Origin of the sequence: Streptomyces sp. NPDC051214, from assembly GCF_040682375.1 — a bacterium.
Taxonomy (GTDB): domain Bacteria; phylum Actinomycetota; class Actinomycetes; order Streptomycetales; family Streptomycetaceae; genus Streptomyces.
The window spans coordinates 508088-565758 of sequence record NZ_JBFBAT010000005.1 but is presented as its reverse complement, the minus strand read 5'-3'; the positions used below and the strand labels follow the sequence as shown (position 1 = coordinate 565758).

Genomic DNA, 57671 nt, shown 5'->3' with positions numbered 1-57671 from the left:
CACCGGCGTCGACTTCGTCACGATCATGGACCCGGACGGCATCCGCTGGACGCACCCCGACGAGGACCAGATCGGCGCGCGCTTCCTCGGCCACCGGGCCCAGGCGCTGAAGGGCAGAACTTTCACCGAGACGTACACGGGGACGCTCGGCCCCTCGGTGCGCGTGGTCACCCCGATCCTGGCCGACGACGGCAGCGGCCGGATCACCGGCCTGGTCAGCGCGGGCATCACCATCGAGGAGATCAGCCAGAAGGCGCGCGGCCAGCTGCTCACCCTGCTCGGCGTCGCGGCCGGCGCGCTCGCGCTCGGCGGCCTCGGCACCTACGTCATCAACGCCCGCCTGCGCCGCCACACCCACGGCATGAACGCCACCGAGCTGAGCCGCATGCACGACTACCACGAGGCCGCGCTGCACGCCGTGCGCGAGGGCCTCGTGATGCTGGACGGACAGCGGCGCATCGCCCTCATCAACGACGGGGGGCGCGAGCTGCTCGGCGTGTCGGGCGACCTGGTCGGCCGGAACGTCGCCGAGCTCGGCCTGCCCGCGCCGCTGACGGGCGCGCTGCTCGCGGCCGAGCCGCGGGTCGACGAGCTGCACCTGACGGCGGACCGCGTGGTCGTGGTGAACACCTCGCCCGTGTCGAGCGGCGAGCGCCGGGGCACGGTGGTGACGTTGCGCGACCACACCGAGCTGCAGGCGCTGACCGGCGAGCTCGACTCCGAACGCGGCTTCACGCGGGCGCTGCGCTCGCAGGCCCACGAGGCCGCCAACCGCCTCCACACAGTGGTCTCGCTCATCGAGCTGGGCCGCGCGGACGAAGCCGTCGACTTCGCCACGGCCGAGCTCGAACTGGCCCAGACGCTGACGGACCAGGTGGTCGCCGCCGTGAGCGAGCCGGTGCTCGCGGCCCTGCTCCTGGGCAAGGCGGCACAGGCGAACGAACACGGCGTGGAGCTCGTCGTGTCTCCCGACAGCAGCATCGACGACGGGATGCTGCCCGCCGGGCTGCCCGCGCGCGATCTGGTGACGGTCCTCGGCAACCTGATCGACAACGCGGTGGACGCGGCCCAGGGCTCGCCCGCGGCCCGCGTCACCGTGACGGCGCGCGCGGACGAGGCGGGCCTGACGCTGCGGGTGTCCGACACCGGCCCCGGCGTCGACCCGGCCCACACGGAGGCGGTCTTCCGGCGCGGCTGGTCCACGAAGGCCACGGCGGGCCGCGGCCTCGGCCTCGCTTTGGTCCACCAGACGGTGACCAAGCACGAGGGGACGCTTAGGGTGCGGGAGGCGCCCGGTGGCGGGGCGGAGTTCGAGGTGCACCTGCGGACGGCGGCCACCGCCCTCGTGCCCACGACGCCCGGGGCCGATGACGAGCAGGGTGCCGGTGAAGAGGCGTCCGTTCCGCCGGACGCAGCAGACGGAGGCACCAAGTGACAGAGCCGATCCGGGTCCTGGTCGTCGAGGACGACGAGGTGGCCGCCGACGCCCACGTCCTCTACGTGAACCGCATCCCCGGCTTCCACGCCGTGGGCAAGGCGCACAGCGCGGCCGAGGCGAGACGCGCCCTGGACCGTACGGAGGTCGATCTCCTCCTCCTGGACCTGCACCTCCCCGACGGCCACGGCCTCCAGCTGGCCCGCACCCTGCGCGCCGCGGGTCACCGCACGGACGTCATCGCGGTCACGTCGGCCCGCGATCTCGCGGTCGTACGCGAGGGCGTCTCCCTCGGCGTGATCCAGTACGTCCTCAAGCCCTTCACCTTCGCCACCCTCCGCGACCGCCTCACCCGTTACGCCGAGTTCCGCACCGCCGCGGGCGAGGCCACCGGCCAGGACGAGGTGGACCGCGCCCTGGCCACCCTGCGCGCGCCCGGACCGGCGGCGCTGCCCAAAGGGCTCAGTGGCCCCACCCTCGAAAGGGTGACGCGCACACTCCGCGACGCGCCCCCTGAGGGCGTCACCGCCGCAGCCGCCGCCGAGACCGTGGGGATCTCCCGCATCACCGCGCGCCGCTACCTGGAGCACCTGGTCACCACGGGCCGCGCCGCCCGCACCCCGCAGTACGGCCACGTCGGCCGCCCGGAGTACGCCTACCGCTGGCTGACGTCGAACACCTGACGCAGCAAATCCCCGCGCGTGTACGCCGGTTGCCACCCCTCCGAAACCCCGGAAGCGTCCGCGTACCGCCTCCAATAACAACGTTGTCACGTTGATGACAAGGGGCGACGCAGGGGCATTGACCTTGCTCCGAACCCGCCCTTACGTTCACCGGGCAGCCCCGCGTTGCGTCCCGCGTGGTAATCCGGCCGCGTCGGCCAGTAGGAGGTCGTGCCCGTGCGTCCCACCACCCCTCTGCTCCTCGCCACCGCCCTGGTCGCCGCCGGCACCCTGACCGCGTGCGGCGGGGACTCCGGCGACGACCCGGACACCGTGAAGGTCTCCTTCAAGCAGTCCACGGACAACCAGGTCAAGGTCATGGACACCTTCCTGGCGGACATCAAGAAGCAGTTCGAGAAGGAGAACCCCGGCAAGAAGGTGAAGCTGGTGCCGATCAAGGCGCCGGACTCCGAGTACTACACCAAGCTCCAGCAGATGATGCGCTCCCCGAAGACCGCGCCCGACCTGGTCTACGAGGACACCTTCCTCATCAACTCGGACATCACCAGCGGGTATCTGAAGCCGCTCGACACGTACCTGAACAAGTGGAAGGACTGGGACCAGTTCATCGACACGTCCAAGTCGGCGGCGAAGGCGGCGGACGGAAAGACGTACGGCGTGCCGGACGGCACCGACACCCGCGGCCTCTGGTTCAGCAAGAGCATCTTCAAGAAGGCCGGGCTGCCGGCCGACTGGCAGCCCAAGTCGTGGGACGAGATCCTGCAGGCGGCGCGCACCATCAAGAAGAAGGTCCCCGGCGTCACGCCCATGAACGTCTACACGGGCAAGCCCGCGGGCGAGGCGGCCACCATGCAGGGCATGGAGATGCTCCTGTACGGCACGGGCGAGGACCCCATGTACGACCCGAAGGCGAAGAAGTGGGTCACCGGCAGCCAGGGTTTCAAGGACTCCCTGGAGTTCGTCGAGACGGTCTACAAGGAGAAGCTCGGCCCTGACGTCTCCGACGCCCTCGACCCGAACTTCGCCACCCGGGTGCGCGGTGAGCTGCTCCCCGAGGACAAGCTCGGCATCAACCTCGACGGCTCCTGGCTGCCGCAGGACTGGGGCAAGGGCGCGGGTCACGAGTGGCCGGAGTGGTCCCAGAAGCTGGGCCTGGCCCATATGCCGACGCAGAACGGCGAGGCCCCCGGCAAGGTGAGCATGTCCGGCGGCTGGACCTGGGCGATCCCGGCCAAGGCGGGCAACCCGGACCTGGCGTTCAAGTTCATCGAGCAGATGCAGACCAAGGCCAACGCCCAGAAGTGGTACGTGGCGAACTCGGGCATCGCGGTCCGCAAGGACGTCGCCGCCGACCCCGCCTACCTCAAGGCGCAGCCCGGCCTGAAGTTCTTCACCGACCTGGTGGAGACGACGCACTACCGGCCCGCGTACCCGGCGTACCCGAAGGTCTCCACCGCGGTGCAGGAGGCCATGGAGAAGGTCACGACGGGCGACGGGTCCGTGGCCGACGCGGCGAGCGGCTACGACGACGAGGTCAAGGCGGCGACCGACGGCGAGGTCATCGAGAAGTAGCGGCCGCCTGCCCGCGATCCGGTAGCCAAGCTAGGGAAGCGAGAGCCCTGAGGTGACCACCGCACCCCCCGCCGGGCCCGGCGACATCACGAAGACCGCGCCGGGCCCGAGCGCCCCGCGCCCTTCGTGGCCCCCGTCCCGCAGCAAGCTGACGGCCCGCGCGCTCACCCGCGCGCTGCCCGTCTCCCCCGCCGTGATCCTCCTGCTGCTGTTCCTGGCGGGACCGATCGGCTACTGCGCCTACATCGCCTTCACCGACCTCCAGCTCACCGGCCAGGCCGAGTCGAGCTTCGTCGGGTTCGACAACTTCCGTAAGGCCTTCGGGGACGAGTCGTTCCTCAACGCGGTCTGGCTGACCCTGGTCTTCACGCTGGTCTCGTCGATCCTCGGGCAGAACACCATCGGCCTCGCGCTCGCGTCCCTGATGCAGCGGGCGTCCAAGCCGGCCCGCACGGTCACCGGCGCCATCGTGATCACGGCGTGGGTGCTGCCCGAGGTGGTGGCGGCCTTCCTCCTGTACGCGTTCTTCCGCCGCGAAGGCACCTTGAACGCGGTCCTGGACTTCCTCCACCTCCCGTCCCAGAACTGGATGTACACGCTGCCGATCCTTGCGGTGTCGTTCGCCAACGTGTGGCGCGGGACGGCGTTCTCGATGCTGGTCTACTCGGCGGCCCTGAACGAGATCCCCAAGGAGATCACCGAGGCGGCCCAGGTGGACGGCGCGGGCGGCTGGCGCCGCATGTGGCACATCACGCTCCCGATGATCCGCCGCTCCATCGGCACGAACCTGATGCTGAACACCCTCCAGACCCTCTCCGTCTTCGGCCTGATCTGGGTGATGACGCGCGGCGGCCCGGGAAACCGCAGCCAGACCCTCCCCCTGTTCATGTACGAACAGGCCTTCCAGAAGAGCATGATCGGCTACGGCACGGCGGTGGCGCTTCTGCTCCTGGTCGTCGGCTCACTCTTCTCCCTCGTCTACATGCGTCTGCTCCGCACGGAGGTCTGAGTGTCCGCGAACACCGTCAAGTCGCCCTCGCGCAGCGTCAAGTCGCCTGCCCGCAGCATGGGTTCACGCCGCACGACACGACGTCTCGCGGCGGACGCCGGCCTGCTCGTGGTCGCGTTGGCATTCGTCCTGCCGCTGATCTGGGTGATCCTGTCCTCGCTCGACACCAAGGCCGACCTCCGGGTGAAGGTCCCCGACGGCATCACCCTGGACAACTACGACGCGGTCCTCACCCCCGAGATCACCTTCACGCCCCTCCTCAACAGCCTGCTGCTGTGCGGCGGCGGCACACTCCTGACGGTGGCCTGCGCGGCACTCGCCGCCTACCCGCTCTCCCGCTTCAGGTCCCGCCTGAACCGCCCCTTCATGCTGACGATCCTCTTCGCGACCAGCCTGCCGATCACGGCGATCATGGTCCCGGTGTACGCGCTGTTCGTGCAGGTCGACCTGATCGACACGATGCAGGGCACGATCTTCTTCTTCGCCGCGTCCCAACTCCCCTTCGCCATCTGGCTGATGAAGAACTTCATGGACGGCGTACCGAAGGAGCTGGAGGAGGCGGCATGGACGGACGGCGCGTCGTCGTTCCAGTCCCTGCTGCGCATCGTGCTCCCCCTGATGGGCCCGGGGGTGGCGGTGGTGACGGTGTTCTCCTTCGTCATGATGTGGGGCAACTTCTTCGTCCCGTTCATGCTGCTGCTCACCCCGGAACAGATGCCGGCGTCGGTGAGCATCAACGACTTCTTCGGCAACAAGGGGACAGTGATCTACGGCCAGTTGGCAGCCTTCTCGATCATCTACTCGACGCCGGTGATCCTCCTGTACGTACTGATCTCACGGCGGTTGGGCGGAGGGTTCGCGTTGGGGGGTGCGGTGAAGGGGTGAAGCGGCTGGCAGTCGGTGCTGCGCGTCGCTGACAGTCAGCACGGCGTGGATCCTGGCAATGCTCTTCACGATTCAACACGGCAAATGCTGGCGCTTCACCCGACGGAACGGGACTTGTTCGAGGGACGCCTGTGTGCGCCAGACACCTCAGCCCCCCTTTCGCCCTGCGAGTCCCGGATAGTAGCTTCGCGTGTGCGTACGGGTACTTGGGGGGCGGAAGCGACAGGGGTTGCGGGATGGCGGGGAATCGGCCGACGGATTGGCATGTCCTTGACCTGGACAAGGACCCAACGCCCGGTGATCCGGACCGGGTCCGCAACCTGGCGAAGAACTTGCACGACTTCGCCGACGACGTATCCAAGGTGCTGCGGGACATCAAGGGGATGGCGGGCGAGGACGCGATCCTCACCTGGGCGGGCAAGACCGCGGAGTCCTTCACGGCGGAGTTCGAGGACGCGCCGGGCAAGCTGAAGAAGCTCAAGAAGAGCTACGAGATGGCCGGCGACGCCCTCTCGGCCTACTGGCCGGAATTGGAACGCTCCCAGGCCTTGGCCGACAAGGCCCTGGCCCAGGGCCGTGAAGCGCAGACCAGCCTCTCCGCCGCCCAGTCCCGCCTGACCTCGGCCGACTCCTGGATGGAGCGGGCGGGCAAGGAAGCCGACAAGTACAAGGACGACGACGGCGGTTCCAAGGCCGGCAAGGACGTCCCCAAACCCGACCCGGACAAGGTCAAGGCCGCCACCCGCAACGCCGACTCCGCCGAGAAAGCCCAGACGGCCGCCAAGTCCGACGTCTCCGCCGCCAAGAGCCACCTCGACGCCGCGAAGAAGATGGCGGAAGACGCGCGCAAGATGCGCGAGGGCGCGGCCGGGACGGCGAAGAAGAAGCTGGAAGACGCCTCGGACGCGGGCATCCAGAACCGCAAGTGGTGGGAGGAAGTCGGGGACTGGGTCACCGACAACTGGGACACCATCGTCGCCGTCTGCAAGGTCGTCGTCGCCGTCCTCGGCGTCATCGCGATGATCATCGGCGGGCCGATCCTCGGCGCGATCGTCCTGATCGCCGCCCTGGTGGTGCTTGCCGACACCCTGCATAAATACGCCAACGGAGAAGCAGGCCTCCTCGACGTCGCCTTCGCCGCACTGGACTGCATCCCCGGTATGAAGGGCCTCACCAGCCTCCGCGGCCTCGCCAAGGGTATGAAGGGTCTCAAGGCCATGCGCCTCAAAGGTATGGCCGCCGGAGTGCGGGGCCTTGGAAAGAACGCACGTGGCATGCTCGGTCGGGGCGCGGACAACTTCGCGCGTACGGCGAAGGCCGTGTGGAAAAAGTTGACCGACCCGGTAGACCTGGCCACAGGCCAGATGTTTCTGCCGCAGACGGACATCGAGCTGCCTGGCATCTTGCCACTGGCTTTTACCCGCAGGGTCGCCTCCGACTATCGCACCGGGTGGTGGTTCGGTCCTACCTGGACCTCCACCATCGACCAGCGTCTTGAAGTCGACGAGCAGGGGGTCGTCCTTGTTACTGAGGACGGCCTGCTCCTGTCCTACCCACATCCCCGCGGGCCGATGGCAGAAGTGCTCCCGGAGGCGGGCCCGCGCTGGCCCCTGACCCACCTGGACGACGGCGGCTACCGCGTCGACGATCCCGCCACAGGGCAACGTCGCCTCTTCGGGGCTCCCGGCGGCGAGGGCTTGGCGCTTCTGGAGCGTATAGCCGACCGCAACAACAACACCATCGACTTCGAATACGACCGGCACGGTACGCCGCTGGCGATCCGGCACTCCGCCGGCTACCACCTCGAGCTGGATGTCGACGAGGGGCGGGTGGCCGCTCTGCGCCTTGTGGGGGCCGCTGACGACGGTACGGACATCGTCGTCAAAAAGTACGGCTACGCCGACGGCAATCTCACCTCAGTCACCAACTCCTCCGGACTGCCACTGCGATTCACCTACGATGAGCGTCTGCGCATTACGTCGTGGACCGATACCAACCACAGTCGTTACGACTACGCCTACGACGAGTTGGATCGCTGCATTGCAGAGGGCGGCGAGGCCGGACACATCGCGGTGCGCCTGGATTACGGCGGCGCCGACCCGGCCTGGCCCGGCTGCCACATCACCACCCTCACCCCCACAGACGGCGCGGTGAGTCGATTCGTCATCAACGACAACTGCCTTGTCGTCGGCGAGATTGACGCCTGCGGCGGCATCACACGGTTTGAGTACGGCTCTCGTCACGAGGTTCTTTCCTGCACTGACGCTGTTGGTTCCAGGACAGAGTTCCGCAACGACAGGCAGGGACGGCCGCTTGTCGTGACCCGCCCTGATGGCAGCACTACGACCTTCGCCTACAACGATTTGGGGCAACCGGTCACCCTTACTTTGCCCGACAACTCAACGTGGTCGATCGAGTACGACGACCGCGGTAATCGGATCAGCATCACCGACCCAACGGGTGCTACCACTCGCAACGCATTCGACGCACAGGGCCGTCTCACGTCCGTTATCGACGCTCATGCATCGACCACGCAGGTGCGCTGTAATTCAGCAGGCCTCCCCGTCGAGGTATCAGATCAGCTCTCGGCCGTAACGCGTTACGAGTACGACGGCTTTGGTCGTGTCACGAAATTCGTCGACCCATTGTCTAATGCCACATGCATGAAGTGGACAGTTGAGGGGAAACTCGCATACAGGGTTGCCCCAGAGGGAATATCAGAGTCGTGGGCGTACGACGGCGAAGGTAATTGCATCCGCCACATCGCCGCTTCCGGGGAGATAACTTCCTACGAGTACACGCACTTTGATCTCCTGGCTGCTCGAACGTACGCGGATGGCGCTCGGTATATTTTCAAACACGATGCCGCCCTGCGACTGACCCAAGTGGTGAACCCACGGGGTGAAACTTGGGACTACCTCTACGATGCGGCAGGTCGTCTGGTTTCCGAAGTTGACTTCGATAACCGCGCCCTCGGCTATGAGCATGACGCGGCAGGTAGGGTAACTGCGCGAGTCAACCCTCTGGGCCAAGTCATTGAGTTCAAGTACGACGTGATGGGGAAGATCGTCGAAAAGAACGCGGCCGGAATACGCACTCAATACGAGTACGATTCCATGGGCAGACGGACCCGCACCGTTGGTCCGGATGCGGAAGTGACTTGGACATACGATAGGGCAGGCCGCGTGCTCAGCGAGACTGTCGACGACAGGACGCTGGCTCTCACGTATGACGCCGTGGGTCGACGGACCAGCCGGACCACACCTACCGGCGCACACTCCACCTATCGACACGACGCAGCCGGACGCCAGGTATCCATTTCCTCATCGGGCCACACCCTGGGTTTCTCCTACGATGAATCCGGACGCGAGATCGAGCGTTTGGTGGATAACACCCTTTCCCTGTGGCAAGGATGGGACACAGCCGGACGCTTGACTGATCAGAGAGTGTTTGGCGTATCGCAGCAGCAGATTCAGCGGAGGACATACTCCTATTCACCTGATGGCCGACTGACCACCATCAACGATCCGCTGCAAGGCGAAACCGCCATCAGGATGGATGCCGTCGGCCGAGTGACGGAGGTCGAGGCCCGCAATTGGACGGAGACATACGCCTACGATCAGTTGGGGAATCAAGCCCGCGCCGCCTGGCCGACCGGGCCTCAGAGCGACGAGGTTCAAGGAAGACGCCGCTATGACGGCAGCCGTCTCGTTGGCGCCGGTTCGGTGCGTTACGAGAATGATGCCGCAGGACGCGTAGTCGTCCGTCGCAAGACGCGGGTATCCCGCAAACCAGACGTATGGCAATACGTCTGGGATCCGGAAGACCGGCTCGTGTCCGCGACCATGCCGGATGGGACGGTGTGGCGCTATCGATACGATCCGTATGGACGCCGCATTTCGAAGCAGCGCTTCCTCGCCCACAGCAATAAGGCGAGCGAAGAGATCGTATTCACCTGGGAAGGGCACACCCTTGCCGAGCAGACCACTGTTTCATCCGACGCACCGCATCCCGTCGTGCTCACTTGGGAACACATCGGCCTGAAGGCTATAGCACAGACTGAACGTCTCCTTGACTCCTCGACCCAAGAAGAAGTTGACTCTCGATTCTTCGCCATCGTCACAGATCTGATTGGCGCCCCCACGGAGCTGGTGGATCAAACGGGCGCCATCGCATGGCGTGCACGCAAATCAGCATGGGGCGTCACGACATGGCCCAGGAATAGTAGCGCCTACACACCATTGCGTTTCCCGGGACAGTACTACGATCCCGAGACCGGCCTGCACTACAATTGTTTTCGCTATTACGACCCGGAGGTCGGGCGCTACACGACCCCTGACCCGTTGGGCCTGGCGCCTGCCCCGAACCCGTCCACGTATGTCGACAATCCACATGTGCAGGCAGATCCGAGCGGATTGAGTCCGTACCAAACAGGTGGGCCTGACAGCCACATTCCGTTGGACGCGGCACGCGGGGACGTACATCTGGGAAGCCATGACGAAGCATTCAATGAGGTACTTAGGCGCTTCGATGTATCCGACCCCTCATTGGTATCGAGAGAGCCCATGTGGGGAAGAAACCCGAATTTGACAGGACCGCGGGGGGAGCCCTGGGAAGAAGTGACAGCGATCGACTCGCATGGAAATCTAGTAAATATTCACCATCACGCAAACGGCCACCATTTCACTGATGGCGCCGCACCACAGTGGTCCCTGCCTCACTATCATGGCCCCGGCGGTGAACACGTATACTACGGCGACATGAATTCGGCATATGGTTTGCAGGGGAGGCCAAGGGGTGCAGGTTGACGGATCCATCCGTGGTGTGACGGTGGTTGATCAGCCGGTCTGGGGTGAGATCGGAGTGGGCTCCCGGCTCGACGCCCTGGACGCACTCCCCGATTCGGTCGCCTCGGCGTGGGTTCTCGCCGAGCCTCAAGACGAGGTTCTGTGCTGGAGCCGGCTTCTCCCGCTGCTCGGTGACCGCTCGGTCTTCACGTGGACCACGCGTCTGCTGGAGGCGTCGGCCGAACCGGAGGAGGAAGACGGAACAAATTCCTCCTCTCTTCGCAGAGTTACGCGCAGGCCCAGCCTCCGTTCATTCCCGAGCAGGCCCTACCTGGAATCTCGACTCGACAGGCACGATGACGTCGTGAACGTCGTGGACGACCTCTACGAGCGGGTCCGGCCGCTACTGCGCCGAAGCTCTGGCTTCGCCATCGGCATTGCCTCAGCCGAGAAGCCAGTCGGGGAATGGTCAACCGTGACTAAAGTTCTGGAGTCCCACTTTGTTCTGGCTTCCGAGTCAGCGAACTCGCCCCAGATGGAAGGATTCCGACGACGCCTCGTTTCGCTCTATGTCGAGGTTGCTCTTGAGCTGGGGTTCATGCCCGTGCTTCCGCTCGACAGGAATGTGCGCAGCGGGTTCGTCATCTTCTGCGACCGGTCCGATCTTCCAGATGTTCTGGACAGCGTCGCCCAGCCGGAAGGAGCGTTGAGCGGGCGGCCCGGGAGTGACGCGATCAAGCAGCTGATCGAGGCCGGCGGCGGCCTTGGCTACAGGTGAGCGATCCGGGTCGTGACACGAGCCCTGGCTAGGATCATCGGCGTCGAAGGGGGAACGCCGTGCAGGGGCGGATGCTGAGCGGCCGGTACGAGCTGCTGGAGCGGCTCGGCGCGGGCGGCATGGGAGAGGTGTGGCGGGCCCATGACCGGAGCTTGGGCCGTGAGGTCGCGGTCAAGCTCTTTGTGCCGTCGGTCTCGGCGGGGGACGAGGAACTGGAGCAGCTCCTGGGCCGCTTCCGGCAGGAGGCGCGGGCCGCGGCCTCGCTGGACAGCCCGTACATCGTCGCCGTCCATGATCACGGCACGGACGGCGGCACCTTGCAGCCGACCCCGTACCTCGTGATGGCCCTCGTGCAGGGACGTTCCCTCGACCACGTGCTGCGCGAGAGCGTGCGCGTGCCCGTCGCGGACGCGTTGCGCTGGGGGGCCGACGTCTGCCGCGCCCTGGACGCGGCGCACTCGGCGGGTGTCGTGCACCGTGACATCAAGCCCGGCAACATCATGATCACGCAGGACGGCACGGCCAAGGTCGTCGACTTCGGCATCGCGACGTTCATGGAACAGGCGGCGGGCGACTCGCGACTGACGCGGACCGGAGAGCTGCCGTTCGGCAGCGTGCCGTATCTGGCGCCGGAGCGCTTCCGGCAGGAGCCGGGCGACGGTCGCACCGACCTCTACGCACTCGGCTGCGTCCTCTACGAACTCCTGGTCGGGCACCCGCCGTTCACCGGCTCGGCGGTCGGCGTCATGTTCAACCACGTCAACGACGCACCGCTGCGGCCCTCGCGGGCGCGGCCCGAGGTGCCGACGCCGGTCGAACGCCTCGTGCTCGACCTCCTGGCCAAGGACCCCGCCGACCGGCCCGCGGACGCCGCGACGGCGCTGGAGCGGATGCTGGCGGCGGGCGATCAGGGCGGGGACGGTCGTGCGGGTGCGGGTGCGGCCGGCGATGACATCCAGGACGCCGTCGTGAGTGAGCGGGAGCGGCAGGTGGCCGGGGAAGTGGAGGACGCGCGTCCCCAGCCCGAGTCCGAGCCCCGGCCCCGGCCCCAGCCCCAGCCGGTCAGCAAGGTGTCCGCGCCCCCGGACGCGCGAGGCTCGCGCGGGAAGCGGCGTCTGCTGATCCCCGCGGCCTTGCTCCTAGCGGTCAGCATCCCGACGGGGCTCGGCATACGGTCCCTCGCCGCGTCCGAGGGTGGGCCGGGGGGATCGGCGGCCCCGGGCACGTACGAGATCGGCGTCGCCCACAGCTACACGCACGTCGGCACGGCACGCTCCGGCGGCGGTGCCGAGGAGACCTCGGAGTACAAGCAGTTCACGACGCAGCAGATGCGTACCGTCGAGTCCGCCTTCGCCGAGGCGCTCGGCGAGAAGAACGGCGGGAAGAACGGCGACCGCTTCCGCCTCGTCCCCGTGGCCGCCGACCCGGACACGACATCCCGCGAACTGCTCGCCGAACACCCGGACATGCTCGCGGTCATCGGCGACACCGTCGACTTCTCCTGGGTGCACGACACGGACGAGGCGTTCCTGCCGGAGATCAGCACGTGTTACGACGTCGCCCACGCCGGGGGCGCCTTCGCGATCCCGGCCGACGACGAACGGCAGGGCGAGGCGATGGCCGAGTACCTCCTGACGCGGACCGACGCGCGCCGCGTCCTCGTGGCGGAGGACAAAGTCTGGGCGGACCGGCAGGACGGCATCGGGACCGGGCTGCGCAAGGCGGGCGTGACCGCCAAGGCGCTTGAGGTGCGGCCGGATGAGGTGAAGACGGCACAGATCCCGGCGTTGGCCGAGGACGCGCGGGCGAACGCGGTGGTGGTGCCGATCGGGACGGACGTCGCCGTGTGGGCGAAGAAGCTCAGGACCGGCGGCTTCACCGGACCGGTCCTGGCCCAGAGCGCCCCCGAGGGGGTCTGCGAGGACTCCGAGGAGCGGGCGAGGGCCGAGGAGACGGCCGCGGGCATCCCCGAGGGGGTCCTGCGCACGCGCAACTACTCCGGCGAGCCGGGCGACAACCTCCCCGCACGCGGCAACCAGGAGCTGTACGACGGCGCCCTGGCCCTGGCCACGGCCCTCAAGAAACTCCCCGCGGACGACGCCTCACCGACGTCGCTCCGCCACACCCTGGACCGCGAGATCCAGAACGTCTCGGTCAACGGCGTACTGGACGAGGTCTCCTTCGAGAAGCGCCGCTCGGCACGCGAACGCCCGGTGTGGATCGACCGCCGGGAGAAGGACACATGGACCGAGATCGGCAAGGTGGACGGTAAATACGAGCCGACGAAGCAGTAGCGGCGGCTAAGCCTTCAAGGCGGCCCGAAGCCGCGCGGCGACGTCGGCCATCTCGCCCGGCGGCACGTCCAGCACCCCGTTCTCGGTCATCAACACATGGAACTGCTGCTCCTCGTACGGGATTCCGGGCGGCAGGGCGGCAATGTGCCAGTGGAGGTGGCTGTTCCCTTCCTGACTTCCGAGGGAGTAGAGGTAGGTGCGCTCGGAGTCGAAGACCCGCTCGACGGCGCGGGTGACCTGGCGCACGAAGAGCATGATCCGCACGTACGCGGCCTCGTCCAGGTCGCGAACGACGTGCTCTACGTGGGCCTTGGGCGCGACGAGAACCTTCCCGGGCAGGGTGGGCCACCGGTCGAGAAAGGCGACGTGCTCGTCGTCCTCGTGGACGAGGTGATGGTCATAGCCCGCCTCTCCGCCGAGAAACGCACAAACAAAACAGGGCCCGCTACGAGCCCGTTCCATGTACCCCTCAAGGTCCATGGCTTTCCGTTCCATCACCACGTGTGATCTCCCTTCTTGCGCCGCCCGATTCACCGGGATGAACCCCTCGCGCCCCATTGCTCAGCAGATTTCTCTCTGGTGTCGCCGATCAGCTCCCGCTAGCGTGCTTAGCTCGCGCCAACTCTCACCCCCACCAGGAGCCGTCAGTGAACCGCCCTCTCCGTCTCGCGACGGTCGCCCTCACCGCGACCGCGGCTCTGCTGCTGACAGCCTGCGGCAGCGGCGACGACGAGTCCAAGGACAACGACAAGATCGCGGGTGCGGACAAGGGGGGCGAGAAGGAGTCGGCTTCGCCGACGGCGTCGGAACCGGCGGGAGTTGAACGCCCCAAGATCAAACTGCCTTCCGACGTCAAGCTGTCCTTCAAGCCGGAGCAGACCGGCGACACGGCCAAGGACGCGATCCTCCGTGACAACTCGGACTTCATCCGCGCGCTCAACGCGGCCATCGTGGCCGGTGATCCACGCCTCCCGGCGCTGGAGTTCTTCACGGAAGGCGAGGCAGCCGCGTCGTCACAGAACTGGGTGAAGGCGTTCAAGGACGCAGGCTGGACGGTCACAGGGACGGTGAAGTACTACAACCGCCAAGTGGCCGTGAAGTCCAAGACAGCAGCGTCCCTCACATACTGCGGCGACGAGAGCAAGGGCTACAGCAAGGTCATCAAGACCGGTCAGGTCAAGCGCACCAAGGTGACCAAGAGGAGCTACATCCTGTACGGCGCCCAGGTCGAGAAGAACCAAGAAGGGGTCTGGGAACTCGTGAAGATCACATCCACCCGGGGTGCTGCGGTATGCCAGCCATGAACCGACCACGCCGGATCCTCACTGTCACCGCTCTGGCAGCCATGGCATGGACCCTTACGACCCCTGCTGCCTTCGCCGACCAGACGCCACCAGGGGGTGGCGGCCTTGGAGGCGGAAACGGCTCCGACAGCGACGCCTCGGGCAACGCGGACGGAGATCAGCTTTCCGCCACCGCGTCCGGCATCGTCTACGACCGTTCCAAGAATGGCTCGGGCCCCAAGACCGGTTCCGTGACCCCGGCCACGAACTGGACTCCGCCCGCCTGCTGGTACGCCCCGAAGTACTCCCCCGCCCAGTTCAAGAAGTACGTCGAGCCGATCTGGCAGGCCGAGTCGACGGGGCACCAGTGGGACTTGGAGCAGAAGAAGCGGTACGTGGACGGCGAGCCCTACAAGGACTTCAACCAGGACAAGGCCGGCAAGGGGTTCTGGTGGACGTCGTTCTCCAACGACAGCTACCCGCCCGGCTGGGACGCCTGCAACAAGCCCGTCTTCTGGGTCGACAAGGGCGACCCGCCCCCGGCGGACATCCCCGAGGCCATCACCCCCGAGATCCTCTCGAAGCTCGCGTACGCCGAAATCCGCGTGCCCGGAACCAAGGTGACCCTCGCCCCTGAGGGCCCGACGAAGGTCAACCTGCCGACGTGGGCCTGGCTGGACGGCGCGGAGTTCAAGCCGGTGTCGGTGACGGCCTCCGTCCCCGACATCGGCATCGAGGCGACGACGACGGCCGAACCCATCTCCCTCAAGATCGACCCCGGCACCAAGGACGCCGAAACCTACCCCGCATCCGGCGTCTGCCCGATCGACGGCGGCAAGATCGGTGAGCCGTACGCCAAGGGTAAGGCGGACGAGGACCCGCCCTGCGGCGTGAAGTACCTCCGCTCGTCCGGCGACGGCTCCTACCCGCTCAAGGCAACCGTCACCTGGAAGATCCACTGGACCGGCACGGGGGTCAACGACCCGCAGGATCTCCCCGACGGCGAGTTCGGCGCGGATCAAGAGGTCGTGGTCGAGGAGATCCAGTCGATCAACCGATAGCCCGGCTGACACGGCACAACACGCCGCTGCACAACACGCCACTGCACGAGGCGACATGACCGAGCGATACGACATTCCGGAAGAGACCCTCGCCCGTTCCGTCTTCGGCCCCCTCGGCGGCATCGTCGAGATCGGTGCGGTCGCCTCGGCCGGGACCTGGGATCTGGCGGATGTCTCCGTGGGCGACTTCGTCGCGGGCCGGCAGGGCGATGTGGTGCGGCTTCTCGAAGTGGTCCGGCAAATCGGGGACTTCGGGGAGCCCGTCATGGGGATCTTCGACGAACTCGGCTATCTGCGGGAGCATCCCGTGGAGGCGTCGAGTCTCCTGCTGTGGTCCTCCGGGTACGAGGACGTGCGGGGGCAGTTCGATCAGCCCCACGCCGTGCGCCGCATGAGCCGGCTCGGCGCGGACCTGCAGCTGACCCGCTTCCTCCAGGCCCTGATCACCGCGGCGATCGCCCGTGGCCCCGAGGTCCCCCGCGGAGCCGCACTCATCGCCGAGGCGCTGCGAGTCGCGGCAGGGCTCGTCGGCAACGCGTCGGCCGAGGAGTCCGGGGGGCCCGGGAACGGGGCCACTTCCATGGCCGTCCTCCGGATGTGGCGCGTCGCCCACCTCGCCGACCTGCTGCTCCCGAACTCCCCCGCACACCCCGAGGCCCGGCCCCTCTTCCGTGCGTACGGGCACGCGCTGGAGGAGTTGCTCGGCGGGCCGCACGCCCCCCGAGCACCCACCGCTCCGTAGCATCACACCAATCCGCAACCTCGTATGAACGCACCGTAGTCGCAGGCCCCCCGCGCCCATACCGTGTGCCCGTGCAATCGAGCCAGCCCAATCAGCCGACGCCCCCGTTCAACTTTCCCGCCGCCCGGCGTCTACGTGAGGCCCTCGGGATGGCGCACGGGCATGTCGCCTACGGGATGCGGGCGAGTTACGGGCTCACCTACATCACCCCCGAGACCATCGCCGCCTGGGAGCGCGGGCTTGCCGCGCCCACCTCCGCCGAGCTGACCGCCCTCGCGGGGACCCTGTGGTGCTCCCCCGGGGAGCTCATGGGCGCCGCCACCACCCTGCGCGAGCACCGGCTCGCCCGGGGGCTCGCGCCCGAGGACGTGGCGCGGGGGTCCGGCGTCGAGATCCAGGCCTATCTGCACATGGAGGAGACCAACACCTGGCGCGGCAACGAGCGGCAGTCCGCCGCCCTCGCCGACGTGCTGCAGCTCCCGCTGCCCGACTTCATCAGCGTCATCGGACGCGCCGACGACCTCGCCGACCTGCTGCGCAGGGCCGTCACCACCCGCTGGCAGGGGTATGTGCGGCCCGTCAGCAAGATGCTGCCGGTGCACAAACGGCATCTCGAGGACGTGCTGCAGCAGCTGCACGCCGACTACCAGTCGCGCATGGTCCGCACCCTGAGCTGGGGCGGCGGGGCCGGGGCCGACGCCTCGGGCAGCGCCGGGCAGGACTTCCTGGACAAGATCCTGGAGCACTTCTGGACCCAGGTGCGCGGCGCCGCCGGGGGCTGAGAGCTGACAACCGGCGGGGCGGAAAGCGGCCTCTAGAAGACCGACTCCGCCTCGTCCATCCGGTCCTTCGGCACCGTCTTCAGCTCGGTGACCGCCTCCGCGAGCGGCACCATCGTGATGTCGGTGCCCCGCAGGGCCGTCATCCGGCCGTAGTCGTCGCGGTGCACCGCCTCCACCGCGTGCCAGCCGAAGCGGGTCGCGAGGACACGGTCGTACGCCGTCGGGGTGCCGCCGCGCTGGACGTGGCCGAGGATGACCGGCTTGGCCTCCTTGCCGAGGCGGGTCTCCAGTTCGTACGCCAGCGCCGTGCCGATGCCCTGGAAGCGCTCGTGGCCGAACTGGTCGATCGCGCCCTTGCCGTAGTTCATGGTGCCCTCGGCCGGGTGCGCGCCCTCCGCCACGCAGATCACCGCGAACTTCTTGCCGCGCGAGAACCGCTCCTCGACCAGCTTGACCAGGTCAGCGGGGTCGAAGGCGCGCTCGGGGAGGCAGATGCCGTGGGCGCCGCCCGCCATGCCGGACTCCAGGGCGATCCAGCCCGCGTGCCGTCCCATGACCTCGACCACCATCACGCGCTGGTGGGACTCGGCCGTCGTCTTGAGGCGGTCCATCGCCTCCGTGGCGACACCCACCGCCGTGTCGAAGCCGAAGGTGCGGTCCGTGGAGGAGATGTCGTTGTCGATGGTCTTCGGGACGCCCACCACCGGCAGGCCCGCGTCCGACAGCATCTTCGCGGCCGTGAGGGTGCCCTCGCCGCCGATGGGGATCAGGGCGTCGAAGCCGATCTCCTTGGCGAGCGCGGGCGCGTCCTCGCAGGCCGCGCGGAAACGGTCACGCTCCAGGCGCGAGGAGCCGAGAATCGTTCCGCCGCGGGCCAGGATGCCGCTGACCTCGTTGAGACCGAGGGAGCGGTAGCGGCCGTCGAGCAGGCCCGCGTAACCGTCCTCGAAGCCGATGACCTCGTCGCCGTAATGCGTGACGGCTCGGTGCACGACCGACCGGATCACTGCGTTGAGGCCGGGGCAGTCGCCGCCTGCGGTGAGAATTCCGATGCGCATCGTGCTGTGTCTCCTGCTCGCTGTTGATGCGTGTGAGCCGGTCCGATTGTTCCATGACCGCGCACCCGGTGCCGCTCACACACAGAGCGACCCCGTTCACGGCTGCCCCGGCCGATCCTGGGGAGAAGGCCCTTGGGTCCGCTTCACGAGGCCTTTCGTCCGGCGGGCGACCTAGCCAGCCGCAGAGGTATTGTCAAGAGGGCACGGCAACCATATCGGGTCATTTGTCCGGCCCTGACGGGAGTCGCCCGGTCTCACCGGGCGGCCAGGGAAACCCGCGGCGGATCAGCGGAGAAGGAGAGAGCACGCGTGACGCGCAGCGTGTACGTGACCGGGATCGACCGCGGCGACGGCCGCCAGGTCATCGAGCTGGGAGTCATGGAACTCCTGACCCGCCAGGTCGACCGGGTGGGGGTCTTCCGGCCACTGGTCCACGACGGGCCCGATCGCCTCTTCGATCTTCTGCGGGCCCGCTACCGGCTCGCGCAGGACGCCGCGTCCGGGTACGGCATGGACTACCACGAGGCCTCCGCGATCCAGGCCGAGCAGGGCACCGACGAGCTGGTCTCCCAGCTCGTCGACCGCTTTCACCGGGTGGCCCGGGACTACGAGATCGTCCTGGTGCTCGGCACGGACTTCGCCGACACCCAGCTCCCGGACGAGCTGTCCCTCAACGCGCGCCTCGCCAACGAGTTCGGCGCCTCGGTGATACCCGTCGTCGGCGGCAAGAACCAGACCGCCGAGTCCGTCCGCGCCGAGACGCGCAACGCCTATCGCGCCTACGAGAGCCTGGGCTGCGACGTCCTGGCGATGGTCACCAACCGGGTGGCGCCCGCCGACCGCGACGAGATCTTCGAGGGCCTCGCGGCCGGCCTTCCCGTACCCAGTTACGTCCTGCCGGACGAGCCCGCGCTCGCCGCCCCCACGGTCGCCCAGATCACCCACGCGCTCGGCGGCCGCGTCGTGCTCGGTGACGACGCCGGCCTGGCCCGTGACGCGCTCGACTTCGTCTTCGGCGGTGCGATGCTGCCGAACTTCCTGAACGCCCTGACCCCGGGCTGCCTCGTGGTCACCCCCGGGGACCGCGCCGACCTCGTCGTGGGCTCGCTCGCCGCGCACAGCGCCGGTACGCCGCCCATCGCGGGCGTCCTGCTGACCCTCAACGAACAGCCCGGCGAGGCGATCCTGAAGCTCGCCGACCGCCTCGCGCCCGGCACCCCCGTCATCGCGGTCTCCGGCGGCTCCTTCCCCACCGCGGGCGAACTCTTCGCCCTGGAGGGGAAGTTGAACGCCGCCACGCCCCGCAAGGCGGAGACGGCCCTCGGGCTCTTCGAGCGGTACGTCGACACGGCGGGGCTGCGCACCCGCATCCAGGCCCCCAGCAGCGACCGCGTCACGCCGATGATGTTCGAGCACAAGCTCTTGGAGCAGGCGCGCTCCGACAAGCGCCGCGTCGTGCTGCCCGAGGGCACCGAGGAGCGCGTCCTGCGCGCCGCCGACGTGCTCCTGCGCCGCGGTGTCTGCGACCTGACGCTGCTCGGCCCGGTCGAGCAGATCCGCAAGAAGGCCGCGGACCTCGGCGTCGACCTCGCCGACTCGCAGCTCATCGACCCGCAGACCTCCGAGCTGCGGGACGCGTTCGCCGCCAAGTACGCCGAGCTGCGCGCCCACAAGGGCGTCACCGTCGAGCTGGCGTACGACGTCGTGGCGGACGTGAACTACTTCGGCACCCTGATGGTGCAGGAGGGGTTCGCCGACGGCATGGTGTCGGGTTCCGTTCACTCCACGGCCGCCACGATCAGGCCCGCGTTCGAGATCATCAAGACGAAGCCCGACGCCTCGATCGTCAGCTCGGTCTTCTTCATGTGCCTCGCCGACAAGGTGCTCGTCTACGGCGACTGCGCGGTCAATCCCGACCCGAACGCCGTGCAGCTCGCCGACATCGCCGTGCAGGCGGCGGCCACGGCCGAGCAGTTCGGCGTGGAGCCGCGGATCGCGATGCTCTCGTACTCGACGGGTACGTCGGGCTCGGGCGCCGACGTCGACAAGGTGCGCGAGGCGACGGAGCTGGTGCGGGAGAGCCGAAGCGACCTGAAGATCGAGGGCCCGATCCAGTACGACGCCGCCGTGGAGCCCTCGGTCGCGGCGACGAAGCTGCCGGACTCGGAGGTCGCGGGGCAGGCGAGCGTGCTGATCTTCCCGGACCTGAACACCGGCAACAACACGTACAAGGCCGTGCAGCGCTCGGCGGGCGCGATCGCCGTCGGGCCGGTCCTCCAGGGCCTGCGCAAGCCGGTCAACGACCTGTCCCGCGGCGCCCTCGTGCAGGACATCGTCAACACCGTCGTGATCACCGCGATCCAGGCGCAAGGCCCGGCCACCGCCACCGCCACCTCCGTATGACGTCTACAGAAAGCTCCGCACCCGTGACAGCCACCCGTGTCCTCGTCCTCAACTCCGGCTCGTCGTCGGTGAAGTACCAGCTGCTCGACATGCGGGACAGCTCACGTCTGGCCGTCGGCCTGGTGGAGCGCATCGGTGAGGAGACCTCGCGGCTCAAGCACACCCCGCTGGCCGACGGCGGCGAGGAGCGGGAGCGCGAGGAGCCGATCGCCGATCACGAGGCGGCCCTGAAGGCGGTCGCCGCCGAGCTGACCGCCGACGGGCTCGGCCTCGACTCCCCCGAGCTCGCCGCGATCGGTCACCGCGTGGTGCACGGCGGCCTGAAGTTCACCGAGCCGACGGTCATCACGGACGAGGTGCTCGCGGAGATCCAGCGGCTCGTGCCGGTGGCGCCGCTGCACAACCCGGCCAACATCACCGGCATCCGCACGGCGCAGGCGCTGCGCCCCGACCTGCCGCAGGTCGCCGTCTTCGACACGGCGTTCCACACGACGATGCCGGAGTCCGCGGCGCGTTACGCGATCGACGTGGCCACCGCCGACCAGCACCGCGTGCGGCGCTACGGCTTCCACGGGACCTCGCACGCGTACGTGTCCCGGGAGACCGCCAAGCTGCTCGGCAAGGCGCCCGAGGACGTGAACGTCATCGTGCTGCACCTGGGCAACGGCGCCTCCGCGAGCGCCGTGCGGGGCGGCAGGTGCGTGGAGACATCGATGGGGCTCACGCCGCTTGAGGGGCTCGTGATGGGTACCCGTTCCGGTGACGTGGACCCGGCGGTCGTCTTCCACCTGGCCCGCGTCGGCGGGATGTCGATCGACGAGGTCGACACCCTGCTCAACAAGAAGAGCGGTCTGGTCGGTCTCTGCGGCGACAACGACATGCGGGAGATCAGGCGCCGTATCGACGGTGGCGACAAGGCGGCCGCGCTCGCCTTCGACATCTACATCCACCGGCTGAAGAAGTACATCGGCGCCTATTACGCGGTGCTCGGCCGGGTGGACGCCGTCGCGTTCACGGCGGGGGTCGGTGAGAACGCGGCGCCGGTGCGGGAGGCTGCCGTCGCGGGCCTGGAGGAACTGGGGCTCGCGGTCGACGGTGAACTCAACGCCGTACGTTCCGACGAGGCCCGGCTGATCTCACCGGAATACGCGCGGGTCGCGGTCGCCGTCGTCCCCACCGACGAGGAGCTGGAGATCGCGCGGCAGACCTACGCACTGGTCGGGGAGTCGGCATAACCGCAATTCACAGCAATTGATCACCCATATTCACCGCAACGCCTGAGCGCAGTTCCGCCCATTTGTAGATTCCACCAGACGGAATATTCCGAAGCGAAACAAACCGATAGGATCGCCCCTATGCGCCGTTCCAAAATCGTCTGCACGCTGGGCCCCGCCGTCGACTCCGAAGAGCAGCTCGTCTCGCTGATCGAGGCCGGCATGAACGTGGCCCGATTCAACTTCAGCCACGGCACGCACGCCGAGCACCAGGGGCGGTACGACCGCGTCCGTGCGGCTGCCGACAAGACCGGCCGTGCCGTCGGCGTCCTCGCCGACCTGCAGGGTCCGAAGATCCGTCTGGAGACCTTCGCCGAGGGTCCCGTCGAGCTGGTGCGCGGTGACGAGTTCACCATCACCACCGAGGACGTCCCCGGCGACAAGTCCATCTGTGGCACCACGTACAAGGGCCTGCCCGGTGACGTCTCCAAGGGCGACCAGATCCTGATCAACGACGGCAACGTCGAGCTGCGGGTCGTCGAGGTGAGCGGGCCGCAGGTGAAGACGATCGTCGTCGAGGGCGGCGTCATCTCCGACCACAAGGGCATCAACCTGCCCGGCGCGGCCGTGAACGTGCCCGCGCTCTCCGAGAAGGACATCGAGGACCTGCGCTTCGCGCTGAAGATGGGTTGCGACATGGTCGCCCTCTCCTTCGTGCGCGACGCGAGCGACGTCAAGGACGTCCACAAGGTGATGGACGAGGAGGGCCGCCGGGTCCCCGTCATCGCCAAGGTGGAGAAGCCGCAGGCCGTCGCCAACATGGAGGGCGTCGTCGCGGCCTTCGACGCCGTCATGGTCGCCCGTGGTGACCTGGCCGTCGAGTACCCGCTCGAGAAGGTCCCGATGGTGCAGAAGCGCCTCGTGGAGATGTGCCGCCGCAACGCCAAGCCGGTGATCGTCGCGACCCAGATGATGGAGTCGATGATCACCAACTCGCGCCCCACGCGCGCCGAGGCGTCCGACGTCGCCAACGCGATCCTGGACGGTGCGGACGCGGTCATGCTGTCCGCCGAGTCGTCCGTGGGCGCCTACCCGATCGAGACCGTCAAGACGATGTCGAAGATCGTCGCGGCGGCCGAGGAGGAGCTGCTCGCCAAGGGCCTGCAGCCGCTCGTGCCCGGCAAGAAGCCGCGTACGCAGGGTGGTTCGGTGGCCCGTGCCGCGTGCGAGATCGCCGACTTCCTCGGCGGCGAGGCACTGATCGCCTTCACGCAGTCCGGTGACACGGCCCGCCGTCTCTCCCGCTACCGCGCGGCCCAGCCGATCCTGGCCTTCACCACCGACGAGGCCACCCGCAACCAGCTCTCGCTGAGCTGGGGCGTCGACTCGTACGTCGTGCCGCACGTCGACAACACCGACGCGATGGTCGACCTCGTCGACGCCGAGCTGGTCAAGCTGAACCGCTTCAACGAGGGCGACACCGTGATCATCACGGCCGGCTCGCCCCCCGGTGTTCCCGGCACCACCAACATGGTCCGGGTGCACCACCTGGGCGGCGTCGGCCGCGACTGACGCTCCGCCTCCGCCGTACGACACCGAGGGCGCCCCCTGATGCAGGGGGCGCCCTCGGCGCTTTCGCGGCTCCCGGTGAAGATCAGTCGGTGATCGTCTGGCTCAGGCCGGGGACGTGCAGGTTGCCGCCGAACTGGCCCGCCTGCTGCACCTTCACGTCCGTGAAGTAGATCAGCGGGATGTTCAGGGGCGGCGGGTGCTCCGGGTCGAACGTGATCGGGATCAGGCCGAAGAGCTTGCCGGAGATCGACTCGGTGTACATCGTCGTCTCGCCGCCACGGATCGTGGACGTGGAGCCCTTCTCGGCCTGGACGTGGTACTTCTTCCCGGCCGGGCCCTCGACGATCTGGTGCAGGTCGCCGATGTCCGTGTTCTGGACGACGTACTTCAGGGCCTGCTTGGTCTTGCCGTTGGGCATCGTCAGGTTCACGACGCCCTGGTAGTCCGCGCCCTTGAGGGTGAGCGAACTGGCCTCCAGGTTCCACGGCTGGTTCGGGATCGGCGCGGGCGTCTGCTCGGCCTCTCCGTCGACCTTCTTCTCGACCACGCACGGGAACGGCTTCTTGCCGTCCTCGTCCGGTGCCATCGGGTCCGCGGACGCCGCAGGCTCATCGGACCCCGCCTTGCCGGCAGCCTCTTCGGCCGCCTTCTCGGCGTCTTCCTTGGCCTTGTCGACCGTGTCCCCGGCCTTGCCGGCACCGTCCTTGACGCCGTCCTTGACCCCGTCGAGGGTGTCGTCGACGGGCTTGGTGACGTCGTCGACCGTGTCCTTCGCCTTGTCCTCGGCGGACTCGGAGGACGTGCTCTTCTCCGAGGCCGAGGGGGTCGGCTTCGGGCTCTCGGACTCCTTCTCGTCAGGCGTGAAGAGGTCCTTGAGCGCGGGTCCGACACCCAGCGGGTCCAGCGGGTTCTTGGTCTCGGAGGGCTCCGGGGCGGGCTCCTCGGCCTTGTCGTCCTCGGAAGCGGACGGCGACGGGGTCGGCTCGGCCTTCCCGGAACCGTCGGCGTCCGAGCCCGCCTTGTCACCGGCGGAGGGCGAGGGCGTCGGCTCGGCGGCCTCGTCCTTCTCGGCCGAGTCCTTGGCGTTCTTCTCCGCCAGCTCCTTCGCCGCCTTCTCCGCCTTCTCCTCGGCAGCCTTGTCGGCTTCCTTCTCGGCGTCCTTGGTGGCCTCGGAGGCGTCGTCCGGCGCCGTGACACACGGGCCGTCCTGGAACGGGTTCTTCGGCAGCGGCTTGGCCTGCGCGAGCTGGGGGGTCAGGCCCATGCCCATGAGGACGGCGGTCGGCATGGCCGCGATGGCTATCGCCTTGCCCGCCGGGACGTGCAGGCGGGTCAGGAGCGGCTTTCTGGGTGCCGCGTGGCGCGGCCCGGATCTCGCGCGGGGCTCCCCCGCGGAGTCCACATGGTGCACCTCGTCAGCCGGCACGGTGCCTCCCGTTCGTCCCGTTGTCCGGGCTCGTTCCTGACAGATCGTCCGTAGTGCCGCTCACCCCGTTCGCGGCCCCCGCGGCCGCGGGCTCCGGCGCCCCGTCGTCGGAGCCGTCGGCCCGCTTCTTCGCGGACTGCTTCACCGGCTTGTCCGCCGCCCAGGAGATGCCGAGGGCACCGCCGAGCAGAGCGAGCAGGAAGCCGACGACGAAGCCGCCGAAGTTGGAGACCACCAGAGAGACCAGGGCGAGCAGAATCGCCGCGACACCCGCGAAGATCCGGGAATGCGGCTGGAACCACATGGTCAGGCCGAGCACGACAAGCAGGACCCCGATGATCAGCGAACCGGCACCGGCGGTCGTCGCCATCCGGATCGTCATGGTGCCGATCGTGAGGTTCGCGTACGGGAAGTACATGATCGGGATGCCGCCGAGCAACGTCAGCAGACCACCCCAGAACGGGCGCTGACCGCGCCACCCTCGGAACGATCGGCGCATCCGGCCGAGCTTGTCGCCCAGTCCCACTTGCGCTTCGGCGCTCATGTCGTACAGCTCCTCGGGGAATGGCGTTGGTTCTGTGTCCTGCGGATGCGGGCACGGGGACGGTCGAGGTCAAGATCCGTGCGCCCCCGCGCCCGGCCGTTTCATAGCGACAAGTGCCGCTGCCAAGGCATCAGGCGCCTCAGTAGCACTCGTGCTTGCCCTTCTTGACCGACATGGCCAGACCGGAGAGCTTGAAGGTGCCGGCCGTGGTCGCCCACGCACGCTGCTTGACGTCGGTGAACCGCACCTTGTCGGCCTGCTGCGCGAACGAGTCGGGGACGTACTTGTCGCCCTTCGACGGACCCGGGCCCTTGGTGGTCCGGTCGATCGAGACACCGATGTCCACGTTGGTGAACGTGGCGTCGGCCTTCAGGTCATCGGCGTCGATGTAGAGCTTCTTCGCCTCGACCCTGGGGCCGCCCTTGCCACCGGCCTTGAGGGTCATCGACACATCGCCGAAGACGGGGACCGGAACGACGACGGACTGACACAGGTTGGTGATCTTGGCCGAGTCGAGGCCGACGACGGCGACCGGGTGGTTACCCGACTTGCCGCTGTCAAGCGCCCCGTACTGGACGAAACCCGTACCGTCGAGCTGGTCGGCAGTCACCTTGAACTGCTGACCGGACACACTGAACGATGCCGCGAGTGCACCCTGCGAGAGGGCCACGCCTATCGCGGCAGTCGCCGCGACGCTCGGCACCATGACTACGGCGAACCGCTTCCATCTGGTTCCGCCACGAGCCACGGACTCCATGACTTTCCTCCTTCTCGGACGTACATCTCCGGCCCGCGCTGCTGCCGTAGGGACGGCTCAGCCGGGCAGGGATGGGAGAAGCGCTACGTCCTCGGGAGATCACCCCCGAGCGACAACCACTGGTCGCACGCGACACGCACAACCTGCCGGACAGGCCCTGCCGGACGGCAGAGACCCCCCTGTCCTAGACCGGCGACGGGGTGTCTCCGGCCTGCTCGGTGGGGACCCAGAAAGCCCGCTCCCGACTGGCTTTCGGGCTGCGGGTTATTGGACCGAGCGTCGCCGATCGTGGTGCATTCTCGGTCGCCGCACAAGGGGGTTCGTTACTGGCTAGTAACGGCGCGATAACCGAACCACGACCGCCCGGTATCGGTCGGCCACAGACGGTGCACCCATGGGCAGGAGCAGAACGGGATGTTGAAGGGCACACCAGGACAGAAGACCGACCTGGTCTTACTCCAAGTAACAGTGGCCGCGTTTACCAAGTTTTGGTAAAGCGCGGCCACTGTGTCGCCCTGACGGCGAATTTTCACTCGGGCATCACAAGCCCCGGCGTTTAGGGACTGGTCAGCGAACGGCCCGGGAAACGGATCAGAAGAGAACCCGCGCGAGCTGCGTGCGCGCCGCGGTCACCCGCGGGTCGTCCGAGCCGACCACCTCGAGGAGTTCGAGCAGTCGCACGCGCGCCGCGTCACGGTCGTCGCCCGCCGTGCGGCGCACCGCGTCGATGAGCCGCCCGAAGGCGTCCTCCACATGACCGCCCACCAGGTCCAGGTCGGCGGCGGCGATCTGCGCGGCCACGTCCGCGGGCCGGTCGGCGGCGTCCTTGCGGACCTGCTGCGGGTCCAGGCCCTCGACGCGCTGCAGCAGTTCGGCCTGGGCCAGACCGAGCTTCGCCTCGGTGTTGCCCGGGTCGTCGTTCAGTACGTTGCGGTACGCCTGCACCGCGCCGCCCAAGTCACCCGCGTCCAGCGCCTGTACGGCGGCTTCGAGCAGGGCGTCGTGCGGTCCCGCGGGCACCTCGGCGACGGGGGCTTCCTGCTGCTCCCCGCCCTGGGCGTCCGGGTCGACGGTGAGGCCGGTCAGGCCGAAGCGCTCCTCGCCGACCTGGATCAGCTGGTCCAGGGTCTGGCGGATCTGCTCCACCGGGGCCGCGCCCTGGAAGAGCGGCAGGGCCTGGCCGGCCACCACCGCGAAGACGGCCGGGATCCCCTGGACCCCGAACTGCTGCATCAGCATCTGATTGGCGTCGACGTCGATCTTGGCGAGGACGAAACGGCCGTTGTACTCCCGCGCGAGGCCTTCGAGCAGCGGGCTCAGCTGCTTGCACGGCTCGCACCACTCGGCCCAGAAGTCGATGACGACGGGCACTTCGGTGGAGCGCTGCAGGACCTCGCGCTCAAAACCGGCCTCGTCTACGTCGATGACGAGGCTGGACGGCGAGACGCCCGAGACGGCGCCCCCACCCTGCCTGGCGGCTTCGGCGCGCGCCTGCTCCGCCTTCGCCTTGGCCTCCTGGGCCGCCTTCACGGCGGCGAGGTCGACGACTCCGCTCATGGACATGTTCCGTGGCTGCATGAGTACATCCTCCCCCAAGCCGTGCGGGAACCGCGCCCGTCCGAGACCCCCCGCCGGATTGCGGGTCCGCGGACGGCCGTGGCGCCAAGGTCCCGAGGAGGACCGATGGTTGTGGCGCAGGGTCCCCACCCTGTGCCGGTGCGTGCTGCTGTGGTGGTCGCTGTTCGTTCGCGGCGAAAGAAAGTGGGCGCCGAGGAGTTGCCGTTCATCTCGCCCACTTCTCTTTCGCTACGAGTCGTAGCGTAACTGCCATGCGTGGCGCTGTGGACGGCGGACCTGCGAGAACTTCGGTGATCTGGCTCACTCGCCCGCGCTCGGGCCGATTCCGTACTGGCCGGTATGGTCGCGGGATGCAGAGCCGCATTCCCCCGCCCGCCCGCACCGGCGGCCGCCCCCGCAACGCCGCGGCGGACACCGCGATCCTGGAGTCGACCCGCCAGGCCCTGGTCGAGCTCGGCTGGTCCAAGCTGACGCTGGGGGACGTCGCCACGCGTGCGGGCGTCGCCAAGACGACCCTGTACCGGCGCTGGGCGGGCAAGAGCGAGCTGGTCGTGGACGCGGTGGCGGAGCTGTTCGACGAGTTGGAGCTGCCGGACCGCGGCAGCCTGGCCGCGGACATCGAGGGTGTGGTGCTGCAGTTCGCGGCGCTGCTCGGCCGTCCCGAGACGAAGACCGCGCTGATGGCGGTGGTGGCCGAGTCGACGTCGGACGAGCCGCTGCGCGAGCGCATCCGTACGTCGATCGTGGACCGCCAGAAGCGTCTTGTCCTCGCGGGCCGCAAGCGGGCGCAGGAGCGCGGTGAGCTCCCCGCGGAACCCGACCCGGCCGCGGCGGGGCGGACCGCCGACCTCATCTTCGACGTGATCGCGGGGGCGGTGGTCCACCGCGCCCTGGTCAGCGCGGAACCGGTCGACGAGGACTGGGCCCGCCGCTTCACGCTGCTTCTGCTCGGCGGCCTCGCGGCGGCCGCGAGTCAGACCTGGTAGCGGTCCGGGGCGAAGAGGCGGAGGTTCTCGGCGACCCACTCCGATGTCCGCTTCAGGCCCTCCGTCAGGGAGACCTCGGGCGTCCAGCCCGCCCATCGCATCGCCCGTGAGTTGTCGGACAGGAGCCGCTGGACCTCGCTGCCCGACGGACGCAGCCTGGACGGGTCCACGACCACCTCCGCCTCGCGCCCCGACGCCTCGATCAGCGCGTGCGCCAGGTCCCCGACGGAGATCTCCCGGCCCACGCCGAGGTTCACCGCGTGGCCCAGGGCCGCATCGCACGCCGCCAGGGCCATGAAGCCATGGGCGGTGTCCGTGACGTACGTGAAGTCGCGGGTGGGCGTGAGCGAGCCGAGCTTGATCTGCCGGGCGCCGGAGTGCAGTTGGGCGAGGATCGTGGGGATCACCGCGCGGGCCGACTGCCGCGGGCCGTAGGTGTTGAAGGGGCGTACGACCGTCACCGGCAGCTCGAAGGCGTGCCAGTGCGAGAGCGCCATCATGTCGGCGCCGATCTTCGACGCGGAGTACGGGGACTGGGGCTGGAGGGGGTGGTCCTCGCTGATGGGCGCCGTCAGCGCCGTCCCGTACACCTCGCTCGTGGAGGTGTGGACGAGCCGCCGCACGTCGTGCCGCCTGCACGCCTCCGCCACGTTCTCCGTGCCGACGACGTTCGTCTGGACGTACGCCCCCGGTGAGTCGTACGAGTACGGGATCCCGATCAGCGCGGCCAGATGGAAGACCGTGTCGCAGCCCTCCACCGCGTCCATCACACGCCCCGCGTCCCGCACGTCCCCCGCGAGCATCTCGACCCGCGGGTCCCCGAGCAGATGCGCGAGGTGGCCCTTCTCCGCGTACGGCTTGTAGTGCACGAAGGCGCGGACCTTCGCGCCCTGTTCCAGGAGCAGGTCGACGAGCGTCGAGCCGATGAAGCCCTCCGCCCCGGTGACCAGGACCGTGCGGCCCGCCCAGCTGAAGGTGTTCTCGCTGCTGCTCATGCGTACTCCAAGTGCGGTGTGTGGTGGGTGAGTCGGATGACCTGCTCGGCGAGCAGGTCGGCGGCCCGCGCGTGCGGGCCCGGATCGGCCGCCCCGCTCATCGCGGCGAGCCGCGCCGGATCGGCGAGCAGCGGCCCGACGAGTTCCGCGAGCCGCGCGGCGGTCGTCTCGCCGTCGGGCAGCAACAAGCCCGCGCCCGCGTCGGACAGGACCCGCGCGTTGTGGGTCTGGTGGTCGCCCGGGGCGTGCGGATAGGGGACGAGGACGGCGGGCACCCCGGTGGCGGCGAGCTCGGCGACGGTCGCCGAACCGGCGCGGCAGACCACCAGATCGGCGGCCGCGTACGCGAGGTCCATCCGGTCGAGGTACGGCACGGCCCGCGCGGTCGCCTCCACGCCCGCCTCCACCAGGCGCCGCCGCGTCTCGTCGAGCGCGGCGGGCCCCGTCTTGATCAGGAGCTGTACGTCGGTGCGGTGCCGCCAGCGCGCGGCGAGCCCCACGGCCGCCTCGGTGAGACGCGCGGCGCCGAGACTGCCGCCGTTGGACAGCAGCAGCCGGGCCGCGTCAGGAACCCCGTACTCCCGCCGTGCCTCGGCCCGCAGCGCGCCCCGGTCGAGCGCGGCGAGCGGCGCCGCGATGGGCATCCCGGTGGTGTACGCCCGCTCGCCGCCCGGCAGATGCTCCCGGCTGCGGTCGAAGGCGACGGCGATGTTCGGGGTGAGGCGGGCCGCGAAACGGTTGGCGCGGCCGGGGACGGCGTTGGACTCGTGGATGAGGCTGGGAAGGCCGGCCATCCTGGCGCCGACGATGACGGGAGCGCTCGGGTAGCCGCCCATCCCGACGGCCACCTGCGCGCCCTGCTCCCGCAGGATCGCCCGGCACTGCGCCCCGGACTTCACCAGGGCGGCGGGCAGCAGGAACCGCTTGGCGCCGAGCGAGGGGTCGAACGGAATCATGTCGACGGTGTGCAGGCGGTATCCGGCCTCCGGTATCAGCCGGGTCTCCAGGCCCCGTTCGGTGCCGACGAAGGAGACGACCGCGCCCGGCACCGCCCGGCGCAGGGCGTCGGCGAGGGCGAGCCCGGGATAGATGTGTCCGCCGGTGCCGCCCGCGCCGATGACGACGGAGAGAGGGGCCCGCCCGTGGGTACGGGCCCCTGCCTCGGGAGATCGCATATCGGGTGTTCGCATGGCAATGGAGCATCACGAGCAGGTCTAAGAGGGTTTTAAGAGCCGCGTTTGGCACCTTGGGTCCATGAGTCTCACCAGCAGGCCGGGCCCGCCCGCGACCGGCGGCGGCCCGCCGCCCGCCAAGATCCTCGTGGTCGACGACGATCCCGAGGTCCGCGCGGCGGTGGAGGACGGCCTCACGATCGAGGGGCACCTGGTGCGCGGTGCCGTGGACGGCAGCCGCGCGCTCGGTGCCATCGCCCGCTGGGAGCCGGACCTCGTGGTCCTCGACGTGATGATGCCGGTGATGGACGGCCTCGCCGTGTGCCGTCAGATGCGCGCCCTCGGCGACCGCACCCCCGTCCTCGTCCTCACCGCCCTCGGCTCGGTGAGCGAGCGTGTCGACGGCCTCGACGAGGGCGCCGACGACTACCTGGTGAAGCCCTTCGCCCTGGACGAGCTCGTCGCCCGCGTCCGCGCCCTGCTGCGCCGCGCCGCCCCCGAGCAGCTCTCCGCGGCCGACGGCGACGATCTCGCGTACGGCGACCTCGTGCTCGAGCCGTCGACCCGCACCGGCCGCCGCGGCCACCGCACGGTCGAGTTCAGCCGCACCGAGGCCGCCCTGCTCGAACTGCTCCTGCGCAACGCCGGGCAGGTCCTTCCGCGCGAACTCATCCAGGAGTCGGTCTGGGGGCGCGACTTCGGCCCCGACTCCAACTCCCTCGCCGTGTACGTCGGTTACCTGCGCCGCAAGCTGGAGTCGGGCGGCGAACCGCGGCTCGTGCACACCGTGCACGGCGTCGGCTACCGGCTGGGCAGCCCGTGAGCGCCCGGCGCAGGCTCGGCGCCCGGTGGCGGCGCAGGCGCCCGCTGCGCACCCGGCTCGCGCTCGCCGCGGCGGCGGCCGTCGCCCTGGTCGCGGTCGGGGTGTGCGTGGCCGCGTTCCTCGTCATCCGCTACAAGCTCTACCAGCAACTCGACCAGAACCTCGCCCAGTCGGCGACCCTCATCGCCCAGCAGCGGAACTTCGACAACGAACCGGGCGTCGTCACCGGCGAATGCCGCTACCTGGGCTCTCCCGCCTGCTCGCAGATCGTCCCCGCCGACCCCGCGGACGACCCGTCGAAGCCGTATCTGCTGCCGGTGAGCGAGTCCACGCGCAGGGTCGCGGCCGGAAAGGCGGGGCCGTACTACACGAGCCTCACCTTCCAGGGGAAGCCGACGCGGATGTACACGACCACCTACGGCAAGGGCGACGCCGTCCAGGTCGCCCTGCGCGCCGACATCGCCGAGCGCGGGGTGCGGCAGGCCGCGGGGCTGCTCTCCGCGGTGGGCGGCGCCGGAGTGCTCCTGTCGGGGCTCGGCGGCTACTGGGTCTCGCGCACCGGCCTCGCCCCGGTCGCCCGCCTCACGGCCACGGCCGAGCGCATCGCGGCGACGCGCGACGCCCGCCACCGCATCGAGCTGCCGCCGGGGCCACCGGGCCGCGAGGACGAGGTGACCCGGCTCGCCGCCTCGTTCAACGCGATGCTGGCCGAGCTGGAGGAGTCGGTCACCGCACGCCGCCGCCTGGTCGCCGACGCCTCGCACGAGCTGCGGACGCCGCTGACCGCGCTGCGCACCAACGCCGAACTCCTCGCCCGCGCCGACCGGTTGACCGAGGCCCAGCGCGAGCGGGCGTCCGGGGCGCTCGCCCGGCAGCTCCGCGAGGTCACCGGCATGGTCAACGACCTGATCGAGCTGGCCCGCGACGAGGAGCCGCAGCCCCTCCTGGAGGAGGTGCGGCTCGCTCCGCTGGTCACGCATGTCGTGGACGCGGCGCGCGGCCACTGGCCGCAGGTGCCGTTCACGCTGCACGTGACGCCGGAGGCCGCGGGCGTGAGCATCCCCGGGGTTCCGGCGCGCCTGTCCCGCCTCGTCACCAACCTCCTGGACAACGCGGCCAAGTTCAGCCCGCCGGGCACGCCCGTGGAGGTCTCCCTCTCCCCCGCCGCGCTGACGGTCCGCGACCACGGGCCCGGCATCGCGGAGGAGGACCTGCCGTACGTCTTCGACCGCTTCTACCGCGCCGAGAAGGCCCGCGCCCTGCCTGGCTCGGGCCTCGGCCTCGCGATGGCCCGCCAGATCGCCCACGCACACGGAGCGGAACTCTCGGCGGAGAGGGCACCGGGCGGCGGCGCGCTGTTCAGGCTGACGCTCTAGTTCTTCCAGGCACAGCTGCCGAGCTCGGCGCGGCCCTTCGCGACGAGGCGGTCCGCTTCTCCGGCGGGCATGACGCGCGTGTGCTTGCCGCGGCAGATCACCGTGCGGTCGCCGTGTCCCGCCAAGTCGACCAGGATCTGGTCCCAGTGGCGGTACTGCACGTCGTGCCCGGAGTCCGCGTACGTGCGCACCTTCGCCTTGCCCGGCAGCTCGTCCTGCCAGGTCTTGAGGGTGGCCGGCGGCACGGTCGTGTCCTTCTTGCCGCCGTAGAGGTAGACGGGGGCGTCGAGCTTCTTCAGGTCCGGTCCCGGGCGCCCGCAGTACAGCTTCTGCTCGTGCACCTGCGGCGCGGGGTCCGCCTGCTGGCCGCGCTGGTTGTAGGTGCGCGCGCCTTCCTCGTACGCCGTGTCGGCGAAGCCCGGGATCGACTTCACGGGGCTGTCGTCGGGGAACGCCCACCACTTGCGCGGGTCCCTGATCGAGTCCTTCACCGTGGCGGCGAGCTCGTCGTCGGACATCGAGCAGTACGCGGGCTTCGTGCCGTACGGCGGCAGGGCGGCGGCGAGGTGCAGGGCCGACACGCGCTCGGGGGCGCGCCCGGCGAGCTCCGCGGCGTACGGCCCGCCGCCGGAGATCGCGATCACACTGACGTCGTCCACACCGAGCTTGTCGAGGACTTCGAGGGTGTCGTCGGCGAAGTCGGCCTTGCCGAGCTTCTCGTCGTACTCCGTGTCGCCGAAGCCGTTGCGCTCGACGGAGATGAGGCGCAGCCCCAGGTCCTCGCGGGTCGTGCGGAAGAAGTCCGTCATGTGCGCCGCGCGGGCGCTGGTGCCGGTGCCGCCTATGAACAGGACGGGCTTGCCCTTCTTGTTCCCGGTGTCGGAGTAGTGAGCCGTCCGGCCGTTGGAGAGCTTCGCCGCGTGCACGTCGGGGCCCAGCGAGTCGAAGGTGTCCTGCACCTTCGGCTCGGCGGGCGGGCTCGCGCTCACCTCTCCGGAGCCGTACACCGTCAGCGCACCGAGCAGGGTGAGCGTCGCCGCTCCGATGGCGATCACGGCGGTACGGGTGGGTCCGGGCAGGCTCACGGGTGACACAGGGTGACTCCAGGGGCAGGGCGGGTGGACGGGCGGTGCCTACCCAGCCCCGCGCATCTGACACCCACGACTTTCCGCCGAATCCCGCAGCCCCTGAGGGGGCCCGCAGGGGCCCTTAAGGGGCGCGGGGAACTGCGCGACCAGCCACAACGGCCCCGCAGCTCCCCACGCACCGAAAGCACCCGAACTAGAACCCCGGCGGTTCGGTATAAATCCCCCACTCGTCCCGCAGGACGCCACAGATCTCCCCGAGAGTCGCCTCCGCACGGACCGCCTCCAGCATGGGCGGAATCATGTTCGTCCCGCCCCGCGCAGCGGCCAGCATGGCATCGAGCGAGGCCCGAACGCGCGCATCGTCCCGCGCCCCCTTCCGGACCCCGAGGACCTTGACCTGCTCCCGCTCGACCTCATGAGAGACCCGCAGGATCTCCAGGTCACCGGTGACGGAACCATGGTGGACGTTCACGCCCACCACGCGCTTGTCGCCCTTCTCCAGGGACTGCTGGTACTGGAAGGCGGACTCGGCGATCTCGCCGGTGAACCAGCCGTCCTCGATGCCCCGCAGGATGCCGGAGGTGATCGGCCCGATCGGGTGCTGCCCGTCCGGGTGCGCCCGGCGCCCCCGCTCCTTGATCTGCTCGAAGATCTTCTCGGCGTCGGCCTCGATGCGGTCGGTGAGCTGCTCGACGTACCAGGAGCCGCCCAGCGGGTCCGCCACGTTCGCGACGCCGGTCTCCTCCATGAGCACCTGCTGCGTGCGCAGCGCGATCTCGGCGGCCTGCTCGCTCGGCAGCGCGAGGGTCTCGTCGAGGGCGTTCGTGTGCAGGGAGTTCGTGCCGCCGAGGACCGCGGAGAGGGCCTCGACAGCCGTACGTACGACGTTGTTGTAGGGCTGCTGCGCGGTGAGCGAGACGCCCGCGGTCTGCGTGTGGAAGCGCAGCCACTGGGCCTTGTCCGTCTTCGCGCCGTACACGTCCCGCATCCAGCGGGCCCAGATGCGGCGGGCGGCGCGGAACTTGGCGATCTCCTCGAAGAAGTCCAGGTGCGCGTCGAAGAAGAAGCTGAGCCCCGGCGCGAAGACGTCGACGTCCATGCCGCGGCTCAGGCCGAGCTCGACGTACCCGAAGCCGTCCGCGAGGGTGTACGCGAGCTCCTGCGCGGCCGTCGCCCCGGCCTCGCGGATGTGATAGCCGGAGACCGAAAGGGGCTTGTACGCGGGGATGTCGCGCGCGCAGTGCTCCATGAGGTCGCCGATGAGGCGCAGGTGCGGCTCGGGCTGGAAGAGCCACTCCTTCTGCGCGATGTACTCCTTGAAGATGTCCGTCTGGAGCGTGCCGTTCAGGACGCCCGGGTCGACGCCCTGGCGCTCGGCGGCGACCAGATACATGCAGAAGACGGGGACGGCGGGCCCGGAGATCGTCATCGACGTCGTGACGTCACCGAGCGGGATGTCCTTGAAGAGGACCTCCATGTCGGCGGCCGAGTCGATGGCGACCCCGCAGTGCCCGACCTCGCCGAGAGACTGCGGCTCGTCGGAGTCGCGGCCCATCAGGGTCGGCATGTCGAAGGCCACGGAGAGACCGCCGCCGCCCGCGGCCAGGATCATCTTGTAGCGCTCGTTCGTCTGCTCGGCGTTGCCGAAGCCGGCGAACTGGCGGATGGTCCAGGTCCGGCCGCGGTAGCCGGTGGGGTGCAGTCCGCGGGTGAAGGGGTATTCGCCGGGCCATCCGATCCGCTCGAACCCCTCATAGGCGTCCCCGGGCCGTGGCCCGTAGACCGGCTCGACCGGGTCGCCGGAGAGCGTGGTGAAATCCGCGTCGCGCTTCTTCGCGGTGTCGTACCGGGCCTGCCAGCGACGGCGGCCCTCCTCGATGGCGTCAGCGTCCATACCCTCGAATTTACTTGGACGTCCTAGTAAATGTCGATGGCTCACCGCCACGGGTCTCTCCGTGGCGGTGCGGTTACGCCTTCGCGGTGGCCGGGGAGCCGTCGACGATCAGCGGCTCGACCTCGCGCACGACCTTGCGCTCGACGAAGAACGCGGCCGTCGGGATGGTGCCGGACACCAGCACCCACAGGAGCTTGCCGAACGGCCACTTCGCCTTGGAGCCCAGGTCGAAGGCGAAGATCAGGTAGATGATGTAGAGGACGCCGTGGACCTGCGAGACGACCAGCGTCAGGCCCTCGCCCTTGTCGAAGCCGTACTTGAAAATCATGCAGGTGCAGAGCACGAGCAACATGACGGCGGTGACGTAGGCCATCACCCGGTATCGGGTCAGCACGGATCGCTTCATGCCCACGAGCGTATCGGCCCGTTTTGCGCGATCTTCGGGCGGCCCCGGCACGAGCGGAACCCGAGGTTCTACTGCTCCTCGAAGTCCTCGGCGGCGACCCGCAGCGGCCGCAGCATCGCGAAGATCTCCGCGCACTCCTCGGCGTCGTACACCCCGAGCCCGAAGTCCATGGCCATCAGCTCGCGGGTGGCCGCCTCGACGACCTCGCGGCCCTTCTCCGTGATGGAGGCCAGCGTGCCGCGGCCGTCGTTCGGATTGGGGCGCTTGTCGACGAGACCGGACTTGACCAGGCGGTCGACGGTGTTGGTGACGGACGTGGGGTGGACCATGAGGCGCTCGCCGATCTTGGACATCGGCAACTCGCCCGCCTGCGAGAACGTGAGCAGAACCAGCGCCTCGTACCGCGCGAAGGTCAGTCCGTAGGGCTTGACGACCGCGTCGACCTCGCCGAGCAGGATCTGGTGCGCCCGCATGATCGAGGTGATCGCCCCCATGGCCGGAACGGATCCCCAGCGCTGCTTCCAGAGCTCGTCGGCGCGGGCGATGGGATCGAAGGGGAGGCTGAGCGGCTTCGGCACGCCAAAGACCTTACCCGCCGGTCACATGGTGGTCAGCCCCGTCTCGCGATTCGGTCGTCTGTTCCCGTGAGGTGGCGGGTCTGCCGTCGGCCGTGCGACGCGTGGCGCGTACCTCGGCCGCCAGGGCGAGGCAGCAGACCGTGCCGAGCACACCCGACGCCGTGACGACGGTGCTCACCGCGAAGAACTCCGCCGCGAGCCCGGCGAGCGCCATCCCGACCCCCTGGATCGTCATGAGCCCCGCCGTGTGCACGGTCATCGCCCGCCCCCGCAGCTCCTCGGGGACCGCGTCGACGAACCACCGGTCGACGCCCAGCGTGTACGCCGACCCGGCGCCGGCGAGCGCCAGGGCGAGCATCGCCCACAGGAGGCCCGGCGTGAGCACGTACACCGTGAGCGGCAGCAGCGTGACGGAGGCGAGCGGCAGGGCCACGCGGGCGCGTGAGGCCGCGGAGAGCACGGAGCCCGCGTACAGCTCCGCGGCGATCGTGCCGACCGGCAGCGCGCACATCAGGAGTCCGACGCCCGCGACGCCGACTCCGATCTGATCGGCGTACGGAGCGGCCAGCGCCTCGGGGGCGACCATGAACATCGGCGGCGCCCAGAGGAGGAGCAGCAGCGCCCTGATCCGCCGGTCGCCGAGCACCCGTCCGGCGCCGCTCAGCGAGTACCTCACCAGGGCGGAGCCGCCACCCCCGCGCGCGGGCCTGCGCCGGGTCCCGCAGCGCAGGAGCAGCGCCGAGGCGGCGAACGTGGAGACGGTGATGAGGAGCGCACCGCGGGGCGACACGACGGTCAGCAGGACGCCGCCGAGCCCGAATCCGACGAGCACGGAGCTCTGCGAGACGATCCGCAGCAGGGAGCGCCCGAGGATGAACAGGTCACCGTCCCCGAGGATGTCGGTGAGGGTGGCCATCCGCGTCCCGTTGAACACCGGCGACACCAGGGCGATGACGCACCGCAGCGCGAGCAGGGCGAAGACGGGCGTGGCGGGCAGGGCCATGAGCGCCGCGCACCCGGCGCACACCGCGTCGCACAGCACGAGCACCCGGCGCGGCGGGTACCGGTCGGCGATCCCGGACAGCAGCGTCCCGCCCACGAGGTAGGGCAGCATCCCCAGGGCGAAGGTGAGCGCACTGAGCAGCGGCGAGCCGGTGAGCCCGTACACGAGCACGGTGAGCGCGACCTCGCTGACGACCACGCCGAGCAGCGAGAGCGCGTGGGCGAGGAAGACGGCACGGAACTCGGGGATCGTGAAGAGGCGGAGATAGCCGGTGGATTCGGGCGCGGCGGGCTCGGGGGTGCTGAGTTCGGGCGCGGTGGGATTCTCTTCGGGCATGCCCGCACCCTGCACGCGCGCGTGCCCGCCGCCCTAGAGTTTCGGTCACAGGCGAAACATGGGGGTGAACGCGTGCCGAACCGGCTGCACTTCGGTCCCGACGATCTCCTGCGGTGCCGGTTCGCCGTGTCGCCGCTGTGGGAGACGCAGGAGGCCGTGCGCACCCTGAAGCGGCCCGAGCGGCACGGCTACCACCCGCAGTGGCTGCGGCGGATCCGCGGGGCGGGCGCCGGGCTCGAACTGGAGACCCTGTGGCTCCTGATGCCGGTGCGCGGCTACACCCCGGACTTCATCGGCCCGCCGCCCATCGGCCCCGCCGCCACCTTCGACGAGGAGATCGCGGCCGTGCGCGCGGCCGACCCCGAGGCCGCGCGGGAGGAACTGGCGCGGGCGCTGGCCTGCACCCCGGGGGCCGCCGAGTCCCCGGCGGGGCGCGCGCTGCTCGCCGATCCCGTGCGCGCGGTGCGGGACTTGGCCGACGCCGTGGAGGCCGCCTGGCGCACCCTGGTCGAGCCGGACTGGCCACGGCTCCGCGCGCTTCTGGAGGCGGACGTCGCCTTCCACTCGCGGCGGCTCGCGGAGGTCGGCCTCGGCGCGCTGGTCGCCGAACTCGACCCGCGGTTCGCCTGGGACGCGGGCACCCTGACCGTCGCCCGCCGTGGCGACCATGTGCGGCATCTGGCGGGGCAGGGCCTGGTCCTGATGCCCAGCGTCTTCGCCTGGCCCGACGTGGTGGGCGGCCACGAACCGCCCTGGCAGCCGACCCTGGTCTATCCCGCGCGCGGCCTCGCCGGGCTCTGGACCGAGCCGGGCGCGCACACCACCGAAGCGCTCGTACGGCTCCTGGGGCGGGGCAGGGCTTCCGTGCTCGCCGCGCTCGACGAACCCGCCACCACCTCGGCCCTCGCGCACCGCCTGGGGCTCGCCCCCTCGTCCGTGTCCGCGCACCTCGGCGCCCTGCGCGGGGCGGGGCTGCTGGTCTCGCGGCGGTACGGACACCAGGTGCTCTACGAACGCACTCCGCTCGGCATCGCGCTGGCGGGCGGCGGGGGCATCTGAGGCCCTCTGCGGCCCGCCCCGGTGTCGTAACCAGGGGTGATTGGGCCGTTATGTAACGATTGCCCGGTCACCGTCGCCCATAGGGGGCTGGATGTACCGGCTGCTCCGCACGTTCACCGCACTCACGGCCCTCACGGCCCTCGGGCTCACGGCCGGGTGCTCCTCCGAATCCGGCACGAAGGGCGAACAGCGGTCGGCCACCGAGGCCGGCGCCTCCCCCGCGGCCACCCAGAAGGCAGCGCAGAGCACCTTCTGGGTCGATCCGCAGAGCGCGGCCGCCCGGCAGGTCAGGCAGTGGGAGCAGGAGGGCCGCACCCAGGACGCCGCCGCGCTCAAGCGGATCTCCGAGCAGCCCATGGCCGTGTGGCCCGCGGGCGACGACCCGGCCCCGGACATCAAGGCGGCCGTCGACGGCGCCGCGCAGGGCGACCGCACCGCCGTGCTCGTCGCGTACAACATCCCGCACCGCGACTGCGGCCAGCACTCCGCGGGCGGCGCGCAGAGCCCGGAGTTCTACGGGCAGTGGATCGACACGTTCGCGGGGGCCATCGGCGACCGTCCGGCCGTCGTCATCCTCGAACCGGACGCGATCCCGCACATCGTGGACGGCTGCACCCCCGCCGAGTACCACGCCGAGCGCTACCAACTGCTCTCCGACGCCATCCAGCGGCTCAAGCAGCAGCCCCGGACGAAGGTCTACCTGGACGCGGGCAACCCGGGCTGGATCTCCCAGGCGGGCAAGCTCGCCGAGCCGCTCCAACAGGCGGGGATCGCGCAGGCGGACGGCTTCTCGCTGAACGTGTCGAACTTCCAGGACGACGAGACCATCAAGGCGTACGGCCGCGGCCTCTCGGGAATCGTCGGCGACAAGCACTTCGTGATGGACACCAGCCGCAACGGCAAGGGCCCCCTCGCCGGCGACCGCGAGGACGCCTGGTGCAACCCGCCGGGACGCGGTCTCGGCACCCCGCCCACGGACAGGACCGGTGAGCCTCTGCTCGACGCCGTCCTGTGGATCAAGCGGCCCGGCGACTCCGACGGACCGTGCCGGGGCGGCCCGGCGGCGGGCCAGTGGTGGCCCGACTACGCGCTCGGTCTCGCGCGCAACGCCAAGGCCACCTGACCGCGGCGGACCCGGCTACTTCCCGCCCACGTGGATCCACTTCGCCTCTGACGACGTGCCGTCCTGGTCCGTCACGAAGAGCATGTACCAGCCCGGCGGCACCAGCGCGGTGTCGCCCCTGGGCACCTCCACCGTCACCTCGCCCTTGCCCTTGGTGAGGGCGAGCGCGATCGACCGCTGCTCGACGTCCGTCGTGTGCGTCACCGCGCTGGGGCGCATCAGACGGGCCGACGCGATCTTCCCGGGGCTCTTCGTGCGGAACGTCGCGCGGCCGTCCGCCGCCAGTTCCTCCGGGCCCTCGCCGAGGACCGGGCGGTTGTCGCCCGCCTTGTGCAGCGCGGGCGGCGTGAAGACCTCCATGCGCTGCTCGAAGTGGCCGAGCTTGGTGTTCTGCTGGTTGTCGTAGAGCGGGTCGGAGCCGAAGGTGACGACCCGTCCGTCGGGCAGGAGCAGCGCCTCGGAGTGGTAGTTGCGGCCCACCTTGGGGGACGCCGCCTCCCGGAAGCTGTTCGACCTGGGGTCGTAGAACTGCGCCTTGAGGATGTTGCTCGCCCCGCGCCCCCGGTAGTCCTTGGACCCGTTGGACGTGAAGACGGAGTCGTCCGGCAGGATCACGCTGTTCAAGTAGCGGGTGCCCTGCGGGAGTTCGGGACCCGTCCGGAAGGCGGGGCTCTTCTCCTTGAGGTCCACCACGGCCGTGCGCCGGGTCGCCTTGTCGGACTCGCCGACGCCTCCGCCGCCCAGGATCATCACCTTCTGGTCCTGCGCCGGGGGCAGCAGGAGGGACGCGGACGTCTCGGTCTGGTCGAGGTCGACCAAGCCGGGGATCTTCTCGAACTTGTTGGTCTTCAGGTCCCAGAGGCCGGGCTCACGGCCCTTGTCGGCGGGGCCGTAGCCCGCGTTCGACGCCGGGTAGAAGAGCTTGCCGCCCTTGGTGAGGAAGAGCGCCGGGTAGGTCGGGAAGTAGCGCTTGGGACCGTCGGTCCACTTCTTCGTCTTCGGGTCGTAGATCTCGTTGTCGCCCGGGTCGATCTTGCCCACGTCGTCGAGGCCGGAGACCGCGAGCACCTTGCCGTCGTCGAGACCGACGAGCGTGGGATACCAGCGGGCCTTCTCCATCGGCTCCACGGGCACGTACTTCTCGGCCTTCGGGTCGAACTCGTACGCCGCCTTGATCCCCTGGAAGTCCTGCTTGTCCATGGTGATCTTCTCGGCGATCCCGTACGCGTTGTCCGCCTCCTTGCCGGTGAGGCCCTCGATCTCGTACTGCGCCGACTTCTGCGTGGCGAACTCCTCGCCCTCCTGCATCGCCTCGACGAAGACGCGGGACTCGCTCGCCTTGACCGTCGTCTTCCAGGGCTTCATCACACCGGACTTGGTGTACGTGATCTCGTAGTCCCGCTTGGCCTTGGGGACCGTGACGTCGAACTTGCTCACGTACTCGACGCCCGACGGCGAGCGGAAACGCGTGCCCTTCTTGAGGACGATGGGCTTGTCGGGGTTCTCGTTCTTGACGCGCATGCCTCCGCCGGCCCGGTTGATCTCGCCGTCGAGGAGTTCGTAGCGCGCCGTGCCGCCCGCCACCAGGAGCCTGCCGTCAGGGAGTTGGGCGTGGCCCGAGCAGAAGAAGTCCTCCGGGGTCCTGACCTTCTTGAAGGTGTCGTTCCGCGGGTCCCAGAGGATCGTGTCGAAGGCGCCCTTGTCGAACTTCTTCTGCTCGTTCCCGGAGCCCGCGACGATCAGGACCTTGCCGGTGTGCAGGAGCGCGGCGTGGATGGCGTTGGTGCGGAACTCCTCGGGGATGCCGATCTGCTTCCAGGAGCCGTACTTGGCCTTGTAGCCGGGCTGGGCGATCTTGTACTCGTAGTACTGCTCCTCGGCGAACGAGAGCGCCGCCGGGGCGTTGAGCCCGACGAGCAGCGCGCCCGCCCCGACACCCAGGAGTGTCTTCTTCGTCCGCTGAGAGGGCCGGTATGCCATGGGTCAGTTCCCTCCTGTCGTCGTACCGGTGGCGAACGCCGGCTCCGGCTCGCCGTCCGCTGCCGCGGTGGTGATGCCTTCCGCGTCCTGCCTGCCGCGCTGCCGCGCCCGCGCGCGGGCCTCCTTGCGCCCCTCGCTCGCCCTGCGCTCCTTGAGCAGCGTGAAGCACCAGATCGTGACGGGGGCCAGCGAGATGACCAGGGCGAGGACGGCCCAGGTGCGCATCGCCGCGTGGGTGTGGCCGAGCACGAACGAGGCGACCAGTGAGCTGGTCAGGACCGCCGCCCAGAAGAGATGGATGCGGAAGGTGAGCAGCCGGTCGGGGCTCGCGTCACCGCCCTTGGGCGTGACCACGAAGCGGCTGGGGCGGCGCACGACGGCGGCGCCGAGCGACTTGGCGTAGATGGGTGCGGAGAGGGCGGACATCCCCATTCCTGCGAGGCCTCCGGAGCCGGCCGGTTCGTGCGGGGAGACGTTGTGCCGGCGGTTCCACAGATAGAGGCCCACCTGGAGGGCGGCCGCGTCGCTGTAGAGCATCAGCCAGACGGAGGCGGCGACCTGCGTCCCGGACGCGCCGAACCAGAGGAAGAGGACACAGCTCAGCACGCCGAGCAGCCAGTTGACCGCCGTCATGGGGTAGTAGACGAGCATCATCGTGTACGAGAAGAGGCGGCCGGGCGGCATCGTGAACGGTGCCTTCCAGTACTGCTTGATCAGCGTCTCGTACGTCCCGCGCGACCAGCGCATCTGCTGGGTGAAGAAGTCCGTCCAGGAGGCGGGCCCCTCGCCGACGGCGAGCACGTCCGGGGTGTAGACCGACCGCCAGTGGCGCTTGGTGAGCGGGTTCTTGTGCCGGTGCAGCTCGAAGCCGGTCGCCATGTCCTCGGTGATGGAGTCGTACAGGCCGCCGACCTGGCGCAGCGCCTGGATGCGTACGACGTTGTTGGTGCCGACGAACATGGGTGCGCGGTAGCGGTTGCCGGCGCGCTGGATCAGCGCGTGGAAGAGGAACTGCTGGGACTCGGCGGCCTTGGTGACGGGCGAGTCGTAGTTCCCGTACACCTGGGGCCCGACGACGAAGGCGACGTCCTCGTCCCGGAAGTAGCCCATCATCCGCTCGAGGAAGTTGGGGAGCGGCACATGGTCGGTGTCCACCGAGGCGAAGAAGTCGTAGTCGCCGCCGTGCATCGCGAGCCAGGCGTTGTAGTTGCCGTGCTTGGTGCGTGCCTTGTGGACGCCCTTCTTGCGGTTCCACTCGGGAACGCCCTTGCGGGTGAAGTGACGTACGTCGAGTTCGGCGCAGAGAGCCTTGGCGTCCTCGTCGTCACCCTCGTCCAGGAGCCACACGTCGAGGGGGCCGGTGTGGTGTATGCCCTTGGCGCCCTCGAGGGTGGCACGCACCATGCCGAGGGGTTCCTTGCCCGGGACGTACGTCGTGAGGAACGCGACGCGGGTGCCGGGTTCGGGGGTGACCGGGATCGGGTCCCTGGCCACCATGGTCGCGTGGGCGATGGACACGACGTTGACGAGCATGAAGAGCTCGATCAGGCCGATGGCCACGAGCATCGTGATGTCGAGCCCGATGAGCCAGCTGTCGGCGCCCTCGCGTTCCGTCCAGTGGGTCGGCCACACGAGGTAGACGAGGAGGAGGCCGGTGAGGACGGGGGCGAGCGTCATCAGGATGACGGCTCGTATTCGGTGGGGCTCACTGGAGAGAAGCTTGTTGTACTGCACCCGATAGCGGCCCCCTTCGCCGCTGCCGCTGCCTTCGCCGGCCGGCTCCGTGAGCGGTCCGGCGAGTGTGCTGTGGGTGTCGTAGTCGTAGCCCTCCGGCCGCACAGCGCCCTCCAGGTCGTGGGTGATCTGGCTCTGGCAGGTTCAGGTGCGAACGAGCCGATAACCACACAAAAGTGGAGTTTCCCCGGCGTGTCGAACCGGGCGCGTCCGTGCGAGCGGTCTTACGGTGAGCGGTTCGGCCGGGGTTACGGGCCGAGGGACCCCGGGGCACGGATCTCAAGACGTTGCTCCGTCCGAGCCCCACCCCCTCCCCGACCAACAACGCCAAGCCCACGCCTGACCAACACACCGGGCAGCCCGAGCGACTGGCTCCCGACCAAGCCCACCCACCGGCGATCCCCCTGACACCACGGGGCAATCGGGCGGGTGGGCGGGAAAGGCCTGTTCGGCAAGAGGCGAATGCGGGGTGATCGGGCGGGTGGGCGGGAAAGGCCTGTTCGGCAAGAGGCGGATGCGGGGCAAACGGGCGGGTGGGCGGGAGAGGCCCTTCGAAGCCCACCCCACCCCCCAGGGGGCTGAGCTCAGGACCGCGAAACCCGCCGTAGGCGACTCCGCATGGCCCGCTGAGCAATCGGCCCCAACTCCTCCACAGCCGTCACCAGGACGGACAACTGCTCCAAGGCGTCCAGCGCCCTCTCCGCCCCCGCCGCGTCCACCCCCTCGTACAGCTCGATCCCGACGAAGGACGCCGCCACCGCCCGCGCCAGCCCCACGGGATCCGCGAACTCCCCAAGCGGCGTCGCCGAGAGGACCCGGACCAGGACCTTCTCGATCTCCTCGATCCAGAGGGCGAGACCCGCCGCCGTCGCGGGGGCGAGGCGAGGCTGCGTCTGGGCCCCCGCCAGGAGCTGGCCGAGAACAGCGACATGCCCCGCGGCCCTCTCCTCCTCGTGCATCTCACGCCCGAACGCGAGGAGTTCGGCCAGCGAGGACACCGCGTCGAGCCGCTCCCGGTACCGCGAGACCCGCTGCTCCGAGCCATGACGGCAGGCCGCCGCCAAGAGCTCGTCGACGGACCCGAAGTGGTAGAAGACCAGCGCCTGATTGACCCCGGCGGCAGCCGCGATCGTCCGCGCGGACGTCTTCGCGATGCCCTGCTCCGTCAACGTACGCAGCGCCCCTTCGAGGAGCTTCTCCTTCGTGTCGGCGCTCACGCCCTCGCCTCCTCGCGCAGGGGCCGCAGCCCCGGCCGCACACCGCAGCGGCGGACCTCCGCGTACTCCGCCGTGAAGGAACCCTCGTACCCGAAGAGCGGCCCGAAGTGCCGGTTCACCACCCTGACCTGGATACGGAAGCGGCCCGTGGAGTCGTCGTAGGACTCCCGCACCTCCGCGTCACCGCCGATCAGCTCGGGGACGCGGACGTCCACCGGCCCCTCCCGGAAGCGGTGCTCCCCGGAGCGGATCAGCAGGGAGCCGTCCGGCTGGGCCCGTAGGTGGAGGTCGCTGGCGAGGTGCTGGTGAGTGCCCAGGTAGTCGAGGATCCGGTCGCCCTTGGGGCTCAGGACCATCTGGGCGTCGAAGCGGCGGGAGCGTCCGGGCAGGTCGAAGGTGCGCACGAAGCTCACCGTCTCACGGCCGAAGGTGTCGACGTACGGCACGTTCTCGATGGTGAAGGGCACGTGGCGGCCCGCTCGGGGGACGAGGATGTTGCGCGTGCCGCCGAGGGCGAGGAACGGCTTCACGAAGCCCCGGCCGTGCCAGACGCGGTCCATGACGCCCCGCCCCGTGCACGCCTCGCCGCTCGCCAGGCCCACGGAGAAGCGGCGCTGCAGCTGGGGGTGGAGCCGGTCGAAGTCGGCGCCCATCACCGTACGGAAGATCGATGTCCGCATCACTTCTCCTGGAGGGTCGCGAGAACACGCGGTGTACGCGTGCGTGCCGGTGGATTGCGCAGGCAGCGGCGCGCGGCCGGCGTCGTCGGCAGCGGCGGCAGGACGAAGGCGAGCGCGAGGACCGCAGGCGCCACCATCGGCGCGGCGACGGCGGCCGCGGCCACGCTCCCGAGGCGCACCGCCACCTCGGCCAGCGCGTGCAGCAGTTGGCGCTCGGGCGTGATCCCGCGCTCCAGCCAGATCCTGAGCCGGTCGAAGGACCAGGCCGTGGCCCAGCCCATCAGGGGGCGGAAGACGGCACGGTCGGCGAGCGCGCCGAAGCGGCCCCAGCGCGGCCGGTAGTCGTAGCCGGTGAGGAAACGGATGCCGCCGCCGGGGACGGGGACGTAACGCCAGTAGCCCGAGCCCTCCCGGAGGAGCGACAGCGGGTGCGGTGAGGCGAAGCGCAGGGCGGACGTCCGGGTGCCGTCCGCGCGGCGCTTCTCGCCGGCGGAGATCCCGGTGCCCGCGACGGTCAGGAAGGGCAGTACGCGCGTGCCGTACCGGAAGTGCCGCGGCTCGCCCGGGACCTGCGGCAGGTAGTCGATCTCGGTGAAGCGGAGGTCCCAGCGCTGGTGCTGGGACGGCTCCTGGGTGCGTGCCCACAGCTCGTCGAGGTCGGCGTCCATGCGTGCTTCGACGTACAAGCTCGACGGTCTCACGGCATTCCCCCATGTCAGCGCAGTTTTGAGCGACTGCTCAAGATGACCATGCTGACCATAGAGAGTTTTGAGCGTTCGCTCAAGTCCGCGGACAGAGAGAAGCCCTCGCCGTCCGACGGCGAGGGCTTCTCTTACGGCACAGAGGGGCAGGCGGTCCCGCGAAGGCGGTCTACGCGGAAAGGTGGCGCTCCACCGTCTCGACCTTCGACGTCATTCCGTCCGTCACTCCGGGACGGATGTCCGCCTTCATGACGACGGAGACGCGCGGCGCCCGCGCCTCGACCGCCGCGACGGCACGCTTGACGACATCCATCACCTCGTCCCACTCACCTTCGACCGAGGTGAACATCGCGTCGGTCCGGTTGGGCAGGCCGGACTCGCGGACGACGCGGACCGCGTCGGCGACGTACTCGCCCACGTCCTCGCCGACGCCCAGCGGGGTCACGGAGAAGGCGACGATCATGCGCTCACGACGCCTTCGCGGCGGGCGCGCGACGCGATCACGGCGGCCTCGGCCTCACGCTTCAGCTTCCGCTCGGCGAAGAAGCCGCCGGCCGGCAGGACGGAGAGGACGAAGTAGAGGGCGGCCGTCTTCAGGTCCCACTTCGTGCGGTTCCAGGCGTCGAGCCAGAACAGCACGTACAGGACGAAGAGCACGCCGTGGACCATGCCCATGACCGGCACGGCGTTGAATTCCGTGGTCCGCTTCAGCACCGAGCAGACGATCAGCAGCAGGAAGGAGACGGCCTCGGGGGCCGAGACCAGACGGAGGCGGCGGAGTGCGGAAGCGGTCTTGATGTCCACGGATCACCTTCGGTGTGAGGCGGGAGCGAGGGGCGGGGCCGCCCGGCGGCATCGATCCGGCGATCTGACGACCGGCGATCTTGTGAATGCGCGCACAAGCGACCCCCATTGTGACATCGGGGTGTTCTCGGGGTTCCCTCAGGGGCCGTTGCCCTGTTCCGACCCCATATCCGACGGCTACCGTCGTTACGTGGCAACGTTCCGATTGCAGGGCAGCAGGGTGCTCGCCGTGGACATGACCGGCGACGCCGTCAAGGCGAAGAACGGCTCGATGGTCGCGTACGACGGCCAGATGGCCTTCAAGAAGATGACCGGCGGCGGCGAGGGCGTCCGGGGCATGGTGACCCGCCGCCTCACCGGCGAGCAGATGACGGTGATGGAGGTGAAGGGGCACGGCACGTGCTGGTTCGCCGACCGCGCCACGGAGATCAACCTCGTGCAGCTGCGCGGCGAGAAGCTCTTCGTCGAGGCCGGCAATCTCCTGTGCACGGACGGGGGCCTGCGCACCGGCACCCAGTTCACCGGCGTACGCGGCGCCTCCCAGGGCAATGGCCTGTTCACCACCACCGTCGAGGGCTCGGGCCAGGCGGCGATCATGTCCGACGGACCCGCGGTGGTGCTGCGCGTGAGCCGGCAGTTTCCCCTGACGGTGGACCCGGGGGCGTATGTCGCGCACCAGGGAGACCTCCGCCAGAACCTCCAGTCGGGCGTCACTTTCCGTACGTTGCTCGGCGAGGGCGGCGGCGAGGCCTTCCAGATCCGCTTCGAGGGCGAGGGGCTCGTCTATGTCCAGCCCAGCGAGCGGACGACGATCGCGGGGGACGTCTGACATGCCTTTCCGGGAGATCAACTCGAAGATGGTCGAGGCGACCGTCCTGCCGGGCCAGCGGCTGTTCAGCCAGCGCGGCGCGATGCTCGCCTACAAGGGAGACGTGGCCTTCACGCCCAACATCCAGGGCGGTCAGGGCGGCCTGGCCTCCATGATCGGGCGCCGGGTCGCAGGCGAGGCGACGCCCCTGATGACCGTGGAGGGCAGCGGCACGGTCCTCTTCGGGCACGGCGGCCACCACATCCAGGTGATCACCCTCACCGGGGACACCCTCTATGTGGAGGCGGACCGGCTGCTCGCCTTCGACGGGACGCTCCAGCAGGGCACGATGTTCATGGGCTCGCAGGGCGGCGTCATGGGCATGGTCCGCGGCCAGGTCACCGGACAGGGCCTCTTCACGACCACCCTCAAGGGCCAGGGCGCGGTCGCCGTCATGGCGCACGGCGGCGTCATCGAGGTCCCCATCACCCCGCAGCGCCCGGTCCACGTCGACCCACAGGCGTATGTGGCCCACCACGGGGACGTACGCAACAAGCTCTCCACCGCCCTCGGCTGGCGCGACATGGTGGGGCGGGGCTCGGGCGAGGCGTTCCAGTTGGAGCTCTCAGGAAGCGGTGCGGTGTACGTCCAGGCGTCGGAGGAGAAGCTGTGAACCCCTCAATGCCCGCGGGGGCACCCGCGGCCCTCGACCCGATGACGCTCCCGAGCGACGACAACGTGAATCCGTACACCTTCTGCGTGGAGCTCAAGGGGAGCCAGTGGTTCCTGCAGAAGGGCAAGATGATCGCGTACTACGGATCGATCGAGTTCAACGGCATCGGTCACGGCCGCCTGGACCGTCTGGTGCGCACGAGTTTTCATTCGCCCCTGCACGCGAGCGACTGGGTGGTGGCCGACGGCCAGGGCAAGATGCTCCTCGCCGACCGGGCCTTCGACGTGAATTCGTACGACCTCGATGACGGCAACCTGACCATTCGCTCCGGCAACCTCCTCGCTTTTCAGCCAACTCTCGCGCTGAAGCAATCGATCGTCCCGGGCTTTCTGACCCTGATCGGAACCGGAAAGTTCGTGGCCGCGTCGAACGGCCCGGTGGTCTTCATGGAGCCGCCGATCCGGGTGGACCCGCAGGCCCTCGTGGGCTGGGCGGACTGCCCCTCGCCCTGCCATCACTACGACCACGGGTATCTGACCGGAGTCATCGGGGGCGTGCGGGCGCTGACCGGGATCGGCGGAACCTCAGGTGAGGAGCACCAGTTCGAGTTCGTGGGAGCGGGCGCGGTGCTCCTGCAGTCCTCGGAGGCCCTGATGGCCGAGCACGCGACGGGCGCGGTGCCGCACCAGGCGGGCGTTCCGGGCGGTCATGGCGGGCCCGGCCAGCAAGGCCGGCAGGGTCAGCACGCCGGGCAGCCGGGACAACCACGCCTTCCCGGACAACTGGGGGACCTCCAGCGTCGCTTCGGCCTGTGAGCGGTAGTCTGCGGAGTGTGACGGGCGAACGCCTGTGCCCCTCTGACAACTGGGGGTCAGAGGCGCGTGTCACACACCGACATTCGTTCACCTTTCAACTTCTTAGGTAGAATCGATTCCATGGAGACCGATACGGCCCCGCAGTGGCTGACCAACGAGGAACAGTGCGCCTGGCGCACCCACGTAGAGGTCAACAGGATGCTGACCTATCAGCTCGAGAAGGACCTCCAGCCGTTCAACCTGACCATGAACGACTACGACATCCTCGTCCATCTCTCCGAGTCCGAAGAGAAGCGGATGCGCATGAGCGATCTCGCGGCCGCCACACTGCAGTCCAAGAGCCGCCTCTCCCATCAGATCACCCGCATGGAGAACGCGGGCCTGGTCCGCCGGGAGAACTGCGAGTCCGACCGGCGCGGGCTCTACACCGTCCTCACGGACGAGGGCATGGAGACCATGCAGCGGGTCGCCCCGCACCACGTGGACTCGGTCCGCAAGCACTTCGTCGACCTGATCTCACCCGAGGCGCTCGGCGAACTCCACAAGGCCCTGACCCCGATCGCGGAACACCTCCGCGCCCAGCGGGGCAAGCCCTGACCCTCACCGGGTGACGGCAGGGACCCTGAGCTCGAAGAGCGCTCCCCCACCGGGAGCCTCCTTGACCGTGAGGGTCCCGCCGTGCCGCGCGGCGACGTCGCGCGCGATGGCGAGGCCAAGACCCGCCCCGCCGTCATCCCTGGTGCGGGCGTCGTCGAGGCGGACGAAGCGCTCGAAGATCCGGTCGCGTTCGCCCTCGGGCACACCGTCTCCGTCATCGGAGACCTCAAGGACCGCCCACGCGCCCTCGGCGCGGGTGGCGACCGTGACGTGCGAGCGCGCGTGGCGCTGCGCGTTGTTCACCAGATTGCCGAGCACGCGCGCCAACTGGCCGCGGGAACCGGTGACGTCGGCGTTCCGCAGATCCATGCGGACGTCGACGCGGTCCCGCGTGCGCTGCGAGAGCTCCTCGCGGGCGAGCGCAGCCAGGTCCACCTGCCCGCCGCCCGGCTTCTCCCCCGCGTCCAGGCGGGCCAGGAGGAGCAGGTCGGCGGCCAGCTCCTGAAGTCGTACGGTGTCCTCGACCGCACCGTCCACATCCAGCAACTCCGGGTGGGCAGCGCCCACTTCGAGCTGGGTGCGCAAGGAGGCGATGGGGCTGCGCAATTCGTGCGAGGCGTCGGCCACGAAGCGGCGCTGACGTTCCACCGAGGTCTGCAGGGCGGCGAGCGTCTCGTTCGTGGTCGTGGCCAGGCGCGCGATCTCGTCGTGCGTGTCCGGCTCGGGCACGCGGCGCGCGAGGTCCTCCGACGCGGTGATCGCCGCCATCTCGGTGGTGATCGCGTCCACCGGCCGCAGGGCACGGCGCGTCACCAGCCAGGTCACCAGGGCGATGACGGCCAGCAGCAGCGGGAAACCGATGAGCATGGACGTCAACGCCGTGGACACCGCGCTCTGCTGCGCGGCGAGCGAGGCGCCGGCATGGACGGTGAGGTCCCCCTTCGTCTCGCTGTTCACCTCGACCGCGGCGAAGCGGTAGTCCTGCGTCTCGCCGTCGACGGTGGCGGAGCCCGAGGTGACGCGCGGTTCGTCGTCGGAGACCTCCCCGAGTTCGGGGGCGTCCCCCTGGCTCACGTCGTCGTCATCGTCGTCGCCCTTGGGAGGCGTGGCGACCGGCCGGGGCTTGACCGCGGCCACACCCGTGCCGCTGATCCGCTGCAGGTCCTCGGTGGCGGCGACCAGCCTCCCGTCGCCGTCGACGACCTGGACCGGATGCTCCTCGTCGTCCAGGTCCAGGTTGTCGTACGGCTCGTTCGCCGCGAGCCGCGAAGCCACCCCGCGGGCGGCCGACTCGGCCTGGCCACTGGCCTGATCGGTCAGGTTCGCACGCAGCGAGAGCAGGACGGCGGCCCCGGCGGCGACCAGTGCGACGGCCACGACGAGGCTGGCGCCGATCGTGGCGCGAGCCCGTACGGAACTGAAGAAGCGCTTGGTCATCGGGGGGCCTCCAGGCGGTATCCGGCGCCGCGCACCGTCTTGATCAGCCGCGCCCCGAGCTTGCGCCGCAGCGCGCTGATGTAGACCTCGACGATGTTGGGGTCCCCCTCGTAGGCGAAGTCCCAGACGTGCTCCAGGATGTCGCCCTTGGAGACCACCTCGCCCACCCGCAGCACGAGCTGTTCAAGCACCGCGAACTCCTTCGCGGTGAGCGTCACTTCACCGTCCTCGCCCTCGCCGCGGAAGACACGGCGCGCCGCGGTGTCGACCCTGAGGTCGCCGATGGTGTGGACGGGGGACGGCCCTCCGTTGCCGCGGCGGCGCAGGAGCGCCTTCACGCGGGCGACGAGCACGACGTACGAGAAGGGCTTGGTGAGGTAGTCGTCCGCGCCCGTGTCCAGCCCTTCGGCCTCGTCGTACTCCCCGTCCTTCGCCGTGAGCATCAGGATCGGTACGTCGTGGCCCGCGGCGCGCAGGGTCGAGCAGACGCGGTAGCCGTTCATGCCGGGCAGCATGATGTCGAGGATGACGAGGTCGTACGTGCCCTCGCTCGCCCGGTGCAGCCCGTCGATGCCATCGTGCACGACGTCCACGGCGTAACCCTCGGCCGTCAGGCCCTTGGCCAGGGACAGCGCGAGGCGCTTTTCGTCTTCCACGATCAACAGGCGCATGCGTTCAGGGTGGCAGAAGCAACCTGAAGAGTTCTTCAGGCGGCTTCAGGCTGGCTTCAGGGTCGCTCAGCCAGATTGGTCCGTGTCGAAAGCGAACGGCAGCGGCCCACCGGCCGCAGCCAACGACTCGGGAGGAACCCCTCATGAAGCGCAACATCGTCATCGCCACCGTCGCAGCTCTCGCCCTGGTCGGGGGCGGCACCGCGACAGCGCTCGCCACCACCGGCGACGACGAGTCGTCGGCCGCCGCCAAGAAGTCCAGCGTTCAGCTGAAGGACCACGACCGGGACGACAACGATCGTGACGACAACGACCGGAACGACGACCGGGACGACGCCAAGGAGAACACCGCCGAGGCCAAGGCCGCCAAGGTGACGGCCGCCGACGCGATCAAGGCGGCCCTCGCGAACCAGTCCGGTACGGCGGTCTCCGCGGAGCTGGACGACGAGGACAACGGCGGCCTGGTCTGGGACGTCGACGTGCTCGGCAAGGGCAGCACGTGGCACAGCGTCCAGGTCGACCCCGGCACCGGCAAGGTGCTCGGCTCGCACACCGAGCAGGACGAGGACGGCGACGCCCAGCGCGTGGCCGCGGCCTTGAAGGGTGCGTCCACCTCGGCGGAGGACGCGGCGAAGGCCGCGGCCGCCAAGGGCACGGTCACGTCCGTGGACCTGGACGATGACGGCACGGCCGGCGCCTGGGACGCGGAGACGGCCTCCGGCAAGGGTGCGGAGTCCGACTGGAAGGTGGACCTGCAGTCGGGCAAGGTCACGGCGGACAAGTCGGACAGCCACGACGACAATGACTCCGACGACGTCGACGACGACAACGACTCGGACGACTGATAACTCCCCCGTCCCCACAGCGCGCCGCCCCGCAGGGATTTCCCTGCGGGGCGGTTCGCGTCGTGGGCTCGGGGCTCCTCTTCCGGCTACGCCTCGTCTTCCGGCTACGCCCTGAACCGCCGCTTCGCGACGGATTTTTCCCGCCCACCCACCCGATTACCCCGGGGTAACGGGTGGGTGGGCGGGAAACATCGTCGCGAAGCGGCGGCTCGTTCGTCTGCGGGGCTACCGGAAGCAGCAGTTCCGTCAGCCCACCGGGTCAACCCGAAGTCAAGCTCTCGACCAGCTCATCCGCCGCCGCGTAAGGGGACAACTCCCCCGCCACGATCCGCTCGGCCAGCGCGGACAGCCGCGCGTCCCCATGCAGATCAGCGATCCGCTCCCGCAAAGCCGTGACCGCGATGGTCTCGACCTCCCGCGCCGCCCGCGCAGCGCGCCGCTCCGCGAGGACCCCCCGCTCCTCCATCCACGCCCGGTGCTTCTCCAGGGCCTCGACGACCTCGTCGATCCCCTCGCCCCGCGCGGCCACCGTCTTCACGATGGGCGGGCGCCAGTCCCCCGCGCCGCGGGACTCCCCGAGCCCCAGCATGTGGTTCAGCTCGCGCGCGGTCGCGTCCGCTCCGTCCCGGTCCGCCTTGTTGACGACGTACACGTCACCGATCTCCAGGATTCCGGCCTTCGCCGCCTGGATGCCGTCCCCCATCCCGGGGGCGAGCAGCACCACCGAGGTGTCCGCCTGTGAGGCGATCTCCACCTCGGACTGGCCGACGCCGACCGTCTCGACCAGGATCACGTCGCAGCCCGCAGCGTCCAGGACGCGGATCGCCTGCGGAGCCGACCAGGCCAGACCGCCCAGGTGGCCTCGCGTCGCCATCGAGCGGATGTAGACCCCGGGGTCGGACGCGTGCTCCGACATCCGGACCCGGTCGCCGAGCAGCGCGCCCCCGGAGAACGGCGACGAGGGGTCGACGGCGAGGACGCCGACCCGTTTGCCCGCACGCCGGTACGCCGAGACCAGCGCCGACGTCGAAGTCGACTTGCCGACACCGGGGGAACCGGTGAGGCCCACCACGTAGGCGTGGCCCGCCAGCGGAGCCAGCGCGGCCATGACCTCGCGGAGCTGCGGCGACGCCCCCTCGACCAGTGAGATCAGCCGGGCCACGGCCCGTGGCCTGCCCTCGCGGGCCTGCGCCACCAGGGAGGGGACGTCCTGCATGTCAGACAGCTCCGTTCCAAGACGTTTGCGAGACGGGGAAGGCTTGCACGCGCGAAGCGCGTCAGGCCTTCGCCACCTTCACGATCAGCGCGTCACCCTGCCCGCCGCCACCGCAGAGCGCCGCGGCACCCACGCCGCCGCCCCGCCGCTTCAGCTCGAGGGCGAGGTGCAGGACGACGCGTGCGCCGGACATCCCGATCGGGTGACCCAGGGCAATGGCACCGCCGTTGACGTTCACCTTTTCCGAGGACACCCCGAGGTCCTTCATTGACTGCACGGCGACCGCGGCGAAGGCTTCGTTGATCTCGATCAGGTCGAGGTCGGCGACGTCCAGGCCCTCCTTCTTCAGGGCGTGCCGGATGGCGTTGGACGGTTGCGACTGCAGCGAGTTGTCCGGGCCCGCCACGTTGCCGTGGGCGCCGATCTCCGCGATCCAGTCGAGGCCGAGCTCCTCGGCCTTGGCCTTCGACATCACCACGACCGCGGCGGCGCCGTCGGAGATCTGCGAGGAGGTGCCCGCCGTGATCGTGCCGTCCTTGGTGAAGGCGGGGCGCAGCTTGCCGAGCGACTCGGCGGTCGTCTCGGCGCGGATGCCCTCGTCCTTGGAGAACAGGACCGGGTCGCCCTTGCGCTGCGGGATCTCGACCGGGGTGATCTCGGCCTCGAAGATGCCGTTCTTCTGGGCGGCGGCCGCGCGCTGGTGGGAGGCGGCGGCGATCTCGTCCTGCGCGGGGCGTGCGATGCCCAGGCGGGTGTTGTGCTTCTCCGTGGACTCACCCATGGCGATGTTCTCGAAGGAGTCGGTCAGGCCGTCGTACGCCATGGAGTCGAGCATCTCGATGGCGCCGTACTTGTAGCCCTCGCGGGACTTCGGCAGGAGGTGCGGCGCGTTCGTCATCGACTCCTGGCCGCCGGCGACGACGACGTCGAACTCGCCCGCGCGGATCAGCTGGTCGGCGAGCGCGATCGCGTCGAGGCCGGAGAGGCACACCTTGTTGACGGTGAGTGCCGGGACGTTCATGGGGATGCCCGCCTTGACGGCGGCCTGACGCGCCGGGATCTGCCCTGCCCCGGCCGTGAGCACCTGCCCCATGATCACGTACTGCACCTGGTCGCCGCCGATCCCGGCCCGCTCCAGCGCGGCCTTGATCGCGAAACCGCCCAGGTCGGCGCCGGAGAAGGACTTGAGGGAGCCGAGCAGGCGGCCCATGGGCGTGCGCGCGCCCGCGACGATCACTGAGGTGGTACCGGTCGTTCCAGACATGTGCCACGGCCCCTTGGGAGGAGGAGTTAATGAGGGTTTACTTGAATGTACTGAGCGGTACGCCGCGCGTCATCGGGCGTTGGGTGTGATCGCGCGCACGTTGCGTAATCACCGCCGGAAGGGCTGCACTTAAAACATGCTGACGCGAATCGATCACATCGGGATCGCCTGTTTCGACCTCGACAAGACCGTCGAGTTCTACCGGGAGACATATGGCTTCACGGTGTTCCACACCGAGGTCAACGAAGAGCAGGGCGTACGCGAGGCCATGCTCAAGATCAATGAGACGAGTGACGGCGGCGCCTCCTACCTGCAACTCCTCGAACCCACCCGCGACGACTCCGCCGTGGGCAAATGGCTGGCCAAGAATGGCGAGGGCGTGCACCACATCGCCTTCGGCACCGCGGACGTGGACGGCGACGCCGCGGCCATCAAGGACAAGGGTGTACGCGTCCTCTACGACCAGCCCCGGATCGGCTCCATGGGCTCCCGCATCACCTTCCTGCACCCCAAGGACTGCCACGGCGTACTGACCGAACTCGTCACCTCGGCAGCTCAGGAGTCACCGGAGCACTGACCTCCGCATACTTGGGCCGGTAGGGTTGGGGGCGGCCGTCCGAAGTTCGGGCGGCCGGTCGTCCGTACGCTGGGCGGCCGCTTGCCGGGGTCCGGGTTTCGGGGGACGAGCGTCAGGGCAGCAGCCCATGCTCTGCTGTTGATCTGACACCATTCCCCGTGGGCCCCGTTCGGCGGATGGACAGGGCTCGTAAGAAGAGACTTGCGACCAGGGGACGGATGGGACCGCGCAGTGCGGGGCTACGAACGCCAAGAGAGCTCGCGGGCTGAGACGGACCATCTTTCGCGGTTCGAGGCCGAGATGGACCGGCTGAAGACCGAGCGAGAGAAGGCTGTTCAGCACGCCGAAGACCTCGGCTATCAGGTCGAGGTGTTGCGCGCCAAGCTGCACGAGGCGCGCCGCAACCTCGCGTCCCGCCCTGCCTATGACGGCGCGGACATCGGCTACCAGGCCGAGCAGTTGCTCCGTAATGCCCAGATCCAGGCCGACCAGCTGCGCCAGGACGCCGAGCGGGAGCTGCGCGACGCCCGTGCGCAGACCCAGCGGATCCTCCAGGAGCACGCCGAGCAGCAGGCCAGGCTCCAGTCCGAGCTGCACTCCGAGGCGGTGTCACGCCGTCAGCAGCTCGACCAGGAGCTGTCCGAGCGCCGCCAGACCGTCGAGTCGCACGTCAACGAGAACGTGGCGTGGGCCGAGCAGCTGCGGGCCCGCACGGAGCAGCAGGCGCGCCGCCTGCTCGACGAGTCGCGCGCCGAGGCCGACCAGGCCCTGGCCGCCGCCAGGGCCGAGGCCGAGCGCGTGGCCGAAGAGGCCCGCCAGCGCATGTCGAGCGACGCCGAGTCGGCCCGTGCCGAGGCCGAGGCGATCCTGCGCCGGGCGCGCTCGGACGCCGAGCGCCTCCTGAACGCGGCGTCCACGCAGGCGCAGGAGGCCACCGACCACGCGGAGCA

General features: G+C 69.4%; 51 protein-coding genes (2 of these 51 running past the window's edge). 27 read left to right on the top strand and 24 right to left on the bottom strand.

Annotated features, from left to right (window positions below; all coding sequences use genetic code 11):
- The 8 genes from AB0M70_RS16515 to AB0M70_RS16480 all read left to right on the top strand — a co-directional run.
- Positions 1–1435: the 3' portion of a sensor histidine kinase gene (locus AB0M70_RS16515; RefSeq protein ID WP_365820652.1), read on the top strand. The gene continues 260 nt to the left of window position 1, outside the view; only the last 1435 of its 1695 coding nucleotides appear in the window; its start codon lies beyond the left edge, outside the window; the stop codon is at positions 1433–1435.
- Positions 1432–2118 carry a response regulator gene (locus AB0M70_RS16510; protein WP_365820651.1) on the top strand — a complete coding sequence of 229 codons (687 nt, stop codon included), beginning with the start codon at positions 1432–1434 and terminating at the stop codon, positions 2116–2118. The genes AB0M70_RS16515 and AB0M70_RS16510 overlap by 4 nt, the downstream gene beginning before the upstream one ends.
- 216 nt (positions 2119–2334) lie before the next feature.
- Complete coding sequence (locus AB0M70_RS16505; protein WP_365820650.1) at positions 2335–3690, top strand: extracellular solute-binding protein; 1356 nt, start codon at positions 2335–2337, stop codon at positions 3688–3690.
- 148 nt (positions 3691–3838) lie between these two features.
- A complete protein-coding gene (locus AB0M70_RS16500) occupies positions 3839–4699 on the top strand; it encodes a sugar ABC transporter permease (RefSeq protein ID WP_365820700.1) in 861 nt (286 codons plus the stop codon).
- Positions 4700–4756: 57 nt separating this feature from the next.
- A complete protein-coding gene (locus AB0M70_RS16495; RefSeq protein ID WP_365820699.1) occupies positions 4757–5584 on the top strand; it encodes a carbohydrate ABC transporter permease in 828 nt (275 codons plus the stop codon).
- A 236-nt stretch (positions 5585–5820) separates the two neighbouring features.
- Positions 5821–10392: a DUF6531 domain-containing protein gene (locus AB0M70_RS16490; protein WP_365820649.1), complete on the top strand. Its 4572-nt coding sequence runs from the start codon at positions 5821–5823 to the stop codon at positions 10390–10392.
- Positions 10382–11149 carry a hypothetical protein gene (locus AB0M70_RS16485; protein WP_365820648.1) on the top strand — a complete coding sequence of 256 codons (768 nt, stop codon included), beginning with the start codon at positions 10382–10384 and terminating at the stop codon, positions 11147–11149. The genes AB0M70_RS16490 and AB0M70_RS16485 overlap by 11 nt, the downstream gene beginning before the upstream one ends.
- A 59-nt stretch (positions 11150–11208) precedes the next feature.
- Positions 11209–13443, top strand: a complete 2235-nt coding sequence (locus AB0M70_RS16480; protein WP_365820647.1) for a bifunctional serine/threonine-protein kinase/ABC transporter substrate-binding protein — start codon at positions 11209–11211, stop codon at positions 13441–13443.
- A 6-nt stretch (positions 13444–13449) separates the two neighbouring features.
- On the opposite strand, the gene AB0M70_RS16475 is transcribed toward AB0M70_RS16480, so the two are convergent.
- Complete coding sequence (locus tag AB0M70_RS16475) at positions 13450–13923, bottom strand: HIT family protein (protein ID WP_365820646.1); 474 nt, start codon at positions 13921–13923, stop codon at positions 13450–13452.
- Positions 13924–14090: 167 nt separating this feature from the next.
- Between AB0M70_RS16475 and AB0M70_RS16470 the strand changes: the two genes are divergently transcribed.
- The 4 genes from AB0M70_RS16470 (at position 14091) to AB0M70_RS16455 (ending at position 17311) form a co-directional block, all read left to right on the top strand.
- Positions 14091–14747: a hypothetical protein gene (locus AB0M70_RS16470; protein ID WP_365820645.1), complete on the top strand. Its 657-nt coding sequence runs from the start codon at positions 14091–14093 to the stop codon at positions 14745–14747.
- 41 nt (positions 14748–14788) lie between these two features.
- On the top strand, positions 14789–15787 hold the full coding sequence (locus AB0M70_RS16465) for a hypothetical protein (protein WP_365820644.1): 999 nt from the start codon (positions 14789–14791) through the stop codon (positions 15785–15787).
- 55 nt (positions 15788–15842) lie between these two features.
- Positions 15843–16529: a hypothetical protein gene (locus AB0M70_RS16460; RefSeq protein WP_365820643.1), complete on the top strand. Its 687-nt coding sequence runs from the start codon at positions 15843–15845 to the stop codon at positions 16527–16529.
- Between the two features lie 149 nt (positions 16530–16678).
- Entirely contained in the window at positions 16679–17311 is a 633-nt protein-coding gene (locus AB0M70_RS16455) for a helix-turn-helix transcriptional regulator (RefSeq protein ID WP_365820698.1), read from the top strand.
- Between the two features lie 32 nt (positions 17312–17343).
- On the opposite strand, the gene AB0M70_RS16450 is transcribed toward AB0M70_RS16455, so the two are convergent.
- Complete coding sequence (locus tag AB0M70_RS16450; RefSeq protein ID WP_365820642.1) at positions 17344–18369, bottom strand: ATP-dependent 6-phosphofructokinase; 1026 nt, start codon at positions 18367–18369, stop codon at positions 17344–17346.
- Between the two features lie 309 nt (positions 18370–18678).
- On the opposite strand from AB0M70_RS16450, the gene pta reads away from it, so the two are divergent.
- The 3 genes from pta to pyk all read left to right on the top strand — a co-directional run bounded on the left by pta (position 18679) and on the right by pyk (position 23558).
- Entirely contained in the window at positions 18679–20772 is a 2094-nt protein-coding gene (gene pta, locus AB0M70_RS16445; protein ID WP_365820641.1) for a phosphate acetyltransferase, read from the top strand.
- 23 nt (positions 20773–20795) lie between these two features.
- Positions 20796–22007: an acetate kinase gene (locus tag AB0M70_RS16440; protein WP_365820640.1), complete on the top strand. Its 1212-nt coding sequence runs from the start codon at positions 20796–20798 to the stop codon at positions 22005–22007.
- A 120-nt stretch (positions 22008–22127) separates the two neighbouring features.
- The gene (pyk, locus tag AB0M70_RS16435; RefSeq protein WP_365820639.1) at positions 22128–23558 is read left to right on the top strand and encodes a pyruvate kinase; all 1431 of its coding nucleotides are present in this window, start codon (positions 22128–22130) and stop codon (positions 23556–23558) included.
- A gap of 82 nt (positions 23559–23640) precedes the next feature.
- Here the strand turns inward: pyk and AB0M70_RS16430 are convergent, their stop codons facing one another.
- The 4 genes from AB0M70_RS16430 to AB0M70_RS16415 form a co-directional block, all read right to left on the bottom strand.
- The gene (locus AB0M70_RS16430) at positions 23641–24984 is read right to left on the bottom strand and encodes a hypothetical protein (RefSeq protein ID WP_365820638.1); all 1344 of its coding nucleotides are present in this window, start codon (positions 24982–24984) and stop codon (positions 23641–23643) included.
- Positions 24974–25528, bottom strand: coding sequence for a DUF6114 domain-containing protein (locus tag AB0M70_RS16425; protein WP_365820637.1), 555 nt, complete (start codon positions 25526–25528; stop codon positions 24974–24976). The genes AB0M70_RS16430 and AB0M70_RS16425 overlap by 11 nt, the downstream gene beginning before the upstream one ends.
- A gap of 139 nt (positions 25529–25667) precedes the next feature.
- Positions 25668–26285: a DUF6230 family protein gene (locus tag AB0M70_RS16420; protein ID WP_363209339.1), complete on the bottom strand. Its 618-nt coding sequence runs from the start codon at positions 26283–26285 to the stop codon at positions 25668–25670.
- Between the two features lie 591 nt (positions 26286–26876).
- On the bottom strand, positions 26877–27863 hold the full coding sequence (locus AB0M70_RS16415) for a tetratricopeptide repeat protein (protein WP_365820636.1): 987 nt from the start codon (positions 27861–27863) through the stop codon (positions 26877–26879).
- Between the two features lie 350 nt (positions 27864–28213).
- On the opposite strand from AB0M70_RS16415, the gene AB0M70_RS16410 reads away from it, so the two are divergent.
- Positions 28214–28849: a TetR/AcrR family transcriptional regulator gene (locus AB0M70_RS16410; RefSeq protein ID WP_365820635.1), complete on the top strand. Its 636-nt coding sequence runs from the start codon at positions 28214–28216 to the stop codon at positions 28847–28849.
- Here the strand turns inward: AB0M70_RS16410 and AB0M70_RS16405 are convergent.
- Together AB0M70_RS16405 and AB0M70_RS16400 are read right to left on the bottom strand one after the other, a co-directional pair.
- Positions 28837–29844, bottom strand: a complete 1008-nt coding sequence (locus tag AB0M70_RS16405) for a GDP-mannose 4,6-dehydratase (RefSeq protein ID WP_365820634.1) — start codon at positions 29842–29844, stop codon at positions 28837–28839. The genes AB0M70_RS16410 and AB0M70_RS16405 overlap by 13 nt on opposite strands.
- Positions 29841–31019: a UDP-N-acetylglucosamine--N-acetylmuramyl-(pentapeptide) pyrophosphoryl-undecaprenol N-acetylglucosamine transferase gene (locus AB0M70_RS16400; protein ID WP_365820697.1), complete on the bottom strand. Its 1179-nt coding sequence runs from the start codon at positions 31017–31019 to the stop codon at positions 29841–29843. Before AB0M70_RS16400 ends, AB0M70_RS16405 begins: the two co-directional genes overlap by 4 nt.
- A gap of 79 nt (positions 31020–31098) precedes the next feature.
- Here AB0M70_RS16400 and AB0M70_RS16395 point away from each other — a divergent pair, with 79 nt between their 5' ends.
- Positions 31099–31839, top strand: a complete 741-nt coding sequence (locus AB0M70_RS16395) for a response regulator transcription factor (protein WP_365820633.1) — start codon at positions 31099–31101, stop codon at positions 31837–31839.
- Positions 31836–33215 (top strand): HAMP domain-containing sensor histidine kinase, encoded by a 1380-nt coding sequence (locus AB0M70_RS16390; RefSeq protein WP_365820632.1) that lies wholly within the window; start codon positions 31836–31838, stop codon positions 33213–33215. The genes AB0M70_RS16395 and AB0M70_RS16390 overlap by 4 nt, the downstream gene beginning before the upstream one ends.
- On the opposite strand, the gene AB0M70_RS16385 is transcribed toward AB0M70_RS16390, so the two are convergent.
- From AB0M70_RS16385 to AB0M70_RS16365, 5 genes are all read right to left on the bottom strand, one after another.
- Positions 33212–34300, bottom strand: a complete 1089-nt coding sequence (locus AB0M70_RS16385) for an alpha/beta hydrolase (RefSeq protein WP_365820631.1) — start codon at positions 34298–34300, stop codon at positions 33212–33214. The two genes, AB0M70_RS16390 and AB0M70_RS16385, sit on opposite strands and share 4 nt — an antisense overlap.
- Before the next feature lie 196 nt (positions 34301–34496).
- A complete protein-coding gene (locus AB0M70_RS16380; protein ID WP_365820630.1) occupies positions 34497–36197 on the bottom strand; it encodes a methylmalonyl-CoA mutase family protein in 1701 nt (566 codons plus the stop codon).
- 73 nt (positions 36198–36270) lie between these two features.
- Positions 36271–36603, bottom strand: a complete 333-nt coding sequence (locus AB0M70_RS16375) for a DUF3817 domain-containing protein (protein WP_344527649.1) — start codon at positions 36601–36603, stop codon at positions 36271–36273.
- 68 nt (positions 36604–36671) lie between these two features.
- Complete coding sequence (locus AB0M70_RS16370; protein ID WP_363308244.1) at positions 36672–37181, bottom strand: MarR family transcriptional regulator; 510 nt, start codon at positions 37179–37181, stop codon at positions 36672–36674.
- Between the two features lie 10 nt (positions 37182–37191).
- Positions 37192–38520, bottom strand: a complete 1329-nt coding sequence (locus AB0M70_RS16365) for an MFS transporter (protein ID WP_365820629.1) — start codon at positions 38518–38520, stop codon at positions 37192–37194.
- A 72-nt stretch (positions 38521–38592) separates the two neighbouring features.
- On the opposite strand from AB0M70_RS16365, the gene AB0M70_RS16360 reads away from it, so the two are divergent.
- Positions 38593–39579 carry a DUF5937 family protein gene (locus AB0M70_RS16360; protein ID WP_365820628.1) on the top strand — a complete coding sequence of 329 codons (987 nt, stop codon included), beginning with the start codon at positions 38593–38595 and terminating at the stop codon, positions 39577–39579.
- A 91-nt stretch (positions 39580–39670) separates the two neighbouring features.
- Positions 39671–40702, top strand: a complete 1032-nt coding sequence (locus AB0M70_RS16355; RefSeq protein ID WP_365820626.1) for a glycoside hydrolase family 6 protein — start codon at positions 39671–39673, stop codon at positions 40700–40702.
- A 15-nt stretch (positions 40703–40717) separates the two neighbouring features.
- Here the strand turns inward: AB0M70_RS16355 and AB0M70_RS16350 are convergent, their stop codons facing one another.
- The 7 genes from AB0M70_RS16350 to AB0M70_RS16320 form a co-directional block, all read right to left on the bottom strand.
- Complete coding sequence (locus AB0M70_RS16350) at positions 40718–42682, bottom strand: kelch motif-containing protein (RefSeq protein WP_365820624.1); 1965 nt, start codon at positions 42680–42682, stop codon at positions 40718–40720.
- 3 nt (positions 42683–42685) lie between these two features.
- A complete protein-coding gene (locus tag AB0M70_RS16345) occupies positions 42686–44521 on the bottom strand; it encodes a cellulose synthase catalytic subunit (RefSeq protein ID WP_365820622.1) in 1836 nt (611 codons plus the stop codon).
- 479 nt (positions 44522–45000) lie between these two features.
- Entirely contained in the window at positions 45001–45633 is a 633-nt protein-coding gene (locus tag AB0M70_RS16340) for a TetR/AcrR family transcriptional regulator (protein WP_365820620.1), read from the bottom strand.
- On the bottom strand, positions 45630–46313 hold the full coding sequence (locus AB0M70_RS16335; protein ID WP_365820618.1) for a DUF4166 domain-containing protein: 684 nt from the start codon (positions 46311–46313) through the stop codon (positions 45630–45632). Before AB0M70_RS16335 ends, AB0M70_RS16340 begins: the two co-directional genes overlap by 4 nt.
- The gene (locus AB0M70_RS16330) at positions 46313–46981 is read right to left on the bottom strand and encodes a hypothetical protein (protein WP_365820696.1); all 669 of its coding nucleotides are present in this window, start codon (positions 46979–46981) and stop codon (positions 46313–46315) included. The genes AB0M70_RS16335 and AB0M70_RS16330 overlap by 1 nt, the downstream gene beginning before the upstream one ends.
- 202 nt (positions 46982–47183) lie before the next feature.
- Positions 47184–47477, bottom strand: a complete 294-nt coding sequence (locus AB0M70_RS16325; protein ID WP_160507269.1) for an MTH1187 family thiamine-binding protein — start codon at positions 47475–47477, stop codon at positions 47184–47186.
- Positions 47474–47818, bottom strand: coding sequence for a DUF3817 domain-containing protein (locus AB0M70_RS16320; protein WP_363209321.1), 345 nt, complete (start codon positions 47816–47818; stop codon positions 47474–47476). The genes AB0M70_RS16325 and AB0M70_RS16320 overlap by 4 nt, the downstream gene beginning before the upstream one ends.
- Positions 47819–48008: 190 nt before the next feature.
- Here AB0M70_RS16320 and AB0M70_RS16315 point away from each other — a divergent pair, with 190 nt between their 5' ends.
- The 4 genes from AB0M70_RS16315 to AB0M70_RS16300 all read left to right on the top strand — a co-directional run bounded on the left by AB0M70_RS16315 (position 48009) and on the right by AB0M70_RS16300 (position 50711).
- A complete protein-coding gene (locus tag AB0M70_RS16315) occupies positions 48009–48647 on the top strand; it encodes an AIM24 family protein (RefSeq protein WP_365820615.1) in 639 nt (212 codons plus the stop codon).
- 1 nt (position 48648) lies between these two features.
- Positions 48649–49299, top strand: coding sequence for an AIM24 family protein (locus tag AB0M70_RS16310; RefSeq protein ID WP_365820613.1), 651 nt, complete (start codon positions 48649–48651; stop codon positions 49297–49299).
- Positions 49300–49307: 8 nt separating this feature from the next.
- Entirely contained in the window at positions 49308–50114 is an 807-nt protein-coding gene (locus tag AB0M70_RS16305) for an AIM24 family protein (protein WP_365820695.1), read from the top strand.
- 120 nt (positions 50115–50234) lie between these two features.
- A complete protein-coding gene (locus AB0M70_RS16300; protein WP_363209318.1) occupies positions 50235–50711 on the top strand; it encodes a MarR family transcriptional regulator in 477 nt (158 codons plus the stop codon).
- 3 nt (positions 50712–50714) lie between these two features.
- On the opposite strand, the gene AB0M70_RS16295 is transcribed toward AB0M70_RS16300, so the two are convergent.
- A complete protein-coding gene (locus AB0M70_RS16295; protein ID WP_365820611.1) occupies positions 50715–52148 on the bottom strand; it encodes a HAMP domain-containing sensor histidine kinase in 1434 nt (477 codons plus the stop codon).
- Positions 52145–52819 (bottom strand): response regulator transcription factor, encoded by a 675-nt coding sequence (locus AB0M70_RS16290; protein ID WP_365820609.1) that lies wholly within the window; start codon positions 52817–52819, stop codon positions 52145–52147. The genes AB0M70_RS16295 and AB0M70_RS16290 overlap by 4 nt, the downstream gene beginning before the upstream one ends.
- 143 nt (positions 52820–52962) lie before the next feature.
- Here AB0M70_RS16290 and AB0M70_RS16285 point away from each other — a divergent pair, with 143 nt between their 5' ends.
- The gene (locus AB0M70_RS16285; protein ID WP_365820607.1) at positions 52963–53664 is read left to right on the top strand and encodes a PepSY domain-containing protein; all 702 of its coding nucleotides are present in this window, start codon (positions 52963–52965) and stop codon (positions 53662–53664) included.
- 259 nt (positions 53665–53923) lie between these two features.
- On the opposite strand, the gene meaB is transcribed toward AB0M70_RS16285, so the two are convergent.
- Together meaB and AB0M70_RS16275 are read right to left on the bottom strand one after the other, a co-directional pair.
- Positions 53924–54880, bottom strand: coding sequence for a methylmalonyl Co-A mutase-associated GTPase MeaB (meaB, locus tag AB0M70_RS16280; protein WP_365820605.1), 957 nt, complete (start codon positions 54878–54880; stop codon positions 53924–53926).
- Between the two features lie 61 nt (positions 54881–54941).
- Complete coding sequence (locus AB0M70_RS16275; protein WP_363209313.1) at positions 54942–56144, bottom strand: acetyl-CoA C-acetyltransferase; 1203 nt, start codon at positions 56142–56144, stop codon at positions 54942–54944.
- Between the two features lie 136 nt (positions 56145–56280).
- On the opposite strand from AB0M70_RS16275, the gene mce reads away from it, so the two are divergent.
- Together mce and scy are read left to right on the top strand one after the other, a co-directional pair.
- On the top strand, positions 56281–56721 hold the full coding sequence (mce, locus tag AB0M70_RS16270) for a methylmalonyl-CoA epimerase (RefSeq protein ID WP_365820603.1): 441 nt from the start codon (positions 56281–56283) through the stop codon (positions 56719–56721).
- Positions 56722–56952: 231 nt separating this feature from the next.
- Positions 56953–57671: the 5' end (the start) of a polarized growth protein Scy gene (gene scy / locus AB0M70_RS16265; protein WP_365820601.1), read on the top strand. It continues 3199 nt past the right edge of the window; only the first 719 of its 3918 coding nucleotides appear in the window; its start codon is at positions 56953–56955; its stop codon lies beyond the right edge, outside the window.

Coding starts and splice junctions, on each gene's coding strand:
- AB0M70_RS16455 (WP_365820698.1), top strand. CDS start 16,679: ATGGCGCACGGGCATGTCGCCTACGGGATGCGGGCGAGTTACGGGCTC.
- AB0M70_RS16305 (WP_365820695.1), top strand. CDS start 49,308: ATGCCCGCGGGGGCACCCGCGGCCCTCGACCCGATGACGCTCCCGAGC.
- AB0M70_RS16410 (WP_365820635.1), top strand. CDS start 28,214: ATGCAGAGCCGCATTCCCCCGCCCGCCCGCACCGGCGGCCGCCCCCGC.
- AB0M70_RS16325 (WP_160507269.1), bottom strand. CDS start 47,477: ATGATCGTCGCCTTCTCCGTGACCCCGCTGGGCGTCGGCGAGGACGTG.
- AB0M70_RS16285 (WP_365820607.1), top strand. CDS start 52,963: ATGAAGCGCAACATCGTCATCGCCACCGTCGCAGCTCTCGCCCTGGTC.
- AB0M70_RS16335 (WP_365820618.1), bottom strand. CDS start 46,313: ATGCGGACATCGATCTTCCGTACGGTGATGGGCGCCGACTTCGACCGG.
- AB0M70_RS16400 (WP_365820697.1), bottom strand. CDS start 31,019: ATGCGATCTCCCGAGGCAGGGGCCCGTACCCACGGGCGGGCCCCTCTC.
- AB0M70_RS16460 (WP_365820643.1), top strand. CDS start 15,843: ATGACCGAGCGATACGACATTCCGGAAGAGACCCTCGCCCGTTCCGTC.
- AB0M70_RS16415 (WP_365820636.1), bottom strand. CDS start 27,863: ATGCAGCCACGGAACATGTCCATGAGCGGAGTCGTCGACCTCGCCGCC.
- AB0M70_RS16395 (WP_365820633.1), top strand. CDS start 31,099: ATGAGTCTCACCAGCAGGCCGGGCCCGCCCGCGACCGGCGGCGGCCCG.
- AB0M70_RS16420 (WP_363209339.1), bottom strand. CDS start 26,285: ATGGAGTCCGTGGCTCGTGGCGGAACCAGATGGAAGCGGTTCGCCGTA.
- AB0M70_RS16295 (WP_365820611.1), bottom strand. CDS start 52,148: ATGACCAAGCGCTTCTTCAGTTCCGTACGGGCTCGCGCCACGATCGGC.
- AB0M70_RS16380 (WP_365820630.1), bottom strand. CDS start 36,197: ATGGACGCTGACGCCATCGAGGAGGGCCGCCGTCGCTGGCAGGCCCGG.
- AB0M70_RS16490 (WP_365820649.1), top strand. CDS start 5,821: ATGGCGGGGAATCGGCCGACGGATTGGCATGTCCTTGACCTGGACAAG.
- AB0M70_RS16375 (WP_344527649.1), bottom strand. CDS start 36,603: ATGAAGCGATCCGTGCTGACCCGATACCGGGTGATGGCCTACGTCACC.
- AB0M70_RS16495 (WP_365820699.1), top strand. CDS start 4,757: ATGGGTTCACGCCGCACGACACGACGTCTCGCGGCGGACGCCGGCCTG.
- AB0M70_RS16405 (WP_365820634.1), bottom strand. CDS start 29,844: ATGAGCAGCAGCGAGAACACCTTCAGCTGGGCGGGCCGCACGGTCCTG.
- AB0M70_RS16450 (WP_365820642.1), bottom strand. CDS start 18,369: ATGCGCATCGGAATTCTCACCGCAGGCGGCGACTGCCCCGGCCTCAAC.
- AB0M70_RS16350 (WP_365820624.1), bottom strand. CDS start 42,682: ATGGCATACCGGCCCTCTCAGCGGACGAAGAAGACACTCCTGGGTGTC.
- AB0M70_RS16475 (WP_365820646.1), bottom strand. CDS start 13,923: ATGGACCTTGAGGGGTACATGGAACGGGCTCGTAGCGGGCCCTGTTTT.
- AB0M70_RS16425 (WP_365820637.1), bottom strand. CDS start 25,528: ATGAGCGCCGAAGCGCAAGTGGGACTGGGCGACAAGCTCGGCCGGATG.
- AB0M70_RS16300 (WP_363209318.1), top strand. CDS start 50,235: ATGGAGACCGATACGGCCCCGCAGTGGCTGACCAACGAGGAACAGTGC.
- AB0M70_RS16275 (WP_363209313.1), bottom strand. CDS start 56,144: ATGTCTGGAACGACCGGTACCACCTCAGTGATCGTCGCGGGCGCGCGC.
- AB0M70_RS16465 (WP_365820644.1), top strand. CDS start 14,789: ATGGCATGGACCCTTACGACCCCTGCTGCCTTCGCCGACCAGACGCCA.
- AB0M70_RS16330 (WP_365820696.1), bottom strand. CDS start 46,981: ATGGACGCCGACCTCGACGAGCTGTGGGCACGCACCCAGGAGCCGTCC.
- mce (WP_365820603.1), top strand. CDS start 56,281: ATGCTGACGCGAATCGATCACATCGGGATCGCCTGTTTCGACCTCGAC.
- AB0M70_RS16365 (WP_365820629.1), bottom strand. CDS start 38,520: ATGCCCGAAGAGAATCCCACCGCGCCCGAACTCAGCACCCCCGAGCCC.
- AB0M70_RS16290 (WP_365820609.1), bottom strand. CDS start 52,819: ATGCGCCTGTTGATCGTGGAAGACGAAAAGCGCCTCGCGCTGTCCCTG.
- AB0M70_RS16310 (WP_365820613.1), top strand. CDS start 48,649: ATGCCTTTCCGGGAGATCAACTCGAAGATGGTCGAGGCGACCGTCCTG.
- meaB (WP_365820605.1), bottom strand. CDS start 54,880: ATGCAGGACGTCCCCTCCCTGGTGGCGCAGGCCCGCGAGGGCAGGCCA.
- pyk (WP_365820639.1), top strand. CDS start 22,128: ATGCGCCGTTCCAAAATCGTCTGCACGCTGGGCCCCGCCGTCGACTCC.
- AB0M70_RS16355 (WP_365820626.1), top strand. CDS start 39,671: ATGTACCGGCTGCTCCGCACGTTCACCGCACTCACGGCCCTCACGGCC.